Genomic DNA, 57,671 nt, shown 5'->3' with positions numbered 1-57,671 from the left:
CCTGCCATAACGATAGAGACTGTCTATGCTTGCGGGTGAATGATAAAATGCCGCTTTCGATTTCACGATGAATATTAGTCACCCCATGGCAGTACACAGGAATACCCAGAGATTATGACAGGCAAGCGGTCCGGATTCATCCATCGCTTGTTCAGCTACGTCACCGGCAAACAAAGCGATACCCAACCTCAGGCGCCGGTACCGACACTCAGCATCCTGCCCCGGGATCAGCATACGATCTCCCGCAGACACATCAGCGATAACGCCCTCAAGGTACTGCACCGGCTGAACAGCCATGGCTACCAGGCTTTCCTGGTCGGTGGCTGTATCCGAGACCTGATGCTGGACCTGCATCCCAAGGATTTCGATATCGCGACCAGTGCAACGCCAGAGGAAGTCAGGGGGTTATTCCGGAATTCCCGTATCATTGGGCGCCGGTTTAAATTGATCCATGTCGTCTTTGGCCGCGAGGTCATTGAGGTGGCCACGTTCCGGGCCAGCCACCGTGCGGAAGATGATGAACACGACAGTTCCATCTCCCACCACTCCCAGAAAGGTAGGATTCTGCGGGATAACGTCTACGGCACCATTGAGGATGATGCCATCCGCCGTGACTTCACCATGAATTCGCTGTATTACACAACCACTGACTTCAGCATCCATGACTACTGCGGTGGTGTTCAGGATATTCACAACAGGGTTATTCGGCTGATTGGTGATCCGGAAACCCGTTATCGTGAAGATCCGGTACGGATGCTGCGTGCGATCCGTTTTGCTGCCAAACTGGATTTCCATATCGCTGACAGCACGGCCGCACCCATTGCAACGCTGGCTCATCTGCTGAAAGACATTCCGGCTGCCCGCCTGTTCGATGAAATACTGAAGCTGTTTTTGTCAGGCCGGGCAGAAAGCACCTATTACCTGCTGCAGGACTACCACCTGTTTGAGTCATTGTTCCCTGCGACCCAGGCCAGTCTGAAGGACGCGCCGGCAGCCGGACAGGTCATCGTTAACGCCCTGCACAATACGGATCTTCGCATCCAGGAAGACAAACCGGTAACCCCTGCGTTTTTCTTTGCTGCGATGCTGTGGCCAGCACTGGTTCGCCTGCGTGATCGCTATCAGAACGAAGGCATGCCGCCGGTACCGGCCCTGCAACAGGCCGCTACACAGGTCATTTCCCAGCAATGTAGACGAACCGCCATTCCAAAGCGTTTCACCATTCCCATGCGGGAAATCTGGGAAATGCAGTCACAGCTTGAGCGTCGCCAGCCCCGTCGTGTTGATGAGCTGGTGACACACCCGCGTTTCCGGGCCGCCTATGATTTCCTGCTGCTGCGCGAGCAGTCGGGCGACGAAGCGATCGGCGATGCCGGACAGTGGTGGACCGACTACCAGGCCTCTTCTCAGGACGATGCCCGGCAAGCGCTGATGAAGCAGCTACACTCCATGCCGGGTAACAAGCGTAAACGTCGGAAACGCCGCCCTCGTAAGCGTCCTGGCAACACCGCCTAAACACCCACACCACACCTTCATGACTTGCCGGTACACGCTGCCGGCAGCAAAGTGTTACAGGTATCCCAGATGTCCGTCACGGCCTATATTGCACTTGGCAGTAACCTTGATGAACCCGAGCAGCAACTGTACAGTGCTGTCGCCGCACTGAAGAACCTGCCGGAATCGCGCCTGCTGGCCATCTCGCCTTTTTATCGCACCGACCCGGTCGGTCCTGCCGGACAACCTGACTACATCAATGCTGTCGCAGCGATTGAAACGTCGCTGACACCGATTGCGTTACTCGATGCCTTGCAGGCCATTGAAAAAGGCCATGGTCGAGTACGAACCGTCCGGTGGGGTGCAAGAGTACTCGACCTGGATATTCTGCTCTATGGCCATGAGATCATTGAGTCAGAACGCCTGACCGTGCCGCATCGAGACATGTCCTGGCGCAACTTTGTGTTGATCCCCCTGGCCGATATTGCACCGGATATTACACTCCCGACTGGACAAAGCCTTAAAAAGCTTTTACAAAACATTGATAGGAAAGGAATCGAACGACTCAGTGACAGTCTGGTAACGGAAGCATAAGTCAGCTGCACAATCGTTCATGACACTATGTTATGTAGAGCTGTTTGCATTAACCCAAACAGTCTTCGACAAGCACAGTGATGCACAAGGCAAGCCATTGAGCTAAAGACAGTGCATTGTTGTGAATGAAAGGAGCAGTCATGGAAGCCGCCACATTACCTCACACTGCTGAAGCATCGCCAGCACCTGAAAAGGAAGATTTCCCTCGCTTCATTGCTGTAGAAGGACCTATCGGTGTTGGAAAAACGACGCTGGCAAGACGTTTGGCGGCAACTTTCAATTACGATATCCTGCTGGAAGAAAGCCCCCAGGATAACCCCTTTCTCAGTCGTTTCTATCGCCATCCCCGGCAAATGGCATTGGCGACACAGCTCCACTTTCTGTTTCACCGTGCCAACCAGTTGCAGTCCATTCGCCAGAACGATCTGTTCAGGTCAGTACGGGTGTCTGACTTCTGTATGGAGAAAGACCTCCTCTTTGCCGAGATGTACCTTTCTGCCGATGAGCTGGAACTGTATAACCGCGCCTATGAAATGCAAACAAAAGACCTGCCGACTCCCGATCTGGTTATTTACCTGCAGGCACCGGTTGATATCCTGAAAGAACGCATTCGTGAACAGGGTGATGAAGCAGAAAAACTGATTGGTCACGGTTACCTGAAGCGGCTGAATGAAGCTTATGCAGAACTGTTCCATTACTACGACCAGTCGCCCCTGCTCATTGTGAATGCATCAGAAATTGATCTGGTTCACAACGAACAAGATTATCGCCAGTTGGTTGAAGAAATCATGTCATGTCGAAAAGGTCGACATTACTTCAACCCAAAACCCTCTGAACTTTAAATAGACTATCTGTAGTCGCATTATTTGACTGTCCCATGTCACCGGTCAGTCAGGTACCGCCGCAGAAGCACAACACGGCGAATCCCCACTGGAAATACGCGCCAGTTTCCACCAATATAGCCCCACGATTACCGTTTCCTGTCATATAAAAGGTTATTAACGGCCTGCCTGGCACGTTGTCAGGCGACCCAAGGCAACATTACCAATGACTCAAATAACACTGCATACTCTCGCTGCCCTGAAGCAGTCCGGCGAAAAATTTACCTGTCTTACTGCTTATGATGCGACGCAGGCCAACCTGGTAAGCAGTAATGGCACAGAAGTGATCCTCATCGGCGACTCCTTGGGCATGGTCTGCCAGGGTCACTCCAGCACTGTGCCCGTCACCATTGACGATATGGTCTACCACACCCGATGCGTCAGTCGCGGTAACCAGGGTGCCCTGCTGATGGCGGATATGCCGTTTATGGCATCCGCGATGGAAGAGCAATCCATAATGAACTGCGCTGCACTCATGCAGGCAGGTGCCGATATCATCAAACTGGAAGGGGGGCGCTGGTTGTGCCCGACCGTCAAGAAGCTTTCTGAGCGTGGCATTCCCACCTGTCTCCACCTTGGCTTAACACCACAAACCGTCAGCATGCTGGGGGGCTACAAGGTTCAGGGGAAAGACACTGGCAGCGCCAATCGCATGATAGAAGACGCCTGCCTTCTTGAGCAGGCGGGCGCCAATCTTCTGCTGCTTGAATGCGTTCCCACCCAGCTGGCCCGTGAAATCACCATGGCTGTCAATATACCTGTTATCGGCATTGGCGCGGGCCCCGACACCGACGGCCAGGTACTGGTTATCTATGACATGCTGGGTATAACGGCCGGACGTCGTCCACGGTTTGTCAAAAATTTCATGACTGACAGCGCCTCCCCACAAGACGCCATCGCTGCATTTGTAAGCGATGTCAAAGAAAGCCGCTTCCCCGGACCGGAACACGGATTTTATTCAGAATGAAAACTGTCTACAGCATAAACGACACCAGGGACTATATTCGCAGCGCCAGAGCACAGGGACGCAGCATTGCCTTTGTTCCTACCATGGGGAACCTGCACGACGGACACCTGTCGCTGGTTAAAAAAGCGAAAGAACTGGCGGATGAAGTTGTCGTCAGTATCTATGTGAACCAGCTGCAATTTGGTCCCAATGAGGATTACGACAGCTATCCACGTACCTTTGAGGAAGATCAGGCACTGCTGGAAGCCCACGATGTACAGCTGGTCTTTGCGCCCTCTTCCCATGAAATTTATCCGGAAGGTGCGGAACATCACACGGTCGTGCGTGTGGATGCGCTGGATGGCATGCATTGCGGTAAAAGCCGTCCCGGGTTCTTTACCGGTATTGCGACCGTGGTCACCAAGCTGTTCAACATCGTACAACCGGACTACGCCGTGTTTGGTGAAAAAGATTTCCAGCAACTCTGCATCATCCGGAAGATCGTCAACGACCTAATGCTCCCCGTGGAAATCATCGGCGCCCCCATTGCCCGTTCAGAGAATGGACTGGCACTGAGTTCCCGTAATGGCTACCTGTCTGCGGAAGAGAAACAGACAGCGGCTACCCTGTACCAGACACTGGGCGCAGCCCGTGAGGCAATCATTGCCGGCGACCGCAACTATGATGCCCTGCACCGTGATGCGTTCGTCAAACTGGCACGCGCCGGTTTCAAGCCGGATTACTTCAATATCGTCAGCCGTCATACGTTGCAACCGGCAACACTGGCGGATAAAGAGCTGGTAATCCTGGCCGCTGCCGCCCTTGGTCGTGCCCGCCTGATCGACAATATCCAGATTGATCTCTAGGGAATCCTACGGACGACCTGCCGTTAGACCCCTGCTTGCCGAACAGGCGGGCAGGGTTTAATCTTCGACCTCCGCCGGGGGGCTATCCCCGATCCGACGAGTGTTCCATACGAGGGGATTGAATGCACAACATCATGCTCAAGGCCAAATTCCATATGGCCTCTGTGACCCATGCCGTTTTGAATTACGAGGGTTCCTGCGCCATCGACGGTGAATGGCTGGATATGGCGGGGCTACGTGAATACGAGCAGATCCAGATTTATAACAAGGATAATGGTGAGCGTTTCACCACCTATATTATCCGTGGCGAAGAAGGTTCACGGATGATTTCCATGAATGGTGCTGCGGCCCGCAAGGTCTCTGTCGGGGATCGGGTGATTATCTGCGCTTATGCCAGTTATTCTGAGGAAGAGCTGGACAACCATAAGCCTGCACTGATCTATCTGAAAAAAGACAACACCATCGACCATACCGCGAACGCTATTCCGGTACAGCTCGGTTGAATGGCCTGCCCCTGTTTGTACGACAGGGGCATATTATGACGTATCTGATTTATCCGCCCGATCGTTTGGCCTGATAACCAAGCTTCGTCAGTTCCGCCACCATGACTTCAACATGGTCTCCCTGCAACTCGATATTGCCATCCTTAACAGCGCCACCGCCGCCACAGCGTTTTTTGAGTTGTTTCGCCAACGCTTTCAGGTCATTACCCGTCATAGGCAAGCCGGAAATCACTGTAACCGTCTTACCACCCCGGCCTTTCTTTTCCGGTCTTACACGAATAATGCCGTCTGTTTCGGGAAGGACTTCCTCAGGCTTTTCCTCGCGGATCCGTCCCTGATCCGTGGAATACACCAGCCTGCTGCTCTTACTCATACCATGACATCCTCAAGGCAGGGTTACCCCTGCTCAAGCAATCTACGTAAATCAATGATCGCGGCATTGGCGCGGGAAATGTAATTCGCCATCACCAGCGAGTGGTTGGCCAGCATTCCAAAACCATCACCATTCAAAATGATGGGGCTACCCAGCGGCTCCTGGGTTTCACGCAGCTCGCGAATAATCTGCCGCAGGCTGACCCGGGCGTTTTTCTTTTCCAGCACATCGGCGAAATCCACTTCCACGGCGCTCAACAGTGCAAGTAACGCCCATGAGGTACCGCGTGCCTCATAGAAAATATCATCAATCTTGTACCAAGGCGTTTTAACAACAACCTCTGACTCACTGGGGGTCGACTGTACAGCCTCTGCATCACCAGCCAGGTCAGTATTCAGGCGGGCCTTGCCAACACTGGCGCTAAGACGCTGGGACAGGGAGCCAAGGCGCGTTTCAACATCTTTCAACCAATCCGTCAAATTGTCTGCCCGGGAGTAGAACTGGGCAGGATCACTAGGGTCCGACAGACGCTGGAGATAATTATCCAGGCGTTTAATGCCACGACGGTACTCGCCTTCACTGGAAGGCAAGGCCCAGCTGTTAGAGTCAAAGTTAAATTGCGGCTCGGCAATAGCCAGGTCCGCATCTTCCCGGGACTGGGACTGCGAACGGCTGAATTCCTTGCGCAGTGCGCGGGTAAAATCCCGAAGCTGAATCAGGGCACCCAGCTCCCAGTTGGGCATGTTATCCAACAGTACACTGGGGGGCATGACGTCATTGCGCAGATAGCCACCCGGCTTGTCCAGGAGCGTTTCACCAATACGGATCGCTGTTGTCGTGGTGGTGAAGCCCGGCACGACCTCACGGTTCAGCTGCTGCGCTTTCTGCGCCGCTTCCTGTCTGACATTGAGCATGTCTGGCTCACGGCTCCAGTAAATACCCAGAACCACATTCACCAGGATGAAAAGGGTGATCAGAGTAATGATCAGCACATTAACCGCTTTGTGGCCGGCAAACGGATTGCGCAAATAACTGGCAGTTCCCGCAAACCGCTCCTTGAATCTATCCAGCGACATGGTTTCTCCTTTATTCTGACAGGCCTTCCCCGAGTGTCGGTATTATGGGCAAACTCGGGGAGAACCACTAGCGTTTGAGGAGAAATGTTAGGGATTCGTCAGGCGACTAACCCAAGACGTTTGGATGGATAGGACGTTTCCTACCCATTAGTCGGAAAACAGGTCACTTTCCCGTGCGCGAAACGCACGCCATGCCCCAATTCTTGAGGCAGCAGCCACCCAGCGCTCAGCAAAGTTGCGATCCAGCAGCCAGAGATCCTGGGAATTAAAGGCATACACCGGCATTAAATCATCTCTATCCGATACTGGCAGAATATCGGTAATCAGATTATCCAGCACCAGGGCCGTCCCCCCATGCTCAGGAATGACCAGCAGTACCATATGAGCCTGATTTAACGTGAGCGATCGAACATAAGCCAGGCGTAGGCGGCTTTCATCAATTCCCGCCTGTTTCAGGCTGAAGAATTTTGCAATGGCATAATCTTCACAGTCACCCGCCCCCACAGACAACATCTCTTTGGGGGAGGCCCAGTAGTCCTCCCTTTGCCAGAGTTTGTCATCATTCACAAAGGTCAGCTTATTAAAAAAGCGGTTGGTTTGCTCCAGGCGCTCAAGATCACTCTGCGAGCGCAGATGCTCAACCAACTGCTGCCATTCGACAATTTTTTGACGAGCCTGTGGGGAGTTGTCAGTTTGATGAACTGAATCTGATACATCACTGGCAATCGCACTAACAGCCAGTCCTAACAACCCATACAGGACTAATGCGAGACTTCTCAAAGGATACACACTCCGTGTGACAGCTATCCCTTAGAAAACTATAGTCCAGCTTTTTGCCCGGATTCGGCGTTGCTCAGCACTAGCAATTATTGGTAATCTGAGTGGAGCATAATTTGTCGAAGCTTAACCCTGTCAGGGGTATGGCATCGCAGTGGCACTATGCGTATAATCTCGCCGCGCGGGGCCCATAGCTCAGTTGGTTAGAGCATCCGACTCATAATCGGCAGGTCGAAGGTTCAAGTCCTTCTGGGCCCACCATCATCGCTTCATGTCTGTCATTTTCCTTCTGCTTTATTTCTGGCCATTCCCTGACAACCTTCCGGTTTTACTCACACGTCTCCACTGGTGCTAAAAGAAATATGGTCTAGATTTTTAAAAAGGATTCTTAATATAAAAATGCTGGCCAGGGAGCTGCCACATTATGACTACGTTCAATAAAACCGGACTGGCTGTAGCACTCTGTTCTCTTTTCACCACATCTGCGGCAATCGGTGAAGATGACTTCCTGGATATGAGCCTTGAAGAACTGGTTTCCCTGGAAGTGACATCCGTTTCGAAAAAATCCCAAAGTATTATGGAATCCGCGGCAGCCGTTTATGCCATTACCCAGGAAGATATCCGTCGCAGTGGCGCTAAGACAATTCCCGATCTGCTGCGAATGGTGCCTGGACTACAAGTGTCCAAAATCAACGGCAATGCCTGGTCAGTCAGCTCCCGGGGCTTTAACAGTGTTTTCTCCAATAAATTACTGGTATTAATCGACGGGCGCTCGGTTTACACCCCGCTCTATTCCGGTGTGACCTGGGAAACCAATGATGTGATGCTCGCTGATATTGATCGTATTGAGGTCATCCGGGGGCCCGGTGCGGCACTTTGGGGCTCGAATGCGGTCAATGGTGTCATCAATATCATGACCCGGTCCGCCGCAGAAACACAGGGTACTTATGTCGAAGTCGGTGCTGGCAGCTATGAACAAGGGTTTGGCAGTGTTCGCTATGGCGGTCAGCTAGGTGAAAATGCGAACTACCGTGTTTATTACAAATACAGTGATCGCGATCACCAGAAAACCCTGAACTCAACGCTGGCACAAGAGTATTCCAATATTGGTCTGGATGATGCGCCGGAAGCCAGTGACGGCTGGAACATGAATCAGACAGGATTCCGGATTGACTGGGATCGAACGGCTGAAGATCTCTTTACCTTTCAAGGCGATCTCTACAAAGGGCACATCCGCCCTGCGGTGAAGACCTTTGATCGTACAACAGGCACAGGTACTTTTGTATCCTCCTCCAACAGGCAATTTGGTGCCAATGCCCTGGGGCGCTGGACGCACACATTATCGGCCGATTCAGAAGCGATTACGCAAGTCTATTATGACCGCTACGAAAACAGTGATGTCAGAGCCCCTCGCCATCGTGATACCTGGGATATCGATTTCCATCACCGATTCCCGCTGACGGAGAATCAGGAAATCATCTGGGGATTGGGCTACCGCAAAGTAGATAACAAGGTTTACGCCAGTGAGTTTGTTGATTTTGACCCAAGCTCACGCACCACTGAACTCTATAGCGCCTTCATTCAGGATGAAATCACCCTGGTGCCGGATCGCTGGCGTATGACCCTGAGTTCTCGATTTGAAAACAATGAATTCACGGGCGATGAAATTCAACCCAACGCCCGAATCATCTTCACACCTGATGCTGAACAATCCTTCTGGGCAGCGATTTCCAAGTCAGTTCGAACGCCCTCTATTGTAGAAGTAGACTCTCAGGTCTATGGATTTGAGGAACGTGGTCCAAATACGTTTGTAGCATTTGCAGGGAATGATGATATCAAGTCTGAAACACTTTTCTCTTATGAACTGGGTTATCGCCGTATATTCAGTGAGGCTCTGACAATCGATACCACCATTTTCCTGAATCATTACAAAAACCTAGCAGCAACCAACCAGGGGACCTGTGAAGAATTGGGTATGACTGATATTTCAGGCATTATTTTCCAGCCATCTCCACTGTGCCAACCAACCTTCAATGCGTTAGCCCCCATTTATTTCCCTGTGAATATCGACAATGTCATGGAAGGTGATGCCTACGGCTTCGAGATAGCAGCAGACTGGCAAGTACAGGATAACTGGAAGCTCAAGCTATCCTACGGCTTCCTCCAGATGGATCTGCACTCAACGGATAACAACGCTGTTACCACCGCTATAGAGCCTATATTCGAAACGGTGACAGCCGAGCATAATATGAGCCTGATGTCTCGCCACAATTTTTCTGACAACTGGGAGCTCGACCTCTGGCTGCGTTATCAGGACAACGTCCAGGGTGTCAGCATACCGTCCTTCGTAACAGCAGATATCCGCGTCGCAAAGCAAGTGGGTGACTTCGAATTCGCCATCGTTGGCCAGAACCTGCTGGATAGCCAGCACCCGGAATACCTTGATGGCTTCACCGGCATCGCAACCACCGAGGTTCCCCGGAGCATCTACGGTCAGGTCAGCTGGCAGTACTGATCAATCAAACCGGAGACGATCCAGGTCATGAAGCCCGTTAAACGCCTCGCCCAGGGGTTACGGCTCATTGCCCTGTTTCTCTGCATACTCGCCGCCAACCTGGTCAGCACGCGCCCGGAAGCGGCGCCCGTGCAGGAGGATCAGGTCAAGGCCGCTATCCTCTATAAATTAAGCCGTTTCATCCAGTGGCCCCGTAAAACACGGACAGACACTCTAACGGTCTGCATGCTGGGTAAAGACCCCCTGAATGATTACGTTTCCTCCCTGAAAGGCCGAAAGAATATGAGCCAAACCATTGACGTTCGCATTCTGACGGCCTTTGATGATAAAGCCTCCCTCTGTAACCTGCTGTTTGTCAATGAGAGTGCCCAAAAGCAGCTTGAACATGTTCTAAACTCATTAAGAAGCACATCTGTCCTAACTGTCAGTGATATCAAGGATTTCGCCAAACAGGGGGGCATGGTGGAGCTGGTAAGGGAAAGTAACAGGGTCAGTTTCACACTGAATCTGCCAGCGACCAAGGCAGGCGGGTTTGTGATCAGTTCCCAGTTAATGAAAATCGCCCGAGTCATTCGATAGCGAAAGAACAGGATGTTCACATTCGGCAGGGTTTCAATAGAGCGTAAGCTTCGTTACGCCATGATGACAACAGCAGAGATCGGCCTGCTGATAACCCTGCTCGTCTACAGCATCAGTGATTACGTAAAATCGCGTGATGCCATGACCGAGCGAATCCAGAACCTGGTCGAAGTCATCAGCCGCAACAGCGCGATGTCTGTACACGATGGAGATGCCAACCTCTCCAAACAACATATCGGCACCTTGCATGGCATCAAATCCGTGGAAGAAGCCCACCTGATCGGTAGGGACGGGAAGATCCTGGCCAGTTTCTTCCGCGATGGCAACCCAAAAGCCCGCATCACACCCTCGTTGTATAAAACCAAATCCATCGATATTCAGGATGAATGGATGGATGTGGCGGGTCCTATCTACTACGGCAATGACCTGATAGGCACCGTTGTCATCCGTGCTGACCTAGCTGTATTGAAGCAACAGATGACCCTGAATCTACTCGCAGCCCTCATGATTGCGATCCTCGCCATCATCTTCTCGTATTTAGCTGCGCACCGGCTGCAGAAAGTCATTTCTAAACCCATTGTCCGACTGGCTGACACTATGAAACAGGTGTCCACCTGTCAGGTTTACGTCAGTACCCTGGAGAAACAGAGCGATGATGAAATCGGCCAGCTCTATGAACGATTCAACGAAATGCTGGCGCAGATTCGAAAGCGGGATGAACAGTTAAGCGTACACCGGGAAGAACTGGAAAAAACCGTTGAGCTCCGAACCACCGCACTGAATCTCGCCAATGAAAATCTGAAACACGCGATCAACGAAGCCACTGAAGCCAAAGAAGTCGCTCTGGAAGCTGCCAAGGCCAAAAGCGCTTTTCTGGCCAACATGAGCCACGAAATCCGCACACCGATGAATGGCGTGCTCGGCATGCTTGAACTCCTTCGGGATACCGAGCTGGATAACAGTCAGCTCGATTACCTGGAAACCGCCTACGGCTCAGCCGATGCATTACTGGGCATCATCAACGATATTCTGGACTTCTCCAAGATTGAAGCCGGCAAGCTGGAATTGGAGCAGATCGACACACAGATCGGCGCCCTGGCTGAAGATGTCTCGACCCTGCTGGCCAGTAAAGCCCGGGAAAAGCGCATCGAGCTCGGCTGTTACACCGACGTTAAACTTCCCTCCATACTGAAAGCCGATCCGGTGAGGCTTCGTCAGATACTGACTAACCTGCTGGGCAATGCCGTCAAATTTACGGAAAAGGGTGAAGTCGTTGTCCGGGTTCTTCTGATCAGCAATGATGACAGCATTGCCAGGGTACGGTTTGAGGTGCGGGATACCGGCATTGGTATCGCGCCGGATGTCATTCCCAAACTGTTTACGCCGTTTACCCAGGCTGACGGCTCAACAACCCGAAAATTTGGCGGTACCGGCCTTGGATTAACCATATCCCGACAACTGGTTGAGCTAATGGGGGGGCAACTCCAGATCACCAGTGAGTTAAACAAAGGCTCCTGCTTCTTCTTTGATGTTGATCTGCCGGTTTCAGAACAGCAGCACGATACAGACAACCCAACCAATCAAGATCTCACCGGCACTTACGCGCTGATTGTGGACGACAACAAAACCAACCGGGATATTCTCAAACACTACCTGACGGCCTGGGGTATCGACCACTCTGAGGCAGAAGACGGTGAACGTGCGCTCGACAAAATGCGCGACGCCATCGTTGCCGGACGTCCCTTCGATATTATTTATCTTGATATGCAGATGCCAGGCATTGATGGCGTGACAGTGTCCAAAACCATTGAGGCTGACAACCAGTTACGTACAACCCATCGCATCATGCTGACATCCACAGGGCATATGTCTGAACAGGAACGTCGTGATGCCTTCCTTGCTGGCGCGCTCACCAAGCCTTACCGGCAAGCTCAATTGCTTAAACTGACCCAACAAGTCATGGGTAACCAGAAAATCGATCAACCTATTCAGAAACAAAACACAGTCAAAGAGAGTATGGATATATTCAGTGAACATACGTCGCTACTGCTGGTTGAGGATAATGTCGTTAACCAGAAAGTGGCTCTGGCCATGCTCAAGAAAGCGGGCCTGACAGCAGATGTCGCAGAAAATGGCCGACTTGCAGTCGAAGCCTGGGAAAACAAGCATTACGACTTGATTTTAATGGACTGCCAAATGCCGGAAATGAGCGGCTATGAAGCCACCGGGCTGATTCGCCAGAAAGAGCAGGAACAGGGTAACCAGCAACATACCTCTATTGTCGCCATGACAGCCAACGCCATGGAAGGTGACCGGGAGAAATGCCTAGCGGCCGGCATGGATGATTACCTCAGCAAACCCATCAAGGCAGACGTCCTGAAAGATATGCTGATCAAATGGCTGGAATCCCCGGAAGAAAAAGAGCAATCCGTTATGGTGCAGCAACATACCGGAGACCAGAATGATAATCTGCATGAAAAGCCCTTACTCAACCGGGAAACCCTTGAACAACTCCGCATGGTTATGGAAGAAGAGTTTGACCTGCTGATCAACAGCTATCTGGAAGACTCCCCCAAGCTGGTTGAGGATACTCTCAGCGCGGCAAGGAACATGGATATCAAAGTCTTTACCCGGGCATCCCATACCTTAAAATCCAGTAGTCAAAACCTGGGAGCGGATCGTCTCGGCGAACTGGCGAGCCAACTGGAAAAAAATGGTCGGGAGAAAAACCTGAGCGAAGTGCGCCCCTTGCTGAAGAAACTGGAAGCAGTCTTTCAGGCTACCTGCGAAGAACTCAAAAACTCCCTGAACAACTGAGTCGTTTTCCCTTCAACTGACTTCATCAACGGCTAAATTGCAGGCACAAAAAACCTCGCATAAGCGAGGCAAGTAGGTCAGACGTTTCCTTGGTGCATTCCTGCTTAGTAACCCGCGCTTCCCTGCGGCTACATCCGTGTATACCGTCTGACTAACCTTAACTATAGCTCAGGCTTATAAGCTGTAAAGAAATTGGAATTAGCGATACCGGAACCCTGAAATAAGCGCTATTTCGAGCTTCACGCTTCCTCTTTCATCCTCCTGCTGACTACTGATAGACTGAACGACGAAACCGTTCCAATCGTCAGGATGGTCAACCTATGAAAATAAAAATAATCGGGTTGATGTTGCTCCTTATCGCACCTGTATCTCATGCAGAGAGCAACCTTAACGACAAAAACAGTCTTTTCTGGCAAAGTCTTTACCCCAGCGGGGGTACAACACTGTTCTGCAATCAGGCGTTTTCACGCAAGAGTAATCGCCTCACCGCTGGCTATATCTACTCGTTAAAAGCCGTGCGTGAAGAGTTGCAATGCCGCACAAACACAGAATGCAAACGTGACAGTGAACTGTACCGTGCCATTCTGACTGATCTACACAACGCCTATCCGATCATGACACGCGTCGAACTCAAACGACGGGATACGGTTTTTGGCAATGTGCGCGGTGAAGCCGGCCAACTGCTACCTAACTGTTCTTTGCAACAGGACTACCTTGTACTTGAGCCCGCAGATGCCATTAAAGGCGACATAGCACGTGCACTGCTCTATATCCACGATCGATACAATCTGCCATTACAGGCGTCGCTGAAAATACTTCTTGAGTGGAACAGCATCGATAAACCAGACGATCAAGAGCTTGAACGCAATAACACCATTGCAGCTTTACAGGGTAATCGAAACCGTTTTATTGATGATCCGACATTAGCCACGCAACTGGCCTCCCGGGAGTGATTTCCCGGGGAGCTCCCCTAAAGAAGTGACCCAAACCAGCGATAATCTTATCTGATACTGTCTCCCTCTCCAGCGCCTTTGGAGCAGCACGACGTTCACGTAAAACAAAGCCATGGTAACTGAGGAGCCTGCATGCAGTTATTCAGATTTTTTATCATCTCTATAACTCTAGCCCTGCTGACACCTGCATCCTCACAATCACAAGCAGCATCTTTTACAACGCCTGTTAAACTCTCACCAGCACAGATTCTCAAAGCGGCTTCACAAGGATCCACACCTAATGCCCAGCACAGGCTGCAAATGCCGGCACAGGATTTCGCTGCCAGACAGGCAAAGTTGATAGTCAGCAGCTTGACTGAAGAGGCAGAATTACTGAATTACCCACCTTCGTATGCGAACAGAATGTTGTCGGAATACCGTCACCAGAATTAAGAAACCATACACCTTCAATAAAAAAGGAGATCATCATGATCTCCTTTTTTACACCCTTAAGACATGGCTCAGAACTGCTCATCACTCAATTCAAAGAGAGGATCCGCACCGGACATCACCGCCTGCGACAGACTGTGAATCCGCGGCAACAGTCGCTTGTAGAAGTAACGGGCAGTGGTCAGCTTACCGAGATAGAATGACTCTTCTTCAGTGCCAGCCGCCAGTTGATCCTGTGCGGTTTTCGCCATCAGTGCCCACATGTAGGCATACGCGGTATAACCAAAGACGTGAAGGTATTCTACCGATGCTGCGCCCACCTCATTGGGATTATTGGCTGCATTGTCGATAACCCAGGCCGTCAATGTTTCCAGGTTTTTCAAGGCATCCGTCAGCGGTGCATTGAATTCAGCCATCTTGCCAGTGTTGCTGGACTCCATGAACGTTTTTACTTCACGGGCAAACCCTGCGAAAAGCTTGCCGCCATTGGCAACGGTCTTCCGCCCCATAAGATCCAGCGCCTGGATGCCGTTGGTGCCTTCATAAATCTGGGCGATACGCACATCACGAACGAGCTGTTCCTGTCCCCATTCGCGGATATAACCGTGGCCACCAAACACCTGCTGACCCTGGATACAGTTCTCAAGACCAACATCGGTAAAGAAGGCTTTTGCAATGGGCGTCAGCAGCGCAACCAGTGCTTCAGCATTGGCCTTGTCATCCGCATTGTCGCTGTACTTGGACAGATCCAGTTGCTTCGCCACATAAGTGGAGAATGCACGCCCTGCCTCGGTGGTCGCCTTGATATTCAGCAACATACGACGAACATCAGGGTGCACAAGAATGGGGTCAGCTGCCTTATCGGGCTGACTTGCACCAGTCGCAGAACGGCCCTGGATACGCTCTTTGGCATACTCAAGAGCACTCTGGTAACTCATTTCAGAGCAACCCAGCCCCTGGATACCAATGGACAGCCGCTCATAGTTCATCATGGTGAACATGGCTGCCAGACCCTTGTTAACTTCACCCACCAGGTAACCCCTGGCGCCATCAAAGTTCATGACACAGGTAGCGGATGCCTTGATCCCCATCTTGTGCTCAATAGAACCGCAGCTAACTCCATTGCTCTCCCCCAACGAACCATCTTCATTCACCAGGAACTTGGGCACCAGGAACAGGGAAATGCCGCGTGGCCCCTTGGGTGCATCCGGCAGCTTGGCCAGTACCAGGTGGATAATGTTGTCGTTGAGATCGTGTTCACCACCGGTGATGAAGATCTTGGTACCAGTCACGTTATAGCTGCCATCCGCCTGCGGCTCGGCCTTGGTGCGGATGATGCCGAGATCCGTGCCGGAATGCGGCTCGGTCAGACACATGGAGCCAGACCAGACACCGGCATACATATTCGGTAGATAGGCTTCTTTGAGCTCATCAGACGCATGCGCATTCAAGGCGAGGCAGGCGCCTGCGGTCAGGGTGGGATACAGGGTGAAAGAGTTGTTGGCGCTGTACATCATCTCTTCAAACTGTACAGAGAGCATCTTCGGCATGCCCATGCCGCCATATTCCGGATTACCCGCAAGGCCGACCCAACCACCTTCCGCGTAGGTCGCAAACGCTTCCTTAAAACCCGCCGGGGTGGTGACATCACCGTTGTCCCAGCGCGCGCCCTCTTCATCCCCCGAACGGTTCAGCGGTGCCAGTTCACGGGCGGTCAGCTTGGCGCCCTCTTCCAGGATGGCATCTGCCGTTTCTGCGTCTACCACTTCCGCCAGTTCCGGCAGGGAGGCCCAGAGTTCATCCGCCTTGAACACTTCGTTCAGCACAAAGCGTATGTCACGCAACGGAGCCTTGTATTCCGCCATAGGTCAACCTCAACACTCTTGTCATGTTTCACACCCGCAGTGCAGATGCCCGTTTTCTTTTTCGGTTTATCCGTATGTGATGCGTATCATACTCCCATTCAGCCCTGCTTCAAACGGGCGTTTGAAGCTGGAAACGGTTTTTACCTACACACCGATTGTGTAAAACCCAAGTAGCTGGAGACAATGAATCGTTTATCCTCCCCGCTCCCATTACTCTTCGGATAGACGTCAATGTCTTATCGCAACATCACCTTCTTTCGCCGTTTCGAGTCCGACATCCTCGCTGACCGAAAAACCATTACGATCCGTGACCAGAGTGAAGCCCACTTCCAGCCCGGCGAAATCCTGACAGTGGCACGCAATGAAGATGACCGGTTTTTCTGCCATATTCGCGTCAATAGTGTGACGCCCATACTGTTTGATGAACTGAATGCACAACAGGCGGTTCAAGAGAATATGACGCTTGAGGAACTGAAATCAGTGATCCGGACTATCTACCCTGGGCAGAGTGAATTTTTTGTCATCGATTTCACCCGTCTGGATGCCATCGATGAAGCCCTTGCCACCAATAACTAACGCTTCACCAGCTTGCGGATAAAAGCCATATGCAGGAAAACAGTCCTTTTCACACCCGGAAAAACGAAACCTGCCGCATAAAACCTTCGATATTGACCCAGATCAATCTCGGTTTACCGCAAGATGATTAAAGTAAAGCCATGCATTTGTTGTAGCCGGTGCGTTGACAGCGAACTGATTAACACACCGGTTGACGATTTTGCTTCAACCTGTGCTCTCTTATCACGCCCCTTTTTGGGGCGTTTTTTATGCCTGTTTCCTGCCCGCCACCAGCCATCTGGAATGCTGCTAGATTAAAAGATACCGCTGTCAATGGAGTGACTATGCACCTGTTGTTAGAAATGCTCAGGCTATGGCTGGATGAGCACCTGTTCCCGGACTGGATGCACTGCCGTACCCCCGACAACAACCACTTTTACCGCCGTATGTTCAGCCGACGCTATCAGGCCAAGAAACGCGTGGTGAAGCATATCTGGATAGTGGCCGGGCTGCTGATACTCTGTAATCCACTCCCATGGTTTGCCCTGCTGATTGGTCTGCCAGTAACCCTTCTGTCTTTCGCGATTCTGGACGAAACGCCCTGACACAAAAAAGGCCCCTGCATGACAGGAGCCTTTAGTTCATTGATTCTGCGTCAACTCAACCCATCAGACGTCGCCGAAGTTAGCTTCTTCCATCGTCATCAGGTTATCTGCACCAGACTCAATGCAGGCCTTGTGAGTACGAGTCCGTGGCAGGATACGCTGGAAGTAGAACTGCGCGGTCTGCACCTTGGCCTGATAGAAACCTTCTTCCGTCGTGCCTTCTGCCAGCTTCTGCTTGGCAACCCGCACCATGTCAGCCCAGAAGTAGGCCAGGCAAGCGTAACCGGAATACATCAGGAAATCGACGGCAGCAGCACCGACTTCATCGCGATTCTTCATGGCAGCCATACCCACTTTCATGGTCAGGTCACCCCACTCCTTGTTCAGAGCGGTCAGCGGCTCAATGAATTCCTTCAGGTCTTCATTCTCAGCATTTTCCTTGCAGAACTGGTGCACAACCTTGGTAAAGGCTTTCAGCGATTCACCCTGGGTCATGAGAACCTTACGGCCCAGCAGATCCAACGCCTGAATACCGGTCGTACCTTCATACAGCAGGGCGATACGGCAGTCACGCACGTTCTGCTCCATGCCCCACTCGCTGATAAAGCCATGACCACCGTAGCACTGAACACCAAGGTTGGCGGCTTCAAAGCCAGTTTCGGTGATGAACGCCTTGATGATCGGGGTCAGGAAGCCCAGCATCTGGTCAGCGGCCTTGCAGGCCTCTTCATCCTGGCTGTTAGTCTGAACGTCTACCAGACGCGCGGCATAGTAAGCCAGCGCACGGTTACCTTCGGCAAATGCCTTGATGGTCAGCAGCATCCGGCGAACATCCGGATGAACGATAATCGGGTCAGCCGGGCCATCCGGGTTCTTGGGGCCTGTCAGGGCACGCATCTGCAGACGCTCACGGGCATAACGCAGTGCGCCCTGGTGTGCTATCTCGGCATGAGCCAGACCTTGCAGACCTGTTCCCAGACGCGCGGTGTTCATAAAGGTGAACATGCAGTTCAAACCTTTATTGGGCGGGCCGATCAGGAAGCCGGTTGCACCGTCAAAGTTCATGACACAAGTCGCGTTACCGTGGATACCCATCTTGTGTTCAAGAGAGCCACAGCTGACGGCGTTCCGCTCACCCGCACTGCCATCACCGCTCGGCAGGTGCTTGGGCACGATAAACAGTGAAATACCTTTGGTGCCTTCTGGAGCATCAGGCAAGCGGGCCAGTACGATATGGACGATATTCTCTGCCATATCGTGCTCACCGGCAGAGATGAAGATCTTGGTACCGGAAATCTTGTAGCTGCCATCCGCCTGGGGCTCGGCCTTGGTTCTGAGCATGCCCAGATCCGTACCACAATGAGACTCGGTCAAACACATGGTGCCGGTCCATTCACCGGAAACCAGTTTGGTCAGGTAAGTTTCCTGCTGCTCTGGTGTGCCATGGGCGCTCAGGGTGTTCATGGCGCCATGGCTCAGGCCAGGGTACATGCCCCAGGACCAGTTGGCTTCACCGATCATCTCACTCATGACCAGGTTCAGTGACTCTGGCAGACCCTGACCGCCGTGATCAGGCTTATGCGCCAGTGACGGCCAGCCACCTTCCACAAACTGCTGATAGGCTTCTTTAAAGCCAGTAGGTGTTGTTACACCGTCTTCTGTCAGGGTACAGCCTTCCTGGTCTCCCACCTGATTCAGTGGCGCCAGTACCTGTTCACAGAATTTCGCACCTTCATCCAGGATGGCATTGACCATGTCCGGGGTGGCATCTTCCGCACCGGGCAGGGTGGCGTAGTGCTCTGGATAGTTCAGCAGTTCGTCGCGAACAAAGCGGATATCGCGAAGGGGGGCCTTATACTCAGGCATAGCGTCTACCTCGGGCTATTCTCGTTGTAATCATTCCGACCACCGGAGCGGTCATTACCTGAAGACTGTTCTTATTTAGGACTGTACTGGATAGCGTATTTAAACAAGTGTTTGAAACTTACGTATGAGTGTAGCCCGTGTCAAGGGCATTCCACAACAAAATAGGCATTTCCACCTAGACGGATTTGCTATATTTCAGCGCCTACAGAGGCTCTGGAATCAGTATTAAACATGACTAATCCCAAGCCTCTTGCAGGTATAAAGGGTGTGAACGATCAGGCAGGCAAATTCAGGTATTCTGCGGCCGCAGCGGCAGTTGCAGCATCAAGGTAAGGAACTTCTCCAAGGCAGGGAGCCCCGAGTTCACCTTCCAGAGTGAGGGTATTTTCCACTAGTCTAGCCATATCCGGCGTTACAGAATTGGCCACCCAGCCGGCGATGGTCAGACCGTCCCTCCGAATCGCTTCTGCCGTCAGTAGCGCATGGTTCAGGCAACCCAGCTTCATACCAATAACCAGGATAACCGGCAACTGCAGCATACGCGCCAGATCGGCCAGGGTTTCCCGGGGATTCAGCGGTACCCGCCAGCCACCAGCACCTTCCAGCAGGGTGATATCCGCCCGTTTCATCAAAACACCGCGACAGATGCCAACCAATCGATCGGCGGTAATCATACGACCAGCGTCCTGGGCAGCAATATGCGGCGCAATAGGAGGAAGAAAAGCGACCGGGTTCACCTGTTCATAAGGCATCTCCATGGTCATAGCCTGCTGCAATGCCAGGGCATCACCATTACGCAAACCATCAGGCGTCTCTTCACAACCGGCGGATACCGGTTTGACTGCCGCTGTCGTCAATCCTTTCTGCCGTGCTTTCTCCAGCAGGCCACAACTCACCAGGGTTTTACCGGCATCTGTATCCGTTCCTGTGACAAAATACGCTTTAGCCATACAGCTTCCTGTTCAATCACTGGGGTTTGCGCAGCACGCCGTACACCACCTGATACGTCAGTGGCAGACCAGCAGGCACACGTAATGTTTCATAAGCGTCACGGAAGGCCTGCAAACGACGACGAGTCATCAATCCCTGCCGAGCTCCTTCCGTAACTGTATTCACGCCAAGCGCCCGTAACTCTTTCAGCAGCACAGTGACATCCGGGTAATGCAATACTTCCGCCTGCTGCTTCAGGGAGCCAGACTCAAAGCCACTGGCGGCAACCTGCTGCGTCTGGGTATCCAGCGTTTCATAGTGGTTAACGTGACTATAACCGTCGACCTTGCGCCAAGCTTGGGAAAGCTCCAACAAACTGCCGCTCGCCAGTGTGGAAAAAACAAAGTATCCCCCAGGCTTCAGGATCCGTTGTACTTCACACAACACAGAGGTCAGCGATTCACACCACTGTATCGCCAGACTGGAAAAGACCAGGTCAAAACAGTCACTCGCAAACGGTAAGGCTTCAATGTCACCGGCACACCATGAAAACGCGGAGTCTGGCAATCGGTACTGAGCATGCTGGAGCATGCCCATGGCCATATCCATACCGACAACCTGCGCGCCAGGATAACGCTGCTGCAGTTCCACCGTCTGACTGCCCGTCCCTGAACCAAGATCAAGGACACGTACCATTTCCACTACGGATGGCAGACCCAGCATGGCCTTACGCGCCACAACGCGCTGCAACGTTGCAGCACTGTCGTATGTCTTGGCGGCCCGGCTGAAGTTATCTGCTATACGTTGCCGGTGTCGTGGGTACAGAGCGCTTTCTTTATATTGGATCATGCGTTCTCCCGCACCAGTTTATCGATATCGCTGACGATAATGTCAGGCATCTCCAACCAGAAGGTATGCCCTCCTTCAACGGCTTTAATGACGTGTTGTGAATAACGTTTAAATAGCGCCTGACTCAGTGTAAACGGCACCAGCGCATCCTGTTCAGCAACCCAGTGCGTTACCGGACAGGTCAAATCCGCGAGCTGAGAACGTGTATCGGTCTCTCGGAGCAGCGTTAACAGTGACGACAATTGCTCAGCATCACATTCAACATCCGCCAAAGCCTTACGGATCAACCTCACGGTTTCTCGTTGCTGCGCGCCCCCTTGAGAGCAGAGCATGCAGAATTGTTTCAGCGTCTGAGAGCACGACGCAGAGACGCCATGCTCAAAATCAGAAAATACCGTCTCGGGCATCGCATCCGGCCAATCGCTGCGCTGCACAAAGCAGGGGTTCGATGCCAGTGTCAGTAGCCCCTTAACCTGATGGGGATACATAGCGGCAAACAAGGTCGCCAACTGCCCTCCCATTGACCAGCCCGCCAGAATCACTGACTCACCTGCCAAAAGGTTGGATAACGCGTCAGTCATTGCTGACCAACTGACACTACCAACCGTCAGCCCGTGTTCATGGAATCCCGGCAAAGAAACGACATTGACCGTATAACAGTCTGACAACTTCTCCACCAGAGGCTGCATCACTGCTGACGGCATCCCCCAACCCGCAATCAAAACGACTTGTGGTTTCATGCCGCTACCTCAGGCACCTTTCGAGCGACCTGCTCCAAAGCCGTCAACAAGCGGTCAACCTGTTCCTGGGTATGCGTTGCACTAAAGGTTACCCGTAAACGGGCACTGCCCTGTGGTACCGTCGGTGGACGAATGGCGGTGACCAGAATACCGCTGTCCGCGAGCGCACGGCTCATTGCCAGTGCCCGATCAGCCGAACCCACGTGAATAGGCTGTATGGGAGTAGACGACGCCATCAAAGGAATACCGAGTGTTTCACATCCTGCGCGAAACCGTTGGATCAACGTTGACAGGTGCTCACGCCGCCAGGACCCCTTACGCACTATAGAGAGACTGGCACGGGTTGCTTCCGCCACTGCAGGCGGCATGGCCGTGGTATAAATGTAGGTTCTGGCAAACTGGATCAGGGTTTCAATCAACGCCTCGCTGCCAGCCACAAAAGCACCGGCGGTTCCAAAGGCTTTACCCAGGGTGCCCATCAGCACAGGCAGATCATCCTGCGATAAATCAAAATGATCGGCACAACCACGACCTTCATTCCCGAGGCAACCAAAACCATGGGCATCATCCACCATCAACCAGGCATCATGGGAACGCGTCAGTGCAGACAATTCACGCAATGGCGCAATATTGCCATCCATACTGAACACGCCGTCGGTCACCACCAATTTTCGATGTGCCGTCGATCGCGTCAGACGCTGTGCAAGATTGTCGCAGTCTGCGTGGAGATAACGCTGGAAACGCGCACCGGAAAGGCGTCCCGCATCCAGTAAAGAAGCATGGTTCAGTCGATCCTGAAATACCGCATCACCACTGCCCAACAAGGCGCTGATGACGCCCAGGTTGGCCATATACCCCGTAGAGAACAACAGAACCCTTGAGCGTCCGGTGAATTCTGCTAATTCTTCTTCCAGCTGATGATGCGCACGACTATGACCGACTATCAGATGGGATGCACCTCCCCCCACACCGTAGACATCTGTCGCTTGCTTGAACGCCGCAACTACATCAGGATGATTCGCCAGCCCAAGATAATCATTGCTACAGAATGCCAGGCAACGCTGACCATCAATCACCAACTCCGGTGCCTGCGGGCCATCCACCAGCAGGCGCTGCCGATACAGCGACTGCGCACGGCGCTCGGCCAGCGCCGTCTCCAGCGCAAAGGCGGTCATGCGCTTATGCCTGTGCTGCGTCGTAGAAGAATTCGCTATCCTGCTGTGCCTGAATCTGTTCCTGAAGCCGGGCTTCATGCTCAGCTTCAGACTGACACTCTTCCCGTTCTTCCGGTTTGATGCCCAGCCGTTTGAACAGTTGCATGTCTTTCTGGGCTTCAGGATTCGGCGTGGTCAGCAATCTTTCACCATAGAAAATGGAGTTGGCACCGGCGAGGAATGTCAGGGCCTGCATCTCTTCATTCATATTCTCGCGGCCGGCAGACAGGCGAACATGGGACTTTGGCATCATGATCCGTGCAACCGCGATGCAGCGAACAAAGTCGAAGGGGTCGATATCCTCCACATGATCCAGCGGCGTGCCCTCTACTTTGACCAGCATGTTGATCGGCACACTTTCCGGGTGCTCAGGCAGGTTTGCCAGCTGGATCAGCAGATTGGCACGGTCCCGAATGGTTTCGCCCATGCCCACAATACCGCCGCTACAGATTTTCATGCCAGCATCCCGAACATACGACAATGTTTGCAGACGGTCGGAATACGTACGTGTGGTGATAATGCTGCCGTAGAACTCCGGCGAGGTATCCAGGTTGTGGTTGTAATAATCCAGACCAGATTCAGCCAGCGCCTGCGTCTGTTCCTGGGTCAACTTACCGAGTGTCATGCAGGTTTCCAGCCCCAGTCTCTTGACGCCTTCCACCATCTTCAACACGTACGGGAAATCTTTCGCTGGCGGATTTTTCCAGGCGGCGCCCATACAGAAACGGGTTGCACCGGCCTTCTTCGCCAGCTCCGCCTCTTCCAGCACCTTCTGGACCTGCATCAACTTTTCCTTGTCCAGCCCGGTGTTGTAATGACCACTCTGGGGACAATACTTGCAGTCTTCCGGACAGGCGCCCGTCTTGATGGACAACAGGGTACTGACCTGGACCCGGTTCGGATCAAAATACTGCCGGTGTACCTGCTGGGCGCGGAACATCAGGTCACTGAAAGGAAGGGTGAAAAGTTGCTCGACTTCATCAAGGGTCCAGTCGCTGCGGACCAGGCTGTCGGTATTATTCATCGTGGCCTTCGGCTGTCTTCATTATCTGCTTCTGATGCCGTCCCGGTTCGTGCCGAAACCAGCGTTATGGCTCGCATTGTATGACGGCATGCGCCACTGTCAACCGACACAGCACACCACAGGTTTACAGCTGCTCACTTATTAATCAGAAAAACTTATAACACTTTTCTGCAGCCCGCCCGACTTTATACCACACTGCTTCTCTCTTCATGGACGATACGTGATCAACCGTTTTAGCAATAAATAACATGATCCAATCCCTGAAATACAAACTGCAATCATTGATTACATTGTCCTGCCTGTTATGCCGCGATGCCTGCCAATGGCCGGACAGGCTATGCCGGGGCTGTATCGACAGCCTGCCTCGCATTCAGCACGCCTGCATGCTGTGCAGTGAACCTCTGCCGCACCGTGACGATGGCCACCTGTGCGGCACCTGTCAGAAACAGGGGCGAACCTTTGACAGTTGTACGTCGGCGTTCCTCTATCAGCCCCCCGTATCTGACATGTTGCAGCGTCTGAAATACCATGATCAGCTGGCCTTCGCGCATCCGCTGGCCTCCCTGCTGGCAAACACACTGCAAACGCATTATCGCGCCGAGCCCTTGCCGGAAGTCATCCTGCCGATTCCACTGCACCGAACACGGTTATTGCAGCGGGGATATAACCAATCAACCGTGCTGGCCCGCCACCTCAGCCGACACATGATGATTCCCACAGATCACCGACTCTTAAAAAGGGAGCGAGCAACCCAACCTCAGCTGGCACTGACAACCCATCAGCGGCGCCAGAATGTCAGGGGAACCTTTACCTGCAAAACGCCCGGCTACCATCACGTCGCCCTTCTGGATGACATTGTCACCACCGGCGCAACCGTTGAGGAACTCAGCAGACTGCTGAAACGTCATGGCGTTAAACACGTCGATATCTGGTGTGTCGCCAGAACACCGCCAGGATAATGAAAGCACCGGGAATACATGAATAAAGACTGCAAGAAGACAGCCCCAAGGTTTAGACTTAGCACACCTTTATCCAACCTCAGGATGTCCGAATGAGCAATGCTATGCAGAACCATCCCTACGACCCACTCACTCCCGATACGGTCCTGGATGCGGTCGAGTCTGCGGGCATGCTAACCGATGCACGAATACTGGCGCTGAACAGTTATGAAAACCGGGTGTACCAGGTGGGGCTGGAAGATGATGCACCGGTCATTGCCAAGTTTTACCGCCCGGGCCGCTGGACCCGGCAACAGATAGAGGAAGAGCACGACTTCACGCTGGAACTGGCAGACAACGAGCTGCCTGTTGTCGCCCCGATGAAACTTGATAATGGTAAAACCCTGCACGAATTCAATGGTTTCCTGTTTTCGCTGACGCCACGCCGTGGCGGTCACGCGCCAGAACTGGATAACCCCGACCACCTGTTTCAGCTCGGTCGCCTGATGGGCCGTATTCACAAGATTGGTGAAACCAAGCCGTTTACCCTTCGGCCGGGCATCACCCTGCAGCGTTTTGTCAAAGACAGCATTGCCTATTTGCTGGATAACCAGTTTATCCCTGAGTCACTGATGCCAGCATATACCACATTGACCAATGACCTGGTTGATAAGCTTGAACATATAAAGCACGCGTATCACTACAACCTGATTCGCCTGCACGGTGATGCCCACTGCGGGAATATCCTCTGGCGCGATGATTACTTTCACTTTGTCGATTTTGATGACTGCGTTAACGGCCCGGCTATTCAGGACCTCTGGATGTTTCTGTCCGGAGACCGCAACAATCAAACCGCGCAATTATCAGAGCTGATGGACGGCTACGGGGAATTCAACGATTTCAACCCGGTCGAACTGAACCTGATTGAATACTTCCGCACACTACGCATTATCAACTACAGCGCCTGGCTGGCCAGACGCTGGGATGACCCTGCCTTCCCCATGGCATTCCCCTGGTTTAACTCTGAACGCTACTGGGCCGACCATATTCTGGAACTTCGCGAGCAGCTGGCGGCACTGGATGAACCGGTACTCACACTCTACTAAACCGCTGCTGCCAGCGAGATAGTCCACAGGCATCTATGCTTAGCCACTTTGAACGATTCAGGTGTAACCATAGATGTCTGCTTATCGAACATTCATTCCCACAACGTTGTTAGTGCTCAGCCTTAATAGCCATGCCAGCGCCATACACTCGGATAATGGGCAAGCTTTTCAGGGCATCTGGAAAAATCAGCGCGGCTCAACGCTGGAGCTAGGCAATGTGAATGCCATCAGACCGGCAGGGCAGAACCTCATTGAAGGTGTATTCCATGCCGCAGTGACGGTAACCCCAGAGTGCGTTGATTACCCCTTGCCGGTGCTGGCGACTTACAATGGTAACGCCATTGCCATGATGATAAATTTTCAACCCTGCGGTTCACCGTCTGTTGTATCCATCTCTGGCTACCTGACAGAGGACGGCCAGCTCGAAACCCATTGGATCGCCAGAAAGAAAGGACCTGATACAGTCAGCGCCTGGTTCTTTAACCGGGATGTGTATACCCGCGAGACAAACGCTAACTGACGCCATCGTGATAGTGGGTCACTGCACCATGGCATTGACCCATGGAAAACCAATCAGCACCAGTGTTGCCAGAAACACAACGGCCATAATAAAACCCAGCTTCCAAAAAGTGCCGGCAGGAATAAAACCGGAACCGTACCAGATGGGGCCAGGGCCGGCCGCATAGGGTGTAATCACACCCATCAGCCCCAGCGTAAAACAGAGCAACAGACTGAGCTTCATTTCAGATAAACCTGGAACCGCGATGGATAACTGAATAAACACCGGCAACAACGCGGTGACATGGGCCGTGATACTGGCAAAGAAATAGTGCAGCACAAAAAATAGGATAACCATCAACATCATCACCAGGTCCGGTGCATAACCCTTTAGCAGGACACCGGCTTCACCGCTGAACCAGGCAAGAAAACCCGTTTGCCCAAGCCCACCGGCCAACGTGACCAGGGTGGCAAACCAGATCAGGACATTCCATGCCTGCTTGTTGCCAATGATGTCATCCCAACTCACAACACCGCCCAACATCATCAGGCACAACACCAATAAACCGACCGTCGTGCTATTCATCAGGCTGCCGCCAAATATCCACAACAGCAACGCCAGCAAGGCCAGCAAGGCCATTTTTTTCTCAGCACCACTTAGTGGACCGAGTGCAACCAATTCCTTGCCAGCCCAATCGGGAATGCTTTCAGACAGTTTGATGGTCGGCGGGCAGATTAAATAGCTGATCAACGGCACCAACAGAAAGAGAATAATGCCTACTGGCAGAAATCCCGTGAACCACACCATCCAGCCGATCTCGGTACCGAGCAGTTTTTCCACAATCGACATAGCCAGCAGGTTGGGCGCCAGCGCGGTCAGGAACATGGAACTGGTGACACAGGTCGCAGCAAAACCGGTCCAACACAGGTAACGCCCGATTTTTTCAGGTTCTTGCTCAGGGGTTGAACCGTAGATCGCAGGGATATTGTTGACGATAGGAAAAATGGTACCGCCACTGCGCGCTGTATTAGAGGGAATAAAAGGCGCCAGAACCAGATCAGCAAGGGCCACGGCATACCCCATGCCCAGGCTTCTTCGTCCCAGCTTTTTAATCAGAAATAATGCAATGCGGCGCCCAAGTCCGGACTTCTGGTATCCCAGCGCAAACATGAACGCCACGAAAATGAGCCAGACCGTACTGTTTTTAAAACCTGACAAGCCCCAGTTAATCGCTGCTTTGGCCGTCACTTCTACACCCGGTTCTACCGCGACCAACCGAAACACAACAGCGATCACAATACCAATCAGTCCCACCGCTGCAGCCGGCACCGGCTCCAATACCAGCGCCACCACAACACCAAGAAACAATGCAAAGTAAGACCACGCATCGGAGGACAAGCCATCAGGCACCGGTATCAACCACACGATGATGGCCACCAAAAGCGGCATGATTTTTTTTACCAGAGAAGCAGTCACGGTGTTACCTCATCAGCAAGCCTGAACACCTATCCCTGATAAACACATACAGAGGCTTTCCCTATTGAGACTTGACTGCAAGTTTAGCCTTTATCACCCAAATCACAGTGATGAATAATGATTGACAGTTTTGCCAACCAAACTGTCAATATCAGCCAAAAATTAAAAGCAATCAGCTAAAGTCAACCTAACGTGTTAAATGAAAATGAACTTTTCAGTTATCTGTGCGTCATAAGCTTTAGCACAAACCAATACTAGAAACTGATGAATATTAATTGCGATAGTCTACCTGTCATCTTCACCGTAACCAGTGAGAAATCACCGTCCCCCTGGCTTACTGAACAGGTGGGCGAAGTGACTATTAGCCAAGACGGCCAAACAAGTGAGCCTGTGACCTATCACGGTATTCCAGCAACTGTGTTGGATAACCCTGTAAACACTATTCCTTTAGGACATAAAGTATCACATCAACCGAAAAAACAACGTCAGGTTTCAATATTTTCTGTTTCTCAAAGAGAGGAAATAAATCCCTCGCAGAAAAGCACAAAGGGTATTTCTTTGCTAACTGGAAATTCTGCAGATCTACAAAGCGAAACCATTGTTTATTATATTCCCCAACACAATGTCATTGACATACCACCCCAAGGTAAAACCGAGGTATTGAATGGCGCCGATTACGTAAACCAAGACAGTTCACACCACATATTAAACCCTGGTAATGATCCGATGCCGTTCTGCCAACAGTTCAAAGATGGAGCAGGAAAGATTGTCGTAACAGGAAAACTAAACAGTTACTTCGAAGACTACGATAAAGAAGTGATTAAAAAAGTCTATGACTATTTTTCTCAGAACATTACAGGCGCAAATGCCAAAAAACACTACCTCCAGACCATGAGAGCGCTACTAAGAAAGCACTCAAATAAAATAGCTGCACACGAAAGTAGAAAAAGAAAATCGAATGCCAGTCAAAAACAAGAAGAAGAACTTGTTCAAGCCAGAAAATCTTTAAAAGAAGCCAGAACATTAACTAATGCGCTTGAGTCACAACTGCAAGCTGCTTTCACTAACAGGGATCATCCTGTCCACAATACACTTTCACAATTAAAGGCAGTATTAGAGAACGTACCAGCAGACTAAGCATATCAAGCAGGATGGACACTTAACTCAACACCTTTTGAATTCACCATCCTTTTTTTGATTTCGGCATCTAAACACTGATTTTAAATCATTCGACGACTATTGCCACTAAACAAGTATGAATTGACATCACTTAACAGTATCCAACACAACAACTACAGAATAACCACTACAAAAAAACAAAAACGACCGTCCAATCCACTATTTTCATACGATCGTACCGAAGCAGATACGTAAGTTCCCCGAAGGGTTTTTGCCGGTTTCACACTGATAGACTTCCGCCGACCTCCCACATTCCATTTTATAAAGCCTGAGAGGACTGGATGCAGAAACACACAAGACTACCGACAATCACGCAGATTATTATTTGCCTTGCCGGCTTTCTTGGCCTGGCGTTTTCCTTTACCTCCCTGCTGAATCTTCCTATTCAGCTGGCCCTCTATATCGCCTGGTTCATCATTATGGCGCTGGGCATCTGGCTGGGCCATAACTACAAAGATCTCGAAGAGGCCGCCACCCAGGGGATTTCCAAGGGGATGGGCGCCATCCTGATTCTGATCGCCGTTGGCGCACTGGTCGGCACCTGGATTGCCGGCGGTATTGTCCCCGGGATCATTTACTACGGCCTGAAGATCATCCACCCCTCCATCTTCCTGCTGGCGACCCTGATCATCTGCTCTGTTACTGCACTCGCCACAGGCACATCCTGGGGTGCTGCCGGTACTGCGGGTATCGCCATGATGGGTATCGGTGAAGGCCTCGGTATTCCGCTGCCTCTGGTGGCTGGTGCGGTTCTGTCCGGCGTTTACTTTGGCGACAAGCTGTCTCCGCTGTCAGACAGTGTCATCCTGGCCTCCAGTATGTCCGGCGTGGAAACCTTTGAGCACATCAAGGGCATGCTGCCAATCAGCCTGACCAGCTACATTCTGACCGCCATTATGTTCACCTTTGCCGGCATGCAATACGGCGGTAATGTTGATATGTCGCAGGTCGAAACGGTTATGGCCGCACTGGAGCAGAGCTTCAACATCAGCCCCATGGCTTTTGTGCCCGTCGTGTTGGTTATTGCCCTGCTGGCTAACAAGAAGCCTTCTTTCCCGGTCATCAGCTTTGGTGCTGTACTGGGTGTCGTCTGGGCCATTGCTTTCCAGAACAAGGACCTGATCTCTGCCGTTCAGAGCGCCTGGAGCCCCTTCAGCATCACTTCTGGTGTTGATTTCATCGACAACATCCTGAGCCGTGGCGGTATTGCCTCCATGCTGGGCTCTGTGGCCGTGATCATCTTCGGTCTTGGTTTTGGTGGCCTGCTGGATCGTGTGGGCATCCTGCAGGTTATTGCTGACAAGATGACTGCGTTCATCACTAACGCCAGCAACCTGACGGTTTCCACCCTGTTCACCGCTTTTCTGGCCAACATCTTCGGCAGCGCCATGTATGTGTCGCTGATCCTGACCCCGAAGATCATGTCCAAGAATTATGACCGCCTGGGCCTGCATCGCAAAATGCTGTCCCGTAACGCAGAGTTTGGCGGCACGCTGACCAGCGGCATGGTGCCCTGGAGCGACAACGGTATCTTCATGGCTGGCGTACTGGGTGTCCCAACCCTCGCCTACCTGCCGTACATGTGGCTGAGCTTTACCTGCATCATCCTGACCATTGCGTTCACCATGCTGGGTAAATTCATCAGCACGGCATCAGAAGCCCCTGCAACCGTCAGCAATGACAGCTGTGCAGCACCCGCTGCGGCCAGCTAATCCCCCCGACGGGCGCTCCAATGGAACGCCCGTCAGTTAATCTACGGATTGCACTATCCGTAAAACCCTCTATAAAGAGCGCCCATCCCGACTCAGGCCTGCACCCTGCACCTGAGTACCCGGTACTGTTAATTCAGCCTTACTCTGTAGCGAGGGCGCCATGAACTTTACCCGTCTCTTCAAGTCATGCCTGCTGGCGATTGCCGTGCCGGTGTTATCGGCTTCCGCCAATACCAGCAATAACCTGTACATCTATAATTGGAGCGAATTCATTTCGCCCAATGCCGTACCTGACTTTGAAAAGAAAACCGGCATTGATGCCGTTTACGATGTCTATGACAGTAATGAAGTCCTGGAAGCCAAGCTGCTGTCCGGGCACAGTGGTTACGACGTTGTCTTTCCATCCCACGACTTTCTGGCCCACCAGATCAAGGCTGGCGTCTATTCTCCACTCGACAAATCCAAGCTGACCAATGTCAAAAACATCGATCCACAGACCATGAAACTGCTGGATTCAGTGGATCCGGGCAACCAGTACGGCATTCCCTACCTGGCCCAGACCACGGGTATTGGTTACAACCCTGAGAAGGTGAAGCAGTACCTGGGCAAAGATGCGCCAGTGGACAGCTGGGCGCTGATCTTTGAGCCTGAGAATATGAAAAAGCTCTCCCAGTGCGGTGTTGCGTTCCTGGATGCCCCTACCGAGGTGCTGCCCTCAGTCCTGAAATACATGGGCAAGGATCCCAACTCCCAAAACGCGAAGGACTACAAGCTGGCAGCTGAGAAACTGGCCAAGGTGGCGCCTTATATCACTTATTTCCACTCATCCAAGTACATCACCGACCTGGCCAATGGTGATATCTGCGTAGCGCTGGGTTGGTCCGGTGATATGTTCATGGCCAATGAACGCGCTCACGACGCCAAGAACGGCGTTAACATCGCGTACAGTATTCCCAAGGAAGGCGCTGCCATTTCCTACGATGTGATGGCCATTCCAGCCGATGCCAGCAACAAGGAGAACGCCTATCGCTTCATCAATTACATGATGGAGCCCAAGGTTATCGCCGGTGTCACCGACTACGTCTACTTTGCCAACCCGAACAAGGAGGCCACGCCGCTGGTTGACGCCAAACTGCGCGATAACAAGGGCGTTTACCCACCCGCTGAAGTGGAGCAGAACCTGTTCCTGTTCAAGCCCCTGCCCAACAAGGTCAAGCGCACCATCACCCGGGAATGGACCCGGTTGAAAACCGGTGCCTGAAGACTGGATTTGAATGGCCGATAGCCATTTAGGCGGAGCGACCGGAGGAAGGCCGTTTCGCCGTCTGCAGCCCATGGAGGGGCTGTAGGATCCAACCTGAACCATCGACCCAATGGTTCACTGGCAGCAGGGATAGCCATGACAATCCAGCGGGATCTTAGGGATTTCAGCATTCTTGTCGTCGCAGAACGGGAATTACTGCGACGGATTCTGGTCTGCATGCTCAAGGGTGAGCGCTGTGCCCGCATACTGGCCGTTGAAAGCGCTCAGGGCGCCATTAATGCCCTGCACCGAGATCATTACCATCTCATGCTTTGCGACCAGGCCATACGCCCGGACGCAACAGACCTGCTCTACCAGGTTCGCTCGGGAAGAGCCGGCTGTGTTCGTGACATTCCTGCCGTTTTATTGACACACCGGGACAAGCCCGGTTTACCTGATATGGCCAGTGTCCTACAGGTACATAGCTGCCTGACCCGCCCGGTCACCTCCGACCAGTTACGCGATGCCATTATTGATGCGGTTGAAGACCCTGTCGCCCTGCGTGAACCGGACGCCTATCGCGTGGTTGTCGAACCGCCTTCTTTTCTGGGAGGGGAGCGATGAACAACGATCCCTCCGAACTGATCGTGATCGTCGTTGAAGAGCATGACTTTCAACGGGCTATGGCCGTGAAGGTTCTGGAAGATATCGGCTGCCGACAGGTATTGAGCGCCCACTGCGGACAGGACTGCCTGGAAAAGATCGTCAACTACCCGGAACCCGTCAATATCGTCTTCAGTCAGCTTGATATGAGCCCCATGGACGGTATTGAACTGCTCCGTCACCTGGGCGAACAGCAGCTGTCAGAAGCGTTTGTCATTGTGGATTTCATTGACTTCGCCGTCCTTCGTACACTGGAAGATATGGCTGAACAACTTGGCCTCAACGTCCTGGGCAACATCGAACAGACGTTTACCCGGGACTGTGCCGAGATGATCATGGATCGCTACTTTGATTTTCATCGCAAGAAGCAGCCGGACACCTACAGCAACACACTGACCCGCCACGACATCATAGAAGGACTAACGACTAATCAGTTCATGACCTGGTACCAGCCCAAAGTCTGGATCGAAACTGGCGAATGGTTTGCGGCTGAAGCGCTGTCACGCTGGGTACATCCTGACCACGGCATGATCTACCCGGATCAATATATTCCTGTTCTGGAAGAAATGGGCGTCATTGATAAGCTGACCTGGCATCAGATCCACGTCATCGCCGAAGACCTGCACCGCTGGCTCAATCTGGGAAAGAAAATAGCCGTTTCCATCAACATCTCGCCCTCGATGCTCGACGATCGCACGCTGGCCGGAAAACTGGCCGAAGTCACGGACCACTACAATATTGGTCACGACCAGCTGATCCTTGAAATCACAGAATCCATGCTGATGGAAAACCTGGCCCATAGCCTGGAAACCATCGCACGCATGAAGCTAAAAAACTTCACCCTCTCCATGGATGATTTCGGTACGGGTTATTCCAACCTTCACCAGCTGGAGCGGATGCCCTGCTCCGAATTAAAACTCGACAAATCCCTGGTGACTGGCGCTTACGAGAACCCAACCCGAAAAGTCATTCTGGAATCCAATATCGAAATGGCCCAGAAACTCGGCATGAAAACGGTGGGCGAAGGCGTAGAGACCGCCGAAGACTGGTTCCTGCTGGAAGAGCTCGGCTGCTCCATCGGCCAGGGTTACCTGATTGGCAAATCCATGCCGGCCAGCGACCTGTTCACCTGGGCCGCTGACTGGAGTATCCGCTATAAACAGATGATGAATCAAAAAAGCTGATCCACCGGCTGTCAGGTTAGCCTTTCAGCCCCCTTTCCCTCCCGTATCCGCAAATGCCGAAACACAGAGAAAAACTGGTCAAACTTTAACCTTCCACTATTGCGCGACGCCTTGTCCTTCTCTAGAATGCGCGATTCTTCTATGAAGTCCGGAACTAGCGTTTATGCTGGTTCCAACTCCTTGCCTTACCGGAAGCGGACTCGTCCTGCTCCCTGGAAGGCTGTTTAACCCGTAAGGAGCTACAATGCGTCATTACGAAATCGTATTTCTGGTACATCCGGACCAGAGTGAACAAGTACCTGCAATGATCGACCGTTACAAGAAGGTCATCGCTGAAGGCAACGGTTCCATCCACCGCCTGGAAGACTGGGGCCGCCGTCAACTGGCTTACCCAATCAACAAGATCCACAAAGCTCACTACGTCATGCTGAACATCGAATGCGGCAACGACGTACTGGCTGAACTGGAAAACACCTTCCGTTTCAACGACGCCGTTCTCCGTAACATGGTTATCCGTCGTAACGAAGCGATCACCGAACAGTCCATCATGATGCAGCAGGAAGAGCGTCGTGACGACCGTCGTGATGATCGTCGTGAGCGCCGTGATGATCGTCGTGAGCGTACCGAAGAAGCCACTGCTGAAGCACCTGCTGCTCCCGCTGCGCCTGCTTCTGAAGAGTCCGCTGAGTAATCCGTCGCGGATTATCACACCGTTACGAATAACGTTCTGAAAAGAACCATTTGAGGAGACGTCGTTATGGCACGTTACTTCCGCCGCCGGAAATTCTGCCGTTTTACCGCTGAAGGCGTACAGGAAATTGATTACAAGGACCTGAACACCCTGAAGGCGTATGTTACCGAAACCGGCAAGATTGTACCCAGCCGCATCACCGGTACCAAGGCTCGCTACCAGCGCCAGCTGGCCACTGCGATCAAGCGTGCGCGCTACATCGCGCTGCTGCCGTACACTGATCGCCACTAAGCGGGTTCATCGCCCGTTGTTCGGGCGGGTTTAATCCCATGGGGGGACGTATGCGCGCTTTAGCAGAACTGATCATGCGGGGACGGGGCGCCGCCATTGCCGTGGCAGCGATCGCCTGTGCTGTACCGATGATGTTCTGGTTGAGTGCAGCAGCAGTAGCATTGGTGACCCTGCGTCGCGGCTGGCATGACGGGCTCCAGGTCTTTATCTGGACACTGTTACCGGCCGGCGCCTGGGCTTGGATGGGGCAACCTTCGGCACTATTCTGTCTGGTCGGCACCATGGCCATGTCCTACAGTCTGCGCCGAACGGCTTCGTGGCCAGTTGCGTTGATGACGCTGGTACCGGCCGGTGCCCTGATGGCACTGGTTATCAGCGATTATTACGCACCGCAGGTTGCCCATGCCATGGACATTCTGCGGCAGCTGTATGGCCCGAACCTCGAGACATTGTTTCCCGAGGGCGCCAATCTCAGCCAGGAACAGATCCTGACACTGCTGGAAACCAGCTTTGTCCGGACAGCCAGTTTCATTATTGCCGGCGGCGCCGTACTGGCGTTGATACTGGCCCGTGGCTGGCAGGCCATGCTCTACAATCCCGGCGGTTTCAGGACAGAGTTTCATCGCCTGCGCCTGACACCGATGGTGACCGTTGTATTGTTGGGACTGTGGCTTCTGGCCATGTCCAGCACCAGCCTGGTCACCGCCGCGATACAGCCAGTCCTGTTGATGCCTTTACTGGTCGCAGGTATTGCGCTGATGCATGGTCTCGCGGGGCTGCGTGGGCTTGGCAAGGCCTGGCTGCTGCCATTTTATGTGCTGCTGCTCGCATTTTACCCTGTGGTTGTATTGCTAGCCTGCCTTGACAGCCTGTTGGACTTTCGGGGACGCCTCGAAAACAGGATGCAAGGTTAAATCGATGCATTGTTCAACAGGTTCAAGGTAGATTAAGAGGTAAGCGAGATGGAAGTTATTCTTCTGGAAAAAGTCGCCAATCTGGGCGATCTGGGTACTCAGGTCAAGGTCAAGGCCGGCTACGGTCGTAACTACCTGATTCCTTTCGGTAAGGCTGTGCCTGCCACCAAGGCTAACGTTGCTGATTTCGATGCGCGTCGTGCAGAGCTGGAAAAGGCGGCTGCCGCCAAGCTGGCTGAAGCCGAGAAGCGTGCTGCTTCCCTGGCTGAAATCGAGCTGACCATCACTGCCAAGGCTGGTGATGAAGGTAAGCTGTTCGGCTCCATCGGCACACGTGACCTGGCTGACGCCATCACATCTGCCGGCGTTGAAGTAGCCAAGAGCGAAGTTCGCATGCCTACCGGTCCTATCCGTATGGTTGGCGAATACGACATCGCTGTACAGCTGCACTCCGACGTAGCATCCAGCGTCAAGGTATTCATCGAAGCCGAGTAATCGTTTTCGATATTACCTGTGATGTGAAAAAACGCCTGTGCCTGCACAGGCGTTTTTTTTCGCCCCGGCGATTAATACAACCTTTGTTGTTTTCCTGCCCTGCAAGGGTAGTATTAAGGTTTCTTTTCTTTTTCATGTGATCAGTCGACAGCGTATCTATGTTGGAAGCAGCCCATCATCCCGAACTGCCCATTGACGAGGCCATGGCCAGCCTGAAGACCCCACCGCACTCCATCGAGGCGGAGCAGTCGGTACTGGGCGGCCTGATGCTGGACAACGATGCCTGGGATCATGTCGCAGAAAAAATCGGCGCGGTGGATTTTTATAATCCCGCGCACAAAAAAATCTTCGAATGCATCGAGGAACTGGCCAAGCAGTCTAACCCGTTTGATCCGGTGACGCTGGCCGGCGAATTGGAGCGTCGCAGCCTGCTGAGTGACTGTGGCGGCATCCCCTACCTGACAGAACTGGTGGAAAGCATCCCCAGTGTTGCGAATATCCGCGCTTATGCCGGCATTGTCTACGAACGGGCTGTTTTACGGCGCCTGATCAGCGCCTCACAGGACATTGCCGATAACGCCTATAACCCGGAAGGGCGCAACAGTGACGACCTGCTGGAGATGGCCGAACGGGCTATTTTCCAGATCGCTGAAGATCGCGCAAAAGAAGGTGGCCCGATCGACATGCGGGAGCTGTTGAAAAAAGCCATCGACAAAATTGATGAGCTGTTCAACACCGGCGACGCCATTACCGGAATCACAACCGGCTTTAATGATCTGGACGAAATGACCTCGGGGCTGCAACCGTCCGATATGATCGTCGTGGCGGCTCGTCCCTCCATGGGTAAGACCACCTTTGCCATGAACCTGGTAGAGAACGCCCTGATGGCAACGGACAAAAGTGTCGTCGTCTTCAGCCTGGAAATGCCGGCCGAACAGTTGATGATGCGTTGTTTATCATCACTCGGACGCATCAATCAGGGCAAAGTAAGAACCGGAAAACTGGAAGAGGACGATTGGCCCAGGCTGTCTTCCGCTGTAGAACGCCTGAAAGACAAAAAGCTCTTCATCGACGATACTGCCGGCATCAGCCCGCAGGAAATGCGCTCCCGTCTTCGCCGGATTGTTCGGGAACACGGCGACCTTGCGATGATCATGGTGGATTACCTGCAGCTCATGCAAATCCCCGGATACAGTGAAGGCCGAACTAACGAGATCTCTGAAATATCCCGTTCCCTCAAAGCCATGGCCAAGGAGTTCAAGGTTCCTGTCATTGCCCTGTCCCAGCTCAACCGCTCCCTGGAGCAGCGTCCCAACAAGCGCCCTGTTAACTCTGACCTGCGGGAATCCGGTGCGATCGAGCAGGACGCCGACGTCATCATGTTCATCTACCGGGACGAAGTCTATAACCCGGATACTGAATATAAAGGTGTGGGTGAAATCATTATCGGGAAACAGCGTAACGGGCCTATCGGCAGCGTGAGACTGGCCTTTCTCGGTCAATACACCCGGTTTGAGAACCTGGCACCGGGTGCTTACAGCGACTTTGATGAATAACAGCCTGCGCCACTGAACCGTGGCGCAAGTCAGTTAACAGTATCAGACAGATTCCGCCAGTGCCTGATTCAGGTCCGCGAGAATATCATCAATATGTTCAATACCGATGGACAGGCGCACCATGTCACGACTGACACCAGCAGCTACCAACTCATCGTCGTCCAGCTGACGGTGCGTTGTTGAAGCCGGATGACAGGCCAACGATTTGGCGTCGCCGATATTGACCAGGCGTGTGACCAGCTGCAACGCATCAATAAACCGTGCACCTGCAACCTGCCCCCCCTTGATCCCGAAACTCAGAATGCCGGAAGGCTGGCCCTTCAGGTATTTCTGGCAGAGTTGATGATCCGGGCTACCGGGTAGTCCCGCATAATTCACCCATTCCACCTGATTATGATCACGCAGGAATTCAGCGGCTTTCAGCGCATTCTCGCAATGACGCTCCATTCGCAGCGACAGGGTTTCCAGCCCCTGCAAAATCATGAACGCATTCATGGGTGATATGGCCGCACCGGTATTACGCAAGGGCACAACACGGGCGCGTCCAATAAACGCCGCCGGGCCCATTGCCTCGGTATAAACGACACCGTGATAAGAGGGATCAGGCTCGTTAAGCACCGGGAAGCGATCCTTGTGATCGGCCCACGGGAACTTGCCGGAATCCACAATGACACCACCAATGGTTGTGCCATGTCCGCCCATATATTTGGTGAGGGAATGGACGACAATATCCGCGCCATGTTCGATAGGCCGCCATAACGCCGGTGATGCCACCGTGTTATCCACAATCAGCGGAACACCCTGCGCGTGAACCGCCTTCGCCAGTGCTTCAATATCAACAATATTCCCCAGTGGGTTGCCGATACTTTCACAGAATACCGCCTTGGTATTCGCATCAATCAGATCCACCAGCGCATCAATGTCATCATGGGATGCAAAGCGGACGTCGATACCTTGTTTGGGCAGCGTATGTGCAAACAGGTTGTAGGTACCACCATACAGTTTGTTGATGCTGACAATATTATCGCCTACCTCAGCAATGGTCTGGATGGCGTAGGTAATCGCAGCCATGCCCGATGAAAGCGCCAATCCGGCGATGCCGCCTTCCATAGCCGCCACCCGCTGCTCCAGCACCGCTGTCGTCGGATTCGTGATGCGGGTATAGATATTACCTTCCACTTTCAGGTCAAACAGGTCGGCGCCATGCTGGGTATTATCAAAGGCGTAAGATGTCGTTTGGTAAATGGGAACAGCAACGGCTTTCGTCGTTGGATCGGGTGAATATCCGGCGTGAACAGCCTGGGTTTCCAGCTTCATCGTTATGTCTGCCCTGCTTTATTGTTTGGGTTTGTAGACCGGGAACAGGCAGAATACTCAAAAAGCGCGGGTTATTAAATCAATGAAACGCTCACGAAGAACAGCTCACTTCAAGTGAGGTACTCCAGTCCGGCGGCAATCCCGCGTACGCCTCATACTGCTTCCAGTCCGAAAAGGGGTTACTGAGTAGGGCCAGTATAGTATTCACCTCGCTGTAATCACCGGCTTCCGCCTGATCAATGACAATCTGCGCCATGTAATTTCGCAGAATATACTTGGGGTTCACCTGTTTCATTGCGCTTTTGCGGTCAACCTGCGACACAGGTTCCTGCGCGAGACGAACACCATAATCCTGACACCACAGGTCAAAAGCTTTGCGATCAACAAACAGCTCTTTTAATAGTGCATTGTCACCGTCTGGCACAAAGTCACAAAGACGCTGAAAGAACAATGTGTAATCTGTCCGACTCTGCTGCATCAGAGTAAAAAGCCCATCTAAAAGACGACTGTCGCTTTCATGAGGCACTGTAAGCCCGGCTTTCTGACGAATTAACAACGAATAGTGTGCCGCAAAATCGTCAGGGTACTGAGCAAGAATGCCCTTGATACGATCGACATCGTTATTCAAGAGGGGAGACAGCGCCTGGCCTAGACACGCACAGTTCCAGTAACCGATATCCGGTTGCTGATTGAACGCGTAACGCCCCTGATAGTCTGAATGATTACAGATATGGCCCGCATCAAACGCTTCCATAAAACCAAAGGGGCCATAATCCAGGGTCAGGCCGAGAATGGACATATTGTCGGTATTCATTACTCCATGACAGAAACCCACCGCCTGCCACTGTGCAATCATCTCTGCCGTGCGTTTAACGACTTCACGGAAAAAACGTTCATAACAATCCGCTTCGTTTGCAAACGCCGGGAAATGTTCAGCAATGACAAAATCAGCCAGCTGTTTCAGTTCTGCATGCCTGTTGCGGTAATAGAAATATTCAAAGGTGCCGAAACGTACATGACTCTGGGCAACACGGAGAATGGCCGCTCCACGCTCCTTCCTTTCGCGCAGAACCGGTGTATCGCTATCCACCAGACACAAGGCCCGCGTCGTTGGAATACCCAATCCATGCATGGCTTCACTGCATAAATACTCACGAATGGAAGAGCGTAATACCGCCCGACCGTCCCCCTGCCGGGAATACGGTGTATGACCTGACCCCTTAAGGTGCAGATCCCATTTTTCCCCCTGATGATTCCTGACCTCACCCAACAACAACGCCCGGCCATCCCCCAACCGGGGCACATAAACACCAAACTGATGACCGGCATAGACCATGGCCAATGGATCAGCGCCTGCTGGTACATGCTTCCCCGCCGTTACGGTAAGTATGCCCTCATGGTCTTCAGGATCCAGACCCAGTAAATGAGCAACACCGGCATTCACGCTGACCAGGCGCGGATTCTCCAGCGCCTGTGGCGTCACTTTTGAATAGAAACAGTCCGGCAGTTGCGAATAATGGTTATCAAAGGTCAGGTGATCAAAGCAGGGCATGTCACATCCTGTACGTCAGCTTTCCCGAGCATAATACTGGGTTATTCTGCGTCCTGCATCCCGTCCTGCGCGACACGCCAGAGAATCTGCTCATAGTCACCGCCGAAATCCACCCTGCTGATATCCGCAATACGGTAACTGTCGACATCCTGCTCAAAGCGGGCATCCGGGGTAATACATTTCAGATACAGTGAGCCCTGACTGGTGCTGACCACGCGTCCAATCCAACAGATATCTGGCTCCTGGGATTCCTGGTGAATCGTCACCAGCGGGGAACTCTGGCTAATGGATTGCAATGCGCTCTCCATAGACGACATATTCACAATGCCTGGATGAACAGGTTGTTGCTCACGTAACTCAAGCGCTTTCTCAATAAACGCGTGATGCGACATAGGCTGTTCAATGTCGGTGATATCCGACTGACGCAACAGCTGGTAGCCATCCAGGCTGATACGGTCGTTGATCAACTGCAGCAGTAACAGTTCCTGACTTTGTTCAATCACAAACCCATTGGACCAGGCGCCTTCGCCCTCAATGGACTCACGAAACACCCGTACCAACACATTCAAAGGCAACGGTTTGACTGACACAACATTCTCCGGGAACACGTCCGTGAAGGCACGACCCTCTTTCAACGTCGTTCAGTATGAAAGAAGATATCCTGCTTGGGCCAGGCGATAGTGATGTTGTGTTCATTGAACAGGGTCTGAATCCGCGTATTGAGCGCGTCGCGCACTCTCAGTCGCTCATCCACATGGGTGACATAGACCCGCAGTTCATATTGCAACGCACTGTCGCCATACTCCATAAACAATGCCAGAGGTTCCGGTTTCTCGACAACCCCGGGATGCTCCTGGGCAGCCTGCAACAGGAGTTTCTGTACCTGCACAGGGTCTTCATCGTGGGCGACATAAAACGGCATGATAATGCGGACCACAGAACTACTGAGTGACCAGTTGATCAGCTTTTCATTCACCAGCATCTTGTTGGGAATGATGATTTCCTTGTTATCCCAGTCAGTCACTGTGGTGGAACGGATTCGGATACGCGTCACTTCCCCAGTGATTTCCCCCAGAGTGATGGTGTCGCCTATCCGGACGGGGCGCTCAAACAGAATAATCAAACCCGAGAAGAAGTTGGCGACAATTTCCTGCAAACCAATACCAATCCCCAAGCCCAGTGCCGCAACCAACCATTGCAGTTTATCCCAGCCGATACCCAGTGTTGCCAGTGACAAGACAACGCCCAACGCGGTAATGGTATAGCTGAGCAATGTGGTGGCGGCATAACTGTTGCCAGGACGCAGGTTCATCCGTGAGAGGATCGTAACTTCCAGCAAACCCGGCAGGTTTCGCGCCAGAATGAACATGGTCACCAGCACCAGAATACTGAGCAGCAGGTCACTGAGGTAAACCGGCACATCACCCTTGGCATCCCCGACTTCCCAGAGCGTAATGTTGTTCATGAAATGCAGCAGCCCGAACAGATCCTGCCACAGCCAGTACAACACAATCAGCAGACCCACCACCATCAGCGCATTGATCAGCCGCAGTGACTGCTGCTCAACGGTCGCCAGATCAAGGGTGGGTTCTTCAAAGGAGACACTATCCCCCTCCTCGCTACTTGCTGCACGACGGGAGATTGCACGGGAATAAGCCAACCGCCGTTCTGCTACATGCAGGTTACGCTTGATCAGTGCCTGAATCATAACAGTGACACCAACCAGCAACAGCGTGCCCACCAACTGGTGCTGCATCTGCAGCGCGGTGTAGTAATAACCGGAGGCTGTCAGCGCCATCTGCGCCAGTGACACCAGCACCAGCCCGGACAGAATCATGAAGTTCAACAGTTTCGAGCCCAACAGCTCATCCGAGGTTCTTACCATACTGATGATGATCCAGGCCTGTAGCAGAGAGCCGGTCATCAGCAGCAGCATGCCGATCAGGTCATGCTCAAGTTCCGTCGATTGTCCCTTCGCCACGCTAACCACAAAAAACAGAGGCACCATCACCATGGAAAGACGCCGCATCTGCCCCAACATGACCCGACAATCCCGGGCCAGCCAGCCGAAATGTTCCATGCCGATATCATGGGGCGCATAGATATGGCTACCCAGTAACATCAACAACCAGACGGGCGCGGTCTGGATCATGGCATGTCCCAGGTTTTCAACCCCCGGCCAGTCCGGCTGACCCGTCATCAGGGCCAGGCCTGTCAGCATCAGCAGCAACGGACCCGGCAAAACCTGCAACAGACTCAATGCCAGTGCCTTGGGTGTATGCGTGAGGTTGTCGTAGCGGATATGGCCAATATAGCGAGTCAGGGCCCGTTGCATGGCATGCAAATAGCGTCGCCGTGAATAGAGATACGTGCAAAAGGCCAGGCTCAACAGGGTAATCAGCCAATTGGCGCGCAAGGTTTCATAAAGGTGGCTGGCAAAGCCACGCCATGGAACCGCCTCAAGCTGCTGAAACAACCGCTCTGGTGCGGCCAGTAACCAGTCCATCCCCAGGGAATTGTTACTGGCAATCCAGTAGAGACGTTCTTTCAGGGTTCTGGAGAGATCACGTCCCTGACTCAGTAACTGTCGCTGATCCAGATCCAGACTGATAGCAGCTGTCAGCAGGTTACCCTGTTCTGTTGACAGGTCTTCCAGGAGTTTTTGCCGTGTGTTCAACAGTCGGAGCAGCTCTTTGCGATCCGTGTCACTGAGGACCGCCTGGTCACCCGCATTTTCCAGTAACTTATCCACATACCGTTCAGGCTGGCTGAGACGTTGGCGTTCCTGGTCATGGTTGAATTTCTGCAATCGTGCCTGGGTGATGATATGCGGGATCTCCTTGTTCGTAGAGATCTTGGGCAGTTTCATCCGGCTTTCACGTAGCAGCGCTGCCAGCTGGGGGTTTTCACCCAGCAACACCGATTTCTGCTGCACGCTCTGACTGATAGCGCTGACATTTTTCAGCTGATCCCGAACCCGGGTATTCTGCTCACTGATTTCACTGATGCGGTCAGTAATCGCCAGCAGCTCCTGGCTCAGCTCCATATTGATCACCGCCTCATTGCGCAACAGCTCACCCTTGCCGGCACTGGAGCGGGTGATATGCGAAGCGATCGCCACGGCCGCCTCACTGGCAGCCCGACGCTTGTAATTGATGACGGTTTGCAACGAAAGAACATCCAGCTCCAGCACCCTGACCTGTCGGGACAGCAATACCTGCCGGGCCGCGATCAACTCCAGCCGGATACTGCTGTTACGGATCTCCAGGTTCAGACGATTATCCTGCTGCTGCAACGCGGCCATCTCGGCAAGAAACAGCGATTTCTTCGCTTCTGTCGTGGCGCCCGGCGAGGTTTCTGCCATCAGCATGTTCAACTGCGACGACAGTACTTTCAGGCGTTCCTGGTTCTTACTGATAATCGTCTGGTTATTTTCAGGACGTGCCCGCTCAATAGTGATCAGGTTATTGGTATTGCCCAGTTGGCTCTGTCGGTCAGAGAGCTCCGCCTGCCGGTCGATCAGCGCTTTCTTGAGATATTCAGGGGTTTGGTGGCGCAGCTTTTCCAGTAATGCCGTTTCGGTAGGAATGTCGGTGGATTTGATCAGCTCCTTGATACGCGCTGTCTCTTCCGGCGCATCTTCCAGTTGCAACAGCAACTCATTCAACTGCTGCTGTTCACTGTCTGCCTGCTTGAGGAATTGCAGCGTCTGCTGGTAAATATCAGCCAGTGATTGCTTTTGCTCCGGCAACGGCTTATCCGCCGGCTTGAGCTTGTCCAGCGCCTGGGTGATCGCCTCAATACTGGGGGGGCGGATATCCGTCGGGAGCGGTGCCGGATTTCCGACAGCCTGCGGGATACTGAGAAAAAAAACACAGCTAAACGCCAACGCCCAATGCACTCTGTACATGACTTCCCTGTCATTCTGTGAGGATTTGATGCCTATACAGAAAGTCTAGAAGTTGGCGGTCAAGCTACCTACTCATCCTGTGAATAATTTTTTAAGGCAGTGTCTGCTCAGACACTGCCCAGGAACCACTCGTACTCCGCACCAGAGATCACTTTCTCAAAAGTCTCCAACTCCTGGTTTCGAATGGCCAGATACACCTCCACAAACGCATCACCAAAATAGCGACGCAGAACATCTGAGCATTCCAACTGCCGCATCGCATCCCGCAGGTTGTCGGGCAAGGAACGGGGATGGGTTTCACTGGCGTTCCCAGTGGCAACCGGCGGGGGTGTGATCTTTTCTGTCAGGCCGTAGTGCATGCCTGCCAGAATCGCTGCGACAACCAGATAGGGGTTGGCATCCGCACCTGGCACCCGATACTCAATCCGGGTGTTCGCGGCATCGCACGCCGGAATCCGAATCGCCGTCGAACGATTATCAACCCCCCAGGTCGGCGCGCAGGGCGTGAAGAACTCCGGTGCAAACCGACGATAGGAATTCACATTGGGCGCCAACAACGCCATGGAGTCGGCCATCAAAGCAAGCAACCCGCCAATAGCCTGTTCCAGCACCGGACTGACCTGATCGTCGGTACCAGCAAACACATTGTTGCCCTGTGCATCCAACAGGCTCATATGAACGTGCATCCCGCAACCCGCCTGATCAGGATAAGGCTTGGCCATAAAGGTGGCCTCAACTCCATGACGCAGCGCCACGTTCCGAATCACCCGTTTGAGCAGGATCGCCTGATCGCAGGCCAGCACCGGATCGCCGACATGATGTAAATTCACTTCAAACTGACCGGGCGCATATTCCGCGATAATGGAATCCGCCGGCAGTCCCTGCTCACGAGCCGCTGCGATCACATCCGCCAAGAAGTCTGCATAATCATCCAGATTATCAATGGAGTAAACCTGTGTTTCCGACTCCCGCTTGCCTGTTGTCGGTGACAACGGCGGCTGCGGCTTATCGCCATCCCGTTCCCGGTCGACCAGATAAAACTCCATCTCAACCGCGGTGACCGGCGTCAGGCCCAGCGTGCTGAACGGCTCATAAATCGCCAGCAAACGATGCCGGGGATCCGCAAAGAACGGTTCGCCGTTCAGTTCATGCATGGACATCAGGAGCTGGCCCGTCGGCTGGCTTTGCCAGGGCACGATACAAAGACTGTCATCCACCGGCAAGCAGAGACGATCAGGATCACCCTGCTTCAGGCCCAGCCCGGTTTCCTCAACGGTTTCACCCTGGATATTCAGACCAAACACAGAGCCTGGGAGATACACTCCCTTGCTGAACACCTTGGCCAGCACCGAACGATCCACCCGTTTGCCACGGATCACACCGTTGATATCAGGAATCAGGAGGTCAATGCGGGATACTGACGCGTGCGTCTCCAGAAAGGAGGAAAAACCGGTTTCAGACTTTACTGCATCCATAACGGTATCCGTTTTGTTGTCATTATTCTTTGTTTGGGCACGGCTTCATGCACGATGCCTTTTTGGGTAACGCTGGACTGGTTTGTAAAATATTTCAACCATCACTTAGGGTTCAATAGTGAATATCAGCCCAGAGGGGAAGTCAACACAGCCTGCGACGGCCAGATTGGTGCGCCACAATCAAAAAACGCCCTGATAGAGGGCTTAAATCCCCCGCTATTTTTGTATTTTTTTGTAATTGCCACATAAGAAAGCTGGCGCTGCGCCCCATGTTACGGTTTTGGCACATTGGCAGAGGTCTTGCTTTTACGCAGCGACAAGTGTTAAAAAAAACGAACAGTGCAGAACAGAAAATAACAAGATCAGAATTCCAATAAGCAAAGGTGATGCATGATTACCGCATTCCGGCCGCAGTCAGGCCTGGTTCCTCTGGTAGGAGTTACTGCAGACAGCAAGGTGGTTGACCCACACCGCTTCCATATGGCGGGTGAGAAGTACCTTACAGGGATCATCAATGGCGCAGGTGCGCTGCCGGTGATCATTCCCTCTCTGCCCGAGCCACTGGCAGCGACTCCCCTGCTGGAAAAACTCGATGGCCTGCTCTTCACCGGAGGCTACTCCAATGTTGAGCCTCATCACTATGACGGTGACCCCAGCAAGCCCGGCACCCTGCACGATTCACTCCGCGACCACACCACCCTGCCGCTGCTCCGTGCCGCTGTCGATGCGGGCGTGCCAGTACTGGGTATCTGCCGAGGATTCCAGGAAATGAACGTTGCCTGGGGCGGCACTCTGCACCAGGAACTCCATGAAACCGGTCAGTTCATGGAACATCGGGAAAACAAGGATGATCCACTGGAGCAACAGTACAGCCCCGCGCACGAGGTCACCATTGCGTCCGGTGGTCTGTTGGCTGAACTGGTGGGTGAAGGTGCGCAACCGGTGAACTCTTTGCACACCCAGGGCATTGACCGACTGGGTATCGGGCTGCAGGTCGAGGCCAGGGCGCCGGACGGTCTGGTCGAAGCGATTTCTGTCCCCGACAGCAAGGCCTTTGCCCTGGCCGTGCAGTGGCACCCGGAATGGAAAGTGAACGAATCCCCTTTCTATCTGTCTATATTTCAGGCCTTTGGCAAGGCATGTGCCGCACGGGCAGCCCGTCGGCAATCCTGATTCTGGACAGCATCACAACGGATTTAGACAAGCTAAAACACAGGCAACAAAGCAATGAAAAAATTAAGCGCCTGGCTTAAAGAGAACAAGATCACGGAAGTGGAATGCGTCATTACCGATTTCACCGGGATCGCACGGGGCAAAATCATGCCCTGCAACAAGTTTATTGATGAGAAAGGGATTCGTCTGCCGGAAACCATCCTGATCCAGAGTGTCACCGGGGATTATGTGGACGATGCCGTCTATGACGACCTGATTGATCCCGCCGAAATCGACATGATCCTCAAGCCGGATGAAAACGCCGTCTTCATGGTGCCGTTTGCCCTTGAGCCCACGGCCATGATCATCCATGACTGCTATGACAAGCAGGGCAACCCGATCACCATGTCACCGCGAAATGTCCTGAAAAAAGTCCTGTCCCTGTATGAAGCGAAAGGCTGGAAACCGGTCATCGCACCGGAGCTGGAGTTCTATCTGACCAAGCGCAGCGCGGATCCGGACTTTCCATTGGAGCCCCCTGTCGGCCGTTCCGGTCGCCAGGAATCCGGACGACAGTCGTACAGTATTGATGCCGCCAATGAATACGACCCGATGTTCGAGGATGTCTATGACTGGTGTGAGCAACAGGAACTCGACATTGACACACTGATTCACGAGGAAGGTGCCGCACAGATGGAAATCAACTTCCGTCACGGTGATGCGCTTTCTCTCGCTGACCAGGTGTTTGTCTTCAAACGCACCGTTCGTGAAGCGGCGCTCAAGCACAACATGACCGCCACGTTCATGGCCAAGCCCATCGGTGATGAACCGGGCAGCTCCATGCATGTTCACCAGAGTATCCTGGACAGCAAAACCGGCAAGAATATCTTCAGCAACGATGATGGCAGCCAGACAGACAGATTCCTGCATTTCATTGGTGGTCAGCAAAAGCATATCGCCGCCTGCATGCCGCTGTTTGCACCGAATGTAAACTCATACCGTCGTTTTCTTTCAGGTACATCTGCCCCGGTAAACGTCGCCTGGGGCATTGATAACCGCACCGTCAGCCTGCGTGTACCCGATTCATCCCCTGCCGCACGCCGGGTTGAAAACCGTTTAGCCGGCGCTGATGCGAATCCCTACCTGGCATTTGCCGCTACACTGCTGTGTGGCTATCTTGGCATGGTTGAACAGGTCAATCCTGACGAGCCAGTACAGGGCAGCGCCTATGAAGAATCCACTGCCGAGAGCCTGCCTCTCAATCTCGAAGCCGCGCTGGAATGTATGGAAAACAGTGAAGAGCTTAAGGAGATCCTGAGCCCACTGTTTGTCCAGGCCTACGTCGAAGTCAAACGCGCCGAATACCAGAACTTTAAACGTGTTATCAGCTCGTGGGAACGCAAGTACCTGCAAATGAGCGTTTAATTTACATGTGGTTACCTGCCGGTCTTTGGGCCGGCGGTTGTTTTTCGGAGAATAATAATGAACGACATGACTTTGCCCCTTGATACCGCACAATTACAGACCCTGGATCGCAAGCACCATCTACATCCGTTCAGTGACAACAAGGCACTGGGTATGGAAGGTGCCCGCGTGATTACCCGTGCGGAAGGTGTTTACCTGGAAGACAGCGATGGTAACCGTATCCTTGACGGTATGGCCGGTCTCTGGTGCGTGAACGTCGGTTATGGTCGCAAGGAGCTGGCAGATGTCGCTTATCGCCAGATGCAGGAACTGCCTTACTACAACAGTTTCTTCAAAACCTCTCATCCACCCGCCATCGCACTGGCGGAAAAACTGGTAGAAGTCACACCTGATCACTTGAACCACGTGTTCTTTACCGGTTCCGGTTCTGAATCAAATGACACGGTTCTTAGAATGGTGCGCCGCTACTGGGACCTGCAAGGTAAGCCGGGCAAGAAAACCATTATCAGTCGCCACAATGCCTATCACGGCTCTACCGTTGCCGGCGCCAGCCTTGGCGGGATGAAGCCCATGCACGCCCATGGCGACCTGCCAATCCCAGGTATTGTGCATATCCAACAGCCTTACTGGTATGGCGAAGGGGGCGATCTGTCGCCTGAAGAATTCGGTCTCCAGGCGGCACAGGCACTCGAAGAAAAGATTCAGGAACTGGGTGAAGACAACGTTGCAGCGTTTATCGCTGAACCTATACAAGGCGCTGGTGGTGTGATTGTACCGCCCTCCACTTACTGGCCAGCCGTGAAAGAGATTCTGGCCCGTTACGACATTCTGCTGATCGCGGATGAAGTCATCTGTGGTTTCGGCCGTACCGGTGAATGGTTCGGCAGTCAGTACTATGACCTGAAACCCGACCTTATGCCGATTGCCAAGGGCCTTTCCTCTGGCTACCTGCCCATCGGTGGCGTCATGGTCGGTGACAGGGTTGCCGATGTGCTGCTGGAGAAGGGGGGCGACTTCAACCATGGCTACACCTATTCCGGCCATCCTGTGGCTGCAGCCGTTGCCCTGGAAAACATTCGCATTCTGCAAAACGAAAACATCGTAGAAACGGTAAAAGCGGAAACCGGTCCCTATTTACAGAAGCGCTGGCAGGAACTCGCAGATCATCCATTGGTCGGTCAAGCGCGCGGTGTTGGCATGGTTGCTGCTATCGAACTGGTCGCAGACAAGGCAGCGAAAAGTCGCTTTGATGATCAGGGAACGACTGGCACACTGTGTCGCGATTTCTGTTTCAGGAACGGTCTGGTCATGCGTGCCGTCGGCGACACCATGATTATTTCACCGCCACTGGTGATCAATCATGCAGAAATCGATGAACTGATCGAAAAAGCAGTACGCTGCCTCGACCTGACCTTTGAAGCGGTTAGAAAAGGTTAAGGCGGCCGTGGGGCACCAGCCCCGTGTGCCCCATTAAAAATACGACAAACCATAACAACAACGAGAAAACAGGGGAAAGGAATGTTCAACAAAACAGGCAAGTTCCTGGCATCGACTGCCGCTATCTGTGCGTTGGCATCACCGCTGACCATGGCCGCGGAGAAAGTGCTGAACGTTTACAACTGGTCCGACTATATCGCTGAAGACACTATCGCCAGGTTTGAAGAAAAGACCGGCATCAAGGTGGTGTATGACGTGTTTGACAGCAACGAAGTACTGGAAGCCAAACTGCTGTCCGGCAAGACCGGCTTCGACATAGTCGTGCCTTCAGCGTCGTTTATGGGCCGTCAGATTGAGGCTGGTGTTTTCACACCGCTGGATAAGGAAAAGCTGCCCAACTGGAAAAATCTGGACGCCAACCTGATGGCATTGCTGGAAACCTACGACAAAGACAATGCACACTCAATCCCTTACCTCTGGGGCACAACAGGCATTGGTTACAACCCTGAGCTGGTTGCCAAATACCTGGGTGAAGATGCACCGGTCAATAGCTGGGATCTGATCTTCAAGGAAGAGAACATCAGCAAGCTGAACCAGTGTGGCGTTGCCCTGCTGGATGCTCCGACCGAAGTCATTCCTGCAGCGCTGAAATACCTCGGCCTTGATCCGAACTCCAAGAACAAGGGTGACTACAAGCAGGCAGAAGCGCTGCTGCAGAAAATCCGTCCACACATCACCTACTTCCATTCGTCCAAGTTCATCACTGATCTGGCCAATGGCGATATCTGTGTTGCGGTCGGCTGGTCCGGCGATATCCTGCAGGCGGCAGATCGTGCCGATGAAGCTGAAAACGGTGTAGCCGTTGAGTACGTGATTCCCAGGGAAGGTGCAGGCATGTGGTTTGATATGCTGGCCATGCCGAAGGATGCCGAAAACGTCGATGAAGCTTATGCCTTCCTGAACTACCTGCTTGAGCCGGAAGTCATGGCTGAAATCCAGAACTATGTCTCCTACGCCAGCGGTAACAAGGCGGCACTGACCATGGTGGATGAGGAAATTACTTCCAACCCCGGTATTTATCCGACAAAGGACGCGGAAAAGAACCTGTATGTGTTCGAAGTACTGCCTCCCAAGATTGATCGCCTGGTTACCCGAACCTTCACCAAGGTGAAGACCAACCGGTAACAGCGATAGAAGAACCCGTACAACCTGCGATGCTCCCCGTCATCGCAGGCTGTCAGGTTAGAAAATACATACAACACCCTGCACGTAATTCACGACTAACAATAAGAAGGGCGGGCTATGGCTGTCACCAGAAGTACGGAACGGCAAATGACCGGCACAGACTCCGGCAACGCAACAGAGAAAAAAGACGTCATTCTGCGTATCGATAATGTATCCAAACGGTTTGACGCAACCCTGGCCGTCGATAGTGTCTCTCTGGATATCTACAAAGGTGAAATCTTTGCACTGTTGGGTGGTTCCGGCTCAGGAAAATCCACCTTGCTGCGTATGCTGGCCGGTTTTGAAAAGCCAACGTCCGGACAGATTATTCTGGAAGATCAGGACATCACCACCCTGCCCCCCTACGAACGCCCGATCAATATGATGTTTCAGTCGTATGCGCTTTTTCCGCACATGAGCGTGGAGAAGAATATTGCCTTCGGCCTGAAACAAGACGGATTACCCAAGGCGGAAGTCGCCGACCGGGTTGCTGAAATGCTGCGTCTGGTTCATATGAGCCAATATGCACGACGCAAGCCTCATCAGCTCTCCGGTGGACAGCGTCAGCGCGTCGCGCTGGCACGCAGTCTCGCCAAACGTCCGAAAATGCTGTTGCTGGACGAACCGATGGGCGCACTGGATAAAAAACTACGCACCGAAATGCAGCTGGAAGTGGTCGACATTCTGGAGAATGTTGGCGTGACCTGCATGCTGGTCACCCACGACCAGGAAGAAGCCATGACCATGGCGAACCGTATCGGCATCATGGACAGTGGCTGGATCGTTCAGACCGGCGCACCCAAGGATATCTATGAAACGCCCAACAGCCGAATGACGGCCGAATTCATTGGCTCCGTGAATATGTTCGAGGGCCATATCGTTGAGGATGAGGCCGATCATGTCGTGATTCAGTCCCATCTGCTCGACACACCGGTTTTTGTGAACCACGGCATTACCTCGGCGGCAGAAGACCCCAATGTCTGGATCGCGATCCGTCCGGAAAAAACCACCATCTCCACAGAGAAGCCCAGCCGTGATCACAACTGGTCATCCGGCGTCGTTTATGACATCGCCTACCTGGGTGGCCATTCGGTATATTACATCAAGCTGCCATCCGGCAAGGTGGTGCAATCCACCCATGTGAACACGCATCGCCATTCCGAACAGCCCACCTGGGATGACCCGGTGTTTGTCAGCTGGGAACCGGCCAGTGCCGTTGTCCTGAATTCCTAGGGAGGTGACCATGAAAGCGATACAAGCGCTTACCGCGCCGCTACAAGGCGCCTTCGGTCGACGACTGGTTATCAGTATTCCCTATTTCTGGTTATTACTGTTCTTTCTGGTTCCGTTCGCCATTGTCCTGAAAATCAGTTTTGCATCAGCCCAGATCGCCATTCCGCCTTATTCGGATATTGTCGATTATGCCGATGAAACGCTGACGTTTGTCCTGAATATTGGCAATTACCTGTTGCTGCTGGATGACGAACTGTATGTCGCCGCGTACCTGGACTCTATCGTCATTGCGTTTAATTCCACGGTACTGTGTCTGCTGATCGGTTATCCGATGGCCTATGCCATGGCGCGGGCACCCCAGCATATGCAGGCAACATTGCTGTTACTGATCCTGCTGCCTTCCTGGACATCCTTCCTGATTCGGATCTATGCATGGATTGGCCTGCTGAAGAACAACGGATTAATTAACAATGCCTTGATGAGCCTGGGATTGATCAATGATCCGCTGCCTATGCTTAACACCAACTTTGCTGTGTATATTGGCATTGTCTACGCCTATCTGCCGTTCATGATCCTGCCGCTGTATGCCAACCTGATCAAACACGATCCGTCACTGTTGGAAGCCGCGACAGACCTGGGTGCCAAGCCATGGAAAGCCTTTCTCAAGGTGACACTACCGCTATCAAAAGCCGGCATCATTGCCGGTTCCATGCTGGTCTTTATTCCAGCGGTCGGCGAGTTTGTCATTCCTGAGCTACTGGGCGGCCCCGATACCCTGATGATTGGCCGTGTCCTGTGGCAGGAATTCTTTAACAACCGTGACTGGCCGGTAGCTGCTGCGCTTGCCATGGTCATGCTGGCACTGCTGCTGATACCGATCGCGCTGTTCAATCATTATCAGTCCCGGGAGTTGGAGGCTGAACATGAAAAATAATAGAAAACTGTCGTTCACATCGCTGATGTTCATCTTTGGCCTCATATTTCTTTATGTGCCGATGATCATCCTGATCATTTACTCCTTCAATGAATCCCGGCTGGTGACTGTCTGGGCGGGATTCTCCACAAAGTGGTACGGCGTCCTGCTGGAGAATGACCAGATGCTGGGCGCTATCTGGATGAGTCTCAAGGTCGCGTTCTACACCTCCTGCATGGCAGTGGTCCTGGGCACAATGGCGGCTTTTGTCATGCTGCGATACCGCCGGTTCCCGGGTAAAACTGCCTTTTCCAGCATGATCACCGCACCGCTGGTCATGCCGGATGTCATTACAGGTTTGTCGCTGTTGTTGCTGTTTGTCGCACTGTCACAGCTGGTCGGCTGGCCGGCAGAGCGGGGGCTACTCACTATCTGGATAGCTCATGTCACCTTTTCTACCGCCTATGCGGCGGTTGTCATTTCTTCACGGCTCAAGGAAACGGATATCTCCGTGGAAGAAGCGGCCATGGACCTTGGTGCACGCCCCATGAAAACGTTTTTCCTGATAACCCTGCCGGGTATCGCACCGGCGCTGGCCGCAGCCTGGTTGTTGTCGTTTACGCTGTCACTGGATGACCTGGTCATTGCCAGCTTTGTCTCAGGGCCTGGCTCAACCACACTGCCAATGGTTGTATTCTCATCGGTAAGAATGGGGGTAAGTCCGCAGATTAATGCGCTGGCTTCGCTTATCATACTGACAGTTTCCCTGGCGGCCCTGATTGCCTGGTGGTTGATGCGCCGTGCAGAGAAACGTCGTTTACAACAACTCGCGGCTGATATGGAAGACTTGGCGCAATACAACAAATCTGGTTCAGATATTGCAATGCGAAGAACGGTTCGCTCTGTAGTGGTTCCTGTCGACAAGGAGACTGTGACAGAGCCTGCCTGACCATTCAGAAAAGGGACTCGTATGAAAAGAGCAATCATTACATGCCTGGGGATAGTGCTGTCAGCGGTGATGACATTGGCACATGCCAGCGAGATAAAAGTCTCCTCTGCCACGTTTGCGGCCCCCGAATGGGAAGGTTATACCAATAAGGATGGCACCGGGCTTTACTGGGAAGTTCTCAAAGCCGTGTACGAACCGGAAGGTATACGACTCCGATTGAAGAACATGCCCTGGGCACGTGCCATGAAACTGGTCACCAAGTATCGCGTACTGGATGGTATTGTCGGTGAGTACCGTGATACCGAAGAGAACCTGCTCTTTCCTGCGGCTCCCATTGATGTCGAGTATCTGGCGGTCATCCATCGCAAAGATACCGATATCGACTGGCAGGGACGTGGAACACTGACGGGTAAGACGGTCAGCTGGCGCCGTGATTACGATTTGATTCCTGAGAGTGACATCGATTTCACACTGAAAGAAGTCGTCCGTCCGGCAAAAGCGATGGCTCTGCTGGAAATCGGTGATATTGACTTCTTCATTGATGAATACGATGAAATTGAAAACATGCTCGCTGCCGAAGGCCTGGATGAAAGTGAATACGTCATCGAAGATCTGCCGCCTGGCAAAGACGTTTTCACCGGTTTTGTGAACCATGCCAAGTCACAGCAGCTGATTGATATCTACAACCGTCGCATCAAAGAGATGACTGGTAACGGTGAACTGGAAAAGATTTACCTGAAATGGGAAGTGGATATGCCGTCCAACCTGCAGGCACTCATGGCTCAATAAACCTGGCGTCAGACCCGGGTAAAACAAAACACCCGGGTCACGGTTAGAAGTTAGCCGGCGTCGTACAACTAATCAGACGGCAATCACTCTCAAAAGGGTTGTGGAAACGGTGGGGTTGAGTACTGTCGAAATAGTAGCCATCACCGGTTTCCAGAATATACACCTGATCCGCAACCGTTAACTCCAAACGACCCTCAACCACGATGCCGGCTTCCTCACCTTCATGCTTGAGCATTTCCATGCCGGTATCCGCACCCGATGGATAGACTTCATCCATAAAGGCCATATCCCGCTTTGCCCGTGATTTTCCCACGACCTTCATGGAAATCTCACCCATACCAATGTCCAGCATTTCATTGGCACGGTACACCACCCGCTCAACAGCAGATTCATCGACATCCATGGAGAAAAACTCCACCAGCGACATGGGGATACCGCTCAGGACTTTCTTCAGTGAACTGATGGAAGGACTGACACTGTTCTTCTCGATCATGGAGATCGTACTGTTCGTCACTCCTGACCGTTTGGCCAGCTCCCGCTGGGAAAGATTGTGCAGCTTGCGTACTGCTTTCAGGCGTAATCCGACATCCAATGCGTACGTCTCCCTGGAACCACTCTGTAAAACATTCGTCAACAAAGTGTTCAGTATATCTGACATTGTTAAGTTCTGTCTTGGCTGAAATGCAGACAACAAACCGCTCAATGAGTCAGTGAAAGGGAACAAGCCACCGATCCGCAGGTCAATTCTACAGAGCCTGACTATAACCAGTAACACCTGACGCAACGCTGGATAACGGATGTGTTAAATAAAACGAATGCACGAACACGGGATTTACTCGCCACGCTGGGTGGAAATCTCGTCGAACTCTATGACTTCACCGTTTATGGCTATTTCGCACCCGTCATTTCCCGACAGTTTTTTCCGGACGATAACGCGACAGCCGGCCTTGCCGCCACCTTCCTCACCTTTGCCCTCGGTTTCCTGATACGCCCTTTTGGCGCCATCCTGCTGGGACATATTGGCGACCAGCATGGACGACGCCAGGCGTTACTCTTCAGCCTGTGGATAATGGCGGCGGCCACACTGTGCATGTCACTTCTCCCGACTTATTCACAGGTTGGCTGGTACGCGCCTGCCACACTGGTTCTTTTGCGTATGCTGCAAGGGTTGTCGATGAGTGGTGAGGTCAGTGGCACATTGGTCATGCTTGGGGAAAGCGCCACACAGAACCGTAAAGGACTTTACGCCAGCCTCGTCCATGTCAGTGGGCTGACTGGCATTCTGGCAGGATCCGTCCTCGCCATGGTTATCCACATTGCGTTACCTGAAGCGATAATTGAGGCCTACGGTTGGCGATTGGCATTTTTGATCGGTGCCGCGGGCTGTATGGTTGTGGCGATACTGCGTTACTATCTTCCCCCCGGTACACACAACAAACCCAAAAGGCTTCCCATTCGTCTGGTCATGGCGCAGTACAAGATGCCCATGATACGTGTGATGGCAATCAACCTGCTGAATGGTGTCTGTTTCTTTTTGATATTCATTTATTTCAATGTGCACTGGTCAGAACACCTGACGCTTGATCGCTCGCTATCGTTAACCATTAACTCAGCCAATATGCTGCTCATGGTTCTCTTGATCCCGTTGTTTGGGCACCTTGCGGATCAATACTCGGCAATACAACTTCTCTGGCGATTCGCAACGACAGGACTTCTCCTTTACATCCCACTTTACTGGCTCATTAGCAGCCCGACTCTCTGGTATGTAATTCTGGCGCAGACTTGTTTTTCCATTCTTTTAGCAGGTTATTATGGCAGCAGTGCGGTTGTGTGCTTTCGGCTGTTACCCGAACCGGTCCGCATGACAGGATTGGCACTGGGTTACAACCTGGCTCAG

Annotated in this window: 52 protein-coding genes and 1 tRNA gene (1 of these 53 only partly in view); 36 read left to right on the top strand and 17 right to left on the bottom strand. The window is 52.7% G+C overall.

The annotated features are described in order from the left end of the window. The first annotated feature begins 114 nt into the window (after window positions 1-114). From pcnB to panD, 6 genes are all read left to right on the top strand, one after another. The gene (gene pcnB, locus KHS78_RS04345) at window positions 115-1,515 is read left to right on the top strand and encodes a polynucleotide adenylyltransferase PcnB (RefSeq protein WP_211825442.1); all 1,401 of its coding nucleotides are present in this window, start codon (window positions 115-117) and stop codon (window positions 1,513-1,515) included. A gap of 69 nt (window positions 1,516-1,584) precedes the next feature. After that, window positions 1,585-2,088: a 2-amino-4-hydroxy-6-hydroxymethyldihydropteridine diphosphokinase gene (gene folK / locus KHS78_RS04340; RefSeq protein ID WP_211825440.1), complete on the top strand. Its 504-nt coding sequence runs from the start codon at window positions 1,585-1,587 to the stop codon at window positions 2,086-2,088. Window positions 2,089-2,228: 140 nt separating this feature from the next. Further along, a complete protein-coding gene (locus KHS78_RS04335; RefSeq protein ID WP_211825438.1) occupies window positions 2,229-2,930 on the top strand; it encodes a deoxynucleoside kinase in 702 nt (233 codons plus the stop codon). Between the two features lie 205 nt (window positions 2,931-3,135). Beyond that, a complete protein-coding gene (gene panB, locus KHS78_RS04330) occupies window positions 3,136-3,936 on the top strand; it encodes a 3-methyl-2-oxobutanoate hydroxymethyltransferase (RefSeq protein ID WP_211825437.1) in 801 nt (266 codons plus the stop codon). Then, the gene (gene panC, locus KHS78_RS04325) at window positions 3,933-4,781 is read left to right on the top strand and encodes a pantoate--beta-alanine ligase (protein ID WP_211825435.1); all 849 of its coding nucleotides are present in this window, start codon (window positions 3,933-3,935) and stop codon (window positions 4,779-4,781) included. The genes panB and panC overlap by 4 nt, the downstream gene beginning before the upstream one ends. Before the next feature lie 122 nt (window positions 4,782-4,903). Beyond that, window positions 4,904-5,284, top strand: coding sequence for an aspartate 1-decarboxylase (panD, locus tag KHS78_RS04320; protein WP_211825434.1), 381 nt, complete (start codon window positions 4,904-4,906; stop codon window positions 5,282-5,284). Between the two features lie 49 nt (window positions 5,285-5,333). Here panD and yciH read toward each other — a convergent pair whose 3' ends face one another. From yciH to KHS78_RS04305, 3 genes are all read right to left on the bottom strand, one after another. Further along, entirely contained in the window at window positions 5,334-5,657 is a 324-nt protein-coding gene (gene yciH, locus KHS78_RS04315) for a stress response translation initiation inhibitor YciH (protein ID WP_211825431.1), read from the bottom strand. Window positions 5,658-5,680: 23 nt separating this feature from the next. Then, window positions 5,681-6,733, bottom strand: a complete 1,053-nt coding sequence (locus KHS78_RS04310) for a DUF2333 family protein (protein ID WP_211825429.1) — start codon at window positions 6,731-6,733, stop codon at window positions 5,681-5,683. Window positions 6,734-6,880: 147 nt separating this feature from the next. Further along, entirely contained in the window at window positions 6,881-7,513 is a 633-nt protein-coding gene (locus KHS78_RS04305; protein ID WP_211825426.1) for a transglutaminase-like cysteine peptidase, read from the bottom strand. Window positions 7,514-7,694: 181 nt separating this feature from the next. On the opposite strand from KHS78_RS04305, the gene KHS78_RS04300 reads away from it, so the two are divergent. The 6 genes from KHS78_RS04300 (at window position 7,695) to KHS78_RS04275 (ending at window position 14,806) form a co-directional block, all read left to right on the top strand. Next, a tRNA-Ile gene (locus tag KHS78_RS04300) sits at window positions 7,695-7,771 on the top strand. Between the two features lie 163 nt (window positions 7,772-7,934). After that, window positions 7,935-10,025, top strand: a complete 2,091-nt coding sequence (locus KHS78_RS04295) for a TonB-dependent receptor plug domain-containing protein (RefSeq protein WP_211825424.1) — start codon at window positions 7,935-7,937, stop codon at window positions 10,023-10,025. Window positions 10,026-10,052: 27 nt separating this feature from the next. Further along, window positions 10,053-10,604 (top strand): YfiR family protein, encoded by a 552-nt coding sequence (locus KHS78_RS04290; protein ID WP_211825421.1) that lies wholly within the window; start codon window positions 10,053-10,055, stop codon window positions 10,602-10,604. A 60-nt stretch (window positions 10,605-10,664) separates the two neighbouring features. After that, on the top strand, window positions 10,665-13,421 hold the full coding sequence (locus KHS78_RS04285) for a response regulator (RefSeq protein ID WP_211825419.1): 2,757 nt from the start codon (window positions 10,665-10,667) through the stop codon (window positions 13,419-13,421). 320 nt (window positions 13,422-13,741) lie between these two features. After that, window positions 13,742-14,374 carry an endonuclease gene (locus KHS78_RS04280; RefSeq protein WP_211825417.1) on the top strand — a complete coding sequence of 211 codons (633 nt, stop codon included), beginning with the start codon at window positions 13,742-13,744 and terminating at the stop codon, window positions 14,372-14,374. A 132-nt stretch (window positions 14,375-14,506) separates the two neighbouring features. After that, window positions 14,507-14,806 (top strand): hypothetical protein, encoded by a 300-nt coding sequence (locus tag KHS78_RS04275; protein WP_211825415.1) that lies wholly within the window; start codon window positions 14,507-14,509, stop codon window positions 14,804-14,806. Between the two features lie 68 nt (window positions 14,807-14,874). Here the strand turns inward: KHS78_RS04275 and KHS78_RS04270 are convergent, their stop codons facing one another. Beyond that, the gene (locus KHS78_RS04270; RefSeq protein WP_211825413.1) at window positions 14,875-16,668 is read right to left on the bottom strand and encodes an acyl-CoA dehydrogenase C-terminal domain-containing protein; all 1,794 of its coding nucleotides are present in this window, start codon (window positions 16,666-16,668) and stop codon (window positions 14,875-14,877) included. Between the two features lie 231 nt (window positions 16,669-16,899). Here KHS78_RS04270 and yqfB point away from each other — a divergent pair, with 231 nt between their 5' ends. Both yqfB and KHS78_RS04260 read left to right on the top strand, forming a co-directional pair. Next, window positions 16,900-17,244: a N(4)-acetylcytidine aminohydrolase gene (gene yqfB, locus KHS78_RS04265; RefSeq protein ID WP_211825411.1), complete on the top strand. Its 345-nt coding sequence runs from the start codon at window positions 16,900-16,902 to the stop codon at window positions 17,242-17,244. Window positions 17,245-17,567: 323 nt separating this feature from the next. Then, on the top strand, window positions 17,568-17,828 hold the full coding sequence (locus KHS78_RS04260) for a hypothetical protein (protein WP_211825410.1): 261 nt from the start codon (window positions 17,568-17,570) through the stop codon (window positions 17,826-17,828). Between the two features lie 63 nt (window positions 17,829-17,891). Here KHS78_RS04260 and KHS78_RS04255 read toward each other — a convergent pair whose 3' ends face one another. The 6 genes from KHS78_RS04255 to bioB all read right to left on the bottom strand — a co-directional run bounded on the left by KHS78_RS04255 (window position 17,892) and on the right by bioB (window position 24,451). Beyond that, window positions 17,892-19,694, bottom strand: coding sequence for a phenylacyl-CoA dehydrogenase (locus KHS78_RS04255; protein ID WP_211825409.1), 1,803 nt, complete (start codon window positions 19,692-19,694; stop codon window positions 17,892-17,894). Window positions 19,695-19,969: 275 nt separating this feature from the next. Further along, window positions 19,970-20,644 carry a dethiobiotin synthase gene (gene bioD / locus KHS78_RS04250; protein WP_211825408.1) on the bottom strand — a complete coding sequence of 225 codons (675 nt, stop codon included), beginning with the start codon at window positions 20,642-20,644 and terminating at the stop codon, window positions 19,970-19,972. 16 nt (window positions 20,645-20,660) lie between these two features. Next, a complete protein-coding gene (gene bioC / locus KHS78_RS04245; protein ID WP_211825407.1) occupies window positions 20,661-21,473 on the bottom strand; it encodes a malonyl-ACP O-methyltransferase BioC in 813 nt (270 codons plus the stop codon). After that, window positions 21,470-22,213, bottom strand: coding sequence for an alpha/beta fold hydrolase (locus KHS78_RS04240; RefSeq protein ID WP_211825406.1), 744 nt, complete (start codon window positions 22,211-22,213; stop codon window positions 21,470-21,472). Before KHS78_RS04240 ends, bioC begins: the two co-directional genes overlap by 4 nt. Beyond that, window positions 22,210-23,388: an 8-amino-7-oxononanoate synthase gene (gene bioF, locus KHS78_RS04235; RefSeq protein WP_211825405.1), complete on the bottom strand. Its 1,179-nt coding sequence runs from the start codon at window positions 23,386-23,388 to the stop codon at window positions 22,210-22,212. Before bioF ends, KHS78_RS04240 begins: the two co-directional genes overlap by 4 nt. Window positions 23,389-23,392: 4 nt before the next feature. Beyond that, window positions 23,393-24,451 carry a biotin synthase BioB gene (gene bioB, locus KHS78_RS04230; protein WP_211825404.1) on the bottom strand — a complete coding sequence of 353 codons (1,059 nt, stop codon included), beginning with the start codon at window positions 24,449-24,451 and terminating at the stop codon, window positions 23,393-23,395. A gap of 248 nt (window positions 24,452-24,699) precedes the next feature. Between bioB and KHS78_RS04225 the strand changes: the two genes are divergently transcribed. The 3 genes from KHS78_RS04225 to KHS78_RS04215 all read left to right on the top strand — a co-directional run bounded on the left by KHS78_RS04225 (window position 24,700) and on the right by KHS78_RS04215 (window position 27,015). Further along, window positions 24,700-25,410, top strand: a complete 711-nt coding sequence (locus tag KHS78_RS04225; RefSeq protein ID WP_211825401.1) for a ComFC family protein — start codon at window positions 24,700-24,702, stop codon at window positions 25,408-25,410. A gap of 92 nt (window positions 25,411-25,502) precedes the next feature. Further along, a complete protein-coding gene (locus KHS78_RS04220) occupies window positions 25,503-26,495 on the top strand; it encodes a serine/threonine protein kinase (protein WP_211825399.1) in 993 nt (330 codons plus the stop codon). Window positions 26,496-26,568: 73 nt separating this feature from the next. Further along, window positions 26,569-27,015: an avidin/streptavidin family protein gene (locus KHS78_RS04215; protein WP_211825396.1), complete on the top strand. Its 447-nt coding sequence runs from the start codon at window positions 26,569-26,571 to the stop codon at window positions 27,013-27,015. 18 nt (window positions 27,016-27,033) lie between these two features. On the opposite strand, the gene KHS78_RS04210 is transcribed toward KHS78_RS04215, so the two are convergent. Beyond that, complete coding sequence (locus KHS78_RS04210) at window positions 27,034-28,470, bottom strand: anion permease (protein WP_343216864.1); 1,437 nt, start codon at window positions 28,468-28,470, stop codon at window positions 27,034-27,036. Window positions 28,471-28,824: 354 nt separating this feature from the next. Here KHS78_RS04210 and KHS78_RS04205 point away from each other — a divergent pair, with 354 nt between their 5' ends. The 10 genes from KHS78_RS04205 (at window position 28,825) to dnaB (ending at window position 38,398) form a co-directional block, all read left to right on the top strand. Next, complete coding sequence (locus KHS78_RS04205; protein ID WP_211825394.1) at window positions 28,825-29,607, top strand: hypothetical protein; 783 nt, start codon at window positions 28,825-28,827, stop codon at window positions 29,605-29,607. Between the two features lie 323 nt (window positions 29,608-29,930). Then, entirely contained in the window at window positions 29,931-31,361 is a 1,431-nt protein-coding gene (gene nhaC, locus KHS78_RS04200; RefSeq protein ID WP_211825392.1) for a Na+/H+ antiporter NhaC, read from the top strand. Window positions 31,362-31,521: 160 nt separating this feature from the next. Next, window positions 31,522-32,622, top strand: coding sequence for an extracellular solute-binding protein (locus KHS78_RS04195; protein ID WP_211825390.1), 1,101 nt, complete (start codon window positions 31,522-31,524; stop codon window positions 32,620-32,622). A gap of 138 nt (window positions 32,623-32,760) precedes the next feature. Continuing rightward, window positions 32,761-33,228, top strand: coding sequence for a hypothetical protein (locus KHS78_RS04190; protein WP_211825388.1), 468 nt, complete (start codon window positions 32,761-32,763; stop codon window positions 33,226-33,228). After that, window positions 33,225-34,451, top strand: coding sequence for an EAL domain-containing response regulator (locus tag KHS78_RS04185; protein WP_211825387.1), 1,227 nt, complete (start codon window positions 33,225-33,227; stop codon window positions 34,449-34,451). Before KHS78_RS04190 ends, KHS78_RS04185 begins: the two co-directional genes overlap by 4 nt. Before the next feature lie 244 nt (window positions 34,452-34,695). Continuing rightward, complete coding sequence (rpsF, locus tag KHS78_RS04180; RefSeq protein WP_211825385.1) at window positions 34,696-35,142, top strand: 30S ribosomal protein S6; 447 nt, start codon at window positions 34,696-34,698, stop codon at window positions 35,140-35,142. 66 nt (window positions 35,143-35,208) lie between these two features. Then, window positions 35,209-35,433, top strand: a complete 225-nt coding sequence (gene rpsR, locus KHS78_RS04175; protein WP_211825383.1) for a 30S ribosomal protein S18 — start codon at window positions 35,209-35,211, stop codon at window positions 35,431-35,433. A gap of 50 nt (window positions 35,434-35,483) precedes the next feature. Further along, on the top strand, window positions 35,484-36,347 hold the full coding sequence (locus KHS78_RS04170) for a hypothetical protein (protein ID WP_211825381.1): 864 nt from the start codon (window positions 35,484-35,486) through the stop codon (window positions 36,345-36,347). A gap of 48 nt (window positions 36,348-36,395) precedes the next feature. Then, window positions 36,396-36,842: a 50S ribosomal protein L9 gene (gene rplI / locus KHS78_RS04165; protein ID WP_211825379.1), complete on the top strand. Its 447-nt coding sequence runs from the start codon at window positions 36,396-36,398 to the stop codon at window positions 36,840-36,842. A gap of 158 nt (window positions 36,843-37,000) precedes the next feature. After that, the gene (gene dnaB, locus KHS78_RS04160; protein ID WP_211825377.1) at window positions 37,001-38,398 is read left to right on the top strand and encodes a replicative DNA helicase; all 1,398 of its coding nucleotides are present in this window, start codon (window positions 37,001-37,003) and stop codon (window positions 38,396-38,398) included. A gap of 42 nt (window positions 38,399-38,440) precedes the next feature. Here dnaB and KHS78_RS04155 read toward each other — a convergent pair whose 3' ends face one another. From KHS78_RS04155 to KHS78_RS04135, 5 genes are all read right to left on the bottom strand, one after another. Next, window positions 38,441-39,715, bottom strand: coding sequence for a bifunctional O-acetylhomoserine aminocarboxypropyltransferase/cysteine synthase (locus KHS78_RS04155; protein WP_211825375.1), 1,275 nt, complete (start codon window positions 39,713-39,715; stop codon window positions 38,441-38,443). Between the two features lie 91 nt (window positions 39,716-39,806). After that, window positions 39,807-41,267: a protein adenylyltransferase SelO gene (locus KHS78_RS04150; protein WP_211825373.1), complete on the bottom strand. Its 1,461-nt coding sequence runs from the start codon at window positions 41,265-41,267 to the stop codon at window positions 39,807-39,809. Between the two features lie 41 nt (window positions 41,268-41,308). Next, entirely contained in the window at window positions 41,309-41,857 is a 549-nt protein-coding gene (locus tag KHS78_RS04145; RefSeq protein ID WP_211825372.1) for a hypothetical protein, read from the bottom strand. A 41-nt stretch (window positions 41,858-41,898) separates the two neighbouring features. Next, window positions 41,899-45,177 carry a mechanosensitive ion channel domain-containing protein gene (locus KHS78_RS04140; RefSeq protein ID WP_211825370.1) on the bottom strand — a complete coding sequence of 1,093 codons (3,279 nt, stop codon included), beginning with the start codon at window positions 45,175-45,177 and terminating at the stop codon, window positions 41,899-41,901. Window positions 45,178-45,284: 107 nt separating this feature from the next. Next, window positions 45,285-46,652 carry a glutamine synthetase family protein gene (locus tag KHS78_RS04135; RefSeq protein WP_211825359.1) on the bottom strand — a complete coding sequence of 456 codons (1,368 nt, stop codon included), beginning with the start codon at window positions 46,650-46,652 and terminating at the stop codon, window positions 45,285-45,287. Window positions 46,653-47,042: 390 nt separating this feature from the next. Here KHS78_RS04135 and KHS78_RS04130 point away from each other — a divergent pair, with 390 nt between their 5' ends. The 8 genes from KHS78_RS04130 (at window position 47,043) to KHS78_RS04095 (ending at window position 55,774) form a co-directional block, all read left to right on the top strand. Then, entirely contained in the window at window positions 47,043-47,825 is a 783-nt protein-coding gene (locus KHS78_RS04130) for a gamma-glutamyl-gamma-aminobutyrate hydrolase family protein (RefSeq protein ID WP_211825356.1), read from the top strand. 54 nt (window positions 47,826-47,879) lie between these two features. Continuing rightward, on the top strand, window positions 47,880-49,229 hold the full coding sequence (locus KHS78_RS04125; protein WP_211825354.1) for a glutamine synthetase family protein: 1,350 nt from the start codon (window positions 47,880-47,882) through the stop codon (window positions 49,227-49,229). Between the two features lie 57 nt (window positions 49,230-49,286). After that, the gene (locus KHS78_RS04120) at window positions 49,287-50,666 is read left to right on the top strand and encodes an aspartate aminotransferase family protein (RefSeq protein ID WP_246506059.1); all 1,380 of its coding nucleotides are present in this window, start codon (window positions 49,287-49,289) and stop codon (window positions 50,664-50,666) included. Between the two features lie 81 nt (window positions 50,667-50,747). Beyond that, on the top strand, window positions 50,748-51,851 hold the full coding sequence (locus tag KHS78_RS04115) for an extracellular solute-binding protein (protein WP_211825352.1): 1,104 nt from the start codon (window positions 50,748-50,750) through the stop codon (window positions 51,849-51,851). A 147-nt stretch (window positions 51,852-51,998) separates the two neighbouring features. Continuing rightward, entirely contained in the window at window positions 51,999-53,123 is a 1,125-nt protein-coding gene (potA, locus tag KHS78_RS04110; protein WP_246506107.1) for a polyamine ABC transporter ATP-binding protein, read from the top strand. Between the two features lie 10 nt (window positions 53,124-53,133). Beyond that, window positions 53,134-54,057 (top strand): ABC transporter permease subunit, encoded by a 924-nt coding sequence (locus tag KHS78_RS04105; RefSeq protein ID WP_211825349.1) that lies wholly within the window; start codon window positions 53,134-53,136, stop codon window positions 54,055-54,057. Continuing rightward, on the top strand, window positions 54,047-54,985 hold the full coding sequence (locus tag KHS78_RS04100; RefSeq protein ID WP_246506058.1) for an ABC transporter permease subunit: 939 nt from the start codon (window positions 54,047-54,049) through the stop codon (window positions 54,983-54,985). The genes KHS78_RS04105 and KHS78_RS04100 overlap by 11 nt, the downstream gene beginning before the upstream one ends. A gap of 21 nt (window positions 54,986-55,006) precedes the next feature. Further along, window positions 55,007-55,774: a substrate-binding periplasmic protein gene (locus tag KHS78_RS04095; protein WP_211825347.1), complete on the top strand. Its 768-nt coding sequence runs from the start codon at window positions 55,007-55,009 to the stop codon at window positions 55,772-55,774. A gap of 43 nt (window positions 55,775-55,817) precedes the next feature. Here the strand turns inward: KHS78_RS04095 and KHS78_RS04090 are convergent, their stop codons facing one another. Continuing rightward, on the bottom strand, window positions 55,818-56,432 hold the full coding sequence (locus tag KHS78_RS04090; RefSeq protein WP_425513953.1) for a cupin domain-containing protein: 615 nt from the start codon (window positions 56,430-56,432) through the stop codon (window positions 55,818-55,820). 141 nt (window positions 56,433-56,573) lie between these two features. Here KHS78_RS04090 and KHS78_RS04085 point away from each other — a divergent pair, with 141 nt between their 5' ends. After that, on the top strand, window positions 56,574-57,671 hold the 5' portion of the coding sequence (locus KHS78_RS04085) for an MFS transporter (RefSeq protein ID WP_211825345.1). Its footprint extends 150 nt past the window's final position; the window shows 1,098 of its 1,248 coding nt (coding positions 1-1,098); it begins with the start codon at window positions 56,574-56,576; the stop codon falls past the right edge of the window.

The organism is Kistimonas asteriae, from assembly GCF_018263925.1.
GTDB lineage: Bacteria > Pseudomonadota > Gammaproteobacteria > Pseudomonadales > Endozoicomonadaceae > Kistimonas > Kistimonas asteriae.
Note: the sequence above shows the minus strand (reverse complement) of the source record. Positions and strands in the feature narration are given on the sequence as shown.

Coding starts and splice junctions, on each gene's coding strand:
- pcnB (WP_211825442.1), top strand. CDS start 115: ATGACAGGCAAGCGGTCCGGATTCATCCATCGCTTGTTCAGCTACGTC.
- folK (WP_211825440.1), top strand. CDS start 1,585: ATGTCCGTCACGGCCTATATTGCACTTGGCAGTAACCTTGATGAACCC.
- KHS78_RS04335 (WP_211825438.1), top strand. CDS start 2,229: ATGGAAGCCGCCACATTACCTCACACTGCTGAAGCATCGCCAGCACCT.
- panB (WP_211825437.1), top strand. CDS start 3,136: ATGACTCAAATAACACTGCATACTCTCGCTGCCCTGAAGCAGTCCGGC.
- panC (WP_211825435.1), top strand. CDS start 3,933: ATGAAAACTGTCTACAGCATAAACGACACCAGGGACTATATTCGCAGC.
- panD (WP_211825434.1), top strand. CDS start 4,904: ATGCACAACATCATGCTCAAGGCCAAATTCCATATGGCCTCTGTGACC.
- yciH (WP_211825431.1), bottom strand. CDS start 5,657: ATGAGTAAGAGCAGCAGGCTGGTGTATTCCACGGATCAGGGACGGATC.
- KHS78_RS04310 (WP_211825429.1), bottom strand. CDS start 6,733: ATGTCGCTGGATAGATTCAAGGAGCGGTTTGCGGGAACTGCCAGTTAT.
- KHS78_RS04295 (WP_211825424.1), top strand. CDS start 7,935: ATGACTACGTTCAATAAAACCGGACTGGCTGTAGCACTCTGTTCTCTT.
- KHS78_RS04290 (WP_211825421.1), top strand. CDS start 10,053: ATGAAGCCCGTTAAACGCCTCGCCCAGGGGTTACGGCTCATTGCCCTG.
- KHS78_RS04285 (WP_211825419.1), top strand. CDS start 10,665: ATGATGACAACAGCAGAGATCGGCCTGCTGATAACCCTGCTCGTCTAC.
- KHS78_RS04280 (WP_211825417.1), top strand. CDS start 13,742: ATGAAAATAAAAATAATCGGGTTGATGTTGCTCCTTATCGCACCTGTA.
- KHS78_RS04275 (WP_211825415.1), top strand. CDS start 14,507: ATGCAGTTATTCAGATTTTTTATCATCTCTATAACTCTAGCCCTGCTG.
- KHS78_RS04270 (WP_211825413.1), bottom strand. CDS start 16,668: ATGGCGGAATACAAGGCTCCGTTGCGTGACATACGCTTTGTGCTGAAC.
- yqfB (WP_211825411.1), top strand. CDS start 16,900: ATGTCTTATCGCAACATCACCTTCTTTCGCCGTTTCGAGTCCGACATC.
- KHS78_RS04260 (WP_211825410.1), top strand. CDS start 17,568: ATGCACCTGTTGTTAGAAATGCTCAGGCTATGGCTGGATGAGCACCTG.
- KHS78_RS04255 (WP_211825409.1), bottom strand. CDS start 19,694: ATGCCTGAGTATAAGGCCCCCCTTCGCGATATCCGCTTTGTTCGCGAC.
- bioD (WP_211825408.1), bottom strand. CDS start 20,644: ATGGCTAAAGCGTATTTTGTCACAGGAACGGATACAGATGCCGGTAAA.
- bioC (WP_211825407.1), bottom strand. CDS start 21,473: ATGATCCAATATAAAGAAAGCGCTCTGTACCCACGACACCGGCAACGT.
- KHS78_RS04240 (WP_211825406.1), bottom strand. CDS start 22,213: ATGAAACCACAAGTCGTTTTGATTGCGGGTTGGGGGATGCCGTCAGCA.
- bioF (WP_211825405.1), bottom strand. CDS start 23,388: ATGACCGCCTTTGCGCTGGAGACGGCGCTGGCCGAGCGCCGTGCGCAG.
- bioB (WP_211825404.1), bottom strand. CDS start 24,451: ATGAATAATACCGACAGCCTGGTCCGCAGCGACTGGACCCTTGATGAA.
- KHS78_RS04225 (WP_211825401.1), top strand. CDS start 24,700: ATGATCCAATCCCTGAAATACAAACTGCAATCATTGATTACATTGTCC.
- KHS78_RS04220 (WP_211825399.1), top strand. CDS start 25,503: ATGAGCAATGCTATGCAGAACCATCCCTACGACCCACTCACTCCCGAT.
- KHS78_RS04215 (WP_211825396.1), top strand. CDS start 26,569: ATGTCTGCTTATCGAACATTCATTCCCACAACGTTGTTAGTGCTCAGC.
- nhaC (WP_211825392.1), top strand. CDS start 29,931: ATGCAGAAACACACAAGACTACCGACAATCACGCAGATTATTATTTGC.
- KHS78_RS04195 (WP_211825390.1), top strand. CDS start 31,522: ATGAACTTTACCCGTCTCTTCAAGTCATGCCTGCTGGCGATTGCCGTG.
- KHS78_RS04190 (WP_211825388.1), top strand. CDS start 32,761: ATGACAATCCAGCGGGATCTTAGGGATTTCAGCATTCTTGTCGTCGCA.
- KHS78_RS04185 (WP_211825387.1), top strand. CDS start 33,225: ATGAACAACGATCCCTCCGAACTGATCGTGATCGTCGTTGAAGAGCAT.
- rpsF (WP_211825385.1), top strand. CDS start 34,696: ATGCGTCATTACGAAATCGTATTTCTGGTACATCCGGACCAGAGTGAA.
- rpsR (WP_211825383.1), top strand. CDS start 35,209: ATGGCACGTTACTTCCGCCGCCGGAAATTCTGCCGTTTTACCGCTGAA.
- KHS78_RS04170 (WP_211825381.1), top strand. CDS start 35,484: ATGCGCGCTTTAGCAGAACTGATCATGCGGGGACGGGGCGCCGCCATT.
- rplI (WP_211825379.1), top strand. CDS start 36,396: ATGGAAGTTATTCTTCTGGAAAAAGTCGCCAATCTGGGCGATCTGGGT.
- dnaB (WP_211825377.1), top strand. CDS start 37,001: ATGTTGGAAGCAGCCCATCATCCCGAACTGCCCATTGACGAGGCCATG.
- KHS78_RS04155 (WP_211825375.1), bottom strand. CDS start 39,715: ATGAAGCTGGAAACCCAGGCTGTTCACGCCGGATATTCACCCGATCCA.
- KHS78_RS04150 (WP_211825373.1), bottom strand. CDS start 41,267: ATGCCCTGCTTTGATCACCTGACCTTTGATAACCATTATTCGCAACTG.
- KHS78_RS04140 (WP_211825370.1), bottom strand. CDS start 45,177: ATGTACAGAGTGCATTGGGCGTTGGCGTTTAGCTGTGTTTTTTTTCTC.
- KHS78_RS04135 (WP_211825359.1), bottom strand. CDS start 46,652: ATGGATGCAGTAAAGTCTGAAACCGGTTTTTCCTCCTTTCTGGAGACG.
- KHS78_RS04130 (WP_211825356.1), top strand. CDS start 47,043: ATGATTACCGCATTCCGGCCGCAGTCAGGCCTGGTTCCTCTGGTAGGA.
- KHS78_RS04125 (WP_211825354.1), top strand. CDS start 47,880: ATGAAAAAATTAAGCGCCTGGCTTAAAGAGAACAAGATCACGGAAGTG.
- KHS78_RS04120 (WP_246506059.1), top strand. CDS start 49,287: ATGAACGACATGACTTTGCCCCTTGATACCGCACAATTACAGACCCTG.
- KHS78_RS04115 (WP_211825352.1), top strand. CDS start 50,748: ATGTTCAACAAAACAGGCAAGTTCCTGGCATCGACTGCCGCTATCTGT.
- potA (WP_246506107.1), top strand. CDS start 51,999: ATGACCGGCACAGACTCCGGCAACGCAACAGAGAAAAAAGACGTCATT.
- KHS78_RS04105 (WP_211825349.1), top strand. CDS start 53,134: ATGAAAGCGATACAAGCGCTTACCGCGCCGCTACAAGGCGCCTTCGGT.
- KHS78_RS04100 (WP_246506058.1), top strand. CDS start 54,047: ATGAAAAATAATAGAAAACTGTCGTTCACATCGCTGATGTTCATCTTT.
- KHS78_RS04095 (WP_211825347.1), top strand. CDS start 55,007: ATGAAAAGAGCAATCATTACATGCCTGGGGATAGTGCTGTCAGCGGTG.
- KHS78_RS04090 (WP_425513953.1), bottom strand. CDS start 56,432: ATGTCAGATATACTGAACACTTTGTTGACGAATGTTTTACAGAGTGGT.